43 protein-coding genes (1 of these 43 only partly in view) are annotated in these 51,956 nt (G+C 53.7%); 22 read left to right on the top strand and 21 right to left on the bottom strand.

The window, feature by feature from the left end:
- On the top strand, positions 1–1,089 hold the 3' portion of the coding sequence (locus tag J2I47_RS25250) for an ABC transporter ATP-binding protein (protein ID WP_207367408.1). It extends 27 nt beyond the left edge of the window; 1,089 of the gene's 1,116 nt are visible here — the last part of the coding sequence; its start codon lies beyond the left edge, outside the window; the stop codon is at positions 1,087–1,089.
- 51 nt (positions 1,090–1,140) lie between these two features.
- Here the strand turns inward: J2I47_RS25250 and J2I47_RS25255 are convergent, their stop codons facing one another.
- The 5 genes from J2I47_RS25255 to J2I47_RS25275 all read right to left on the bottom strand — a co-directional run bounded on the left by J2I47_RS25255 (position 1,141) and on the right by J2I47_RS25275 (position 6,454).
- On the bottom strand, positions 1,141–1,959 hold the full coding sequence (locus tag J2I47_RS25255) for an alpha/beta fold hydrolase (protein ID WP_207367409.1): 819 nt from the start codon (positions 1,957–1,959) through the stop codon (positions 1,141–1,143).
- Between the two features lie 8 nt (positions 1,960–1,967).
- On the bottom strand, positions 1,968–3,299 hold the full coding sequence (locus J2I47_RS25260) for a family 1 glycosylhydrolase (RefSeq protein ID WP_207367410.1): 1,332 nt from the start codon (positions 3,297–3,299) through the stop codon (positions 1,968–1,970).
- A gap of 53 nt (positions 3,300–3,352) precedes the next feature.
- A complete protein-coding gene (locus J2I47_RS25265; RefSeq protein ID WP_207367411.1) occupies positions 3,353–4,912 on the bottom strand; it encodes a GMC family oxidoreductase in 1,560 nt (519 codons plus the stop codon).
- The gene (locus J2I47_RS25270; protein WP_207367412.1) at positions 4,909–5,505 is read right to left on the bottom strand and encodes a gluconate 2-dehydrogenase subunit 3 family protein; all 597 of its coding nucleotides are present in this window, start codon (positions 5,503–5,505) and stop codon (positions 4,909–4,911) included. The genes J2I47_RS25265 and J2I47_RS25270 overlap by 4 nt, the downstream gene beginning before the upstream one ends.
- A gap of 82 nt (positions 5,506–5,587) precedes the next feature.
- Positions 5,588–6,454, bottom strand: coding sequence for an SDR family oxidoreductase (locus J2I47_RS25275; RefSeq protein WP_207367413.1), 867 nt, complete (start codon positions 6,452–6,454; stop codon positions 5,588–5,590).
- Positions 6,455–6,714: 260 nt separating this feature from the next.
- Here J2I47_RS25275 and J2I47_RS25280 point away from each other — a divergent pair, with 260 nt between their 5' ends.
- The 4 genes from J2I47_RS25280 (at position 6,715) to J2I47_RS25295 (ending at position 10,660) form a co-directional block, all read left to right on the top strand.
- Positions 6,715–7,392, top strand: a complete 678-nt coding sequence (locus tag J2I47_RS25280) for a response regulator transcription factor (RefSeq protein WP_207367449.1) — start codon at positions 6,715–6,717, stop codon at positions 7,390–7,392.
- Complete coding sequence (locus J2I47_RS25285; RefSeq protein WP_207367414.1) at positions 7,389–8,777, top strand: HAMP domain-containing sensor histidine kinase; 1,389 nt, start codon at positions 7,389–7,391, stop codon at positions 8,775–8,777. Before J2I47_RS25280 ends, J2I47_RS25285 begins: the two co-directional genes overlap by 4 nt.
- A gap of 128 nt (positions 8,778–8,905) precedes the next feature.
- Positions 8,906–10,072, top strand: a complete 1,167-nt coding sequence (locus tag J2I47_RS25290) for a cellulase family glycosylhydrolase (RefSeq protein ID WP_207367415.1) — start codon at positions 8,906–8,908, stop codon at positions 10,070–10,072.
- Between the two features lie 270 nt (positions 10,073–10,342).
- Positions 10,343–10,660 carry a hypothetical protein gene (locus J2I47_RS25295; protein WP_207367416.1) on the top strand — a complete coding sequence of 106 codons (318 nt, stop codon included), beginning with the start codon at positions 10,343–10,345 and terminating at the stop codon, positions 10,658–10,660.
- 66 nt (positions 10,661–10,726) lie between these two features.
- Here J2I47_RS25295 and J2I47_RS25300 read toward each other — a convergent pair whose 3' ends face one another.
- The 4 genes from J2I47_RS25300 to rsfS form a co-directional block, all read right to left on the bottom strand.
- Positions 10,727–12,670 (bottom strand): DUF3857 domain-containing protein, encoded by a 1,944-nt coding sequence (locus tag J2I47_RS25300; protein ID WP_207367417.1) that lies wholly within the window; start codon positions 12,668–12,670, stop codon positions 10,727–10,729.
- Positions 12,671–12,673: 3 nt separating this feature from the next.
- A complete protein-coding gene (locus tag J2I47_RS25305) occupies positions 12,674–14,659 on the bottom strand; it encodes a DUF3858 domain-containing protein (RefSeq protein ID WP_207367418.1) in 1,986 nt (661 codons plus the stop codon).
- 132 nt (positions 14,660–14,791) lie between these two features.
- Complete coding sequence (gene ftsH, locus J2I47_RS25310; RefSeq protein ID WP_207367419.1) at positions 14,792–16,819, bottom strand: ATP-dependent zinc metalloprotease FtsH; 2,028 nt, start codon at positions 16,817–16,819, stop codon at positions 14,792–14,794.
- Positions 16,820–16,931: 112 nt separating this feature from the next.
- The gene (gene rsfS / locus J2I47_RS25315; RefSeq protein WP_207367420.1) at positions 16,932–17,351 is read right to left on the bottom strand and encodes a ribosome silencing factor; all 420 of its coding nucleotides are present in this window, start codon (positions 17,349–17,351) and stop codon (positions 16,932–16,934) included.
- A 113-nt stretch (positions 17,352–17,464) separates the two neighbouring features.
- On the opposite strand from rsfS, the gene J2I47_RS25320 reads away from it, so the two are divergent.
- Positions 17,465–18,241: a biotin--[acetyl-CoA-carboxylase] ligase gene (locus J2I47_RS25320; RefSeq protein ID WP_207367421.1), complete on the top strand. Its 777-nt coding sequence runs from the start codon at positions 17,465–17,467 to the stop codon at positions 18,239–18,241.
- Positions 18,242–18,287: 46 nt separating this feature from the next.
- Here J2I47_RS25320 and pafA read toward each other — a convergent pair whose 3' ends face one another.
- On the bottom strand, positions 18,288–19,952 hold the full coding sequence (pafA, locus tag J2I47_RS25325) for an alkaline phosphatase PafA (RefSeq protein ID WP_207367422.1): 1,665 nt from the start codon (positions 19,950–19,952) through the stop codon (positions 18,288–18,290).
- A 139-nt stretch (positions 19,953–20,091) separates the two neighbouring features.
- On the opposite strand from pafA, the gene J2I47_RS25330 reads away from it, so the two are divergent.
- Positions 20,092–20,835, top strand: coding sequence for a fatty acid desaturase (locus tag J2I47_RS25330; protein ID WP_207367423.1), 744 nt, complete (start codon positions 20,092–20,094; stop codon positions 20,833–20,835).
- A 94-nt stretch (positions 20,836–20,929) separates the two neighbouring features.
- On the opposite strand, the gene J2I47_RS25335 is transcribed toward J2I47_RS25330, so the two are convergent.
- The gene (locus tag J2I47_RS25335; protein ID WP_207367424.1) at positions 20,930–21,901 is read right to left on the bottom strand and encodes a polyprenyl synthetase family protein; all 972 of its coding nucleotides are present in this window, start codon (positions 21,899–21,901) and stop codon (positions 20,930–20,932) included.
- A gap of 143 nt (positions 21,902–22,044) precedes the next feature.
- Between J2I47_RS25335 and J2I47_RS25340 the strand changes: the two genes are divergently transcribed.
- The gene (locus J2I47_RS25340; RefSeq protein WP_207367425.1) at positions 22,045–23,016 is read left to right on the top strand and encodes a patatin-like phospholipase family protein; all 972 of its coding nucleotides are present in this window, start codon (positions 22,045–22,047) and stop codon (positions 23,014–23,016) included.
- 56 nt (positions 23,017–23,072) lie between these two features.
- Here J2I47_RS25340 and J2I47_RS25345 read toward each other — a convergent pair whose 3' ends face one another.
- Together J2I47_RS25345 and J2I47_RS25350 are read right to left on the bottom strand one after the other, a co-directional pair.
- A complete protein-coding gene (locus J2I47_RS25345) occupies positions 23,073–23,888 on the bottom strand; it encodes a DUF4397 domain-containing protein (protein ID WP_262899048.1) in 816 nt (271 codons plus the stop codon).
- A gap of 20 nt (positions 23,889–23,908) precedes the next feature.
- On the bottom strand, positions 23,909–27,340 hold the full coding sequence (locus J2I47_RS25350) for a TonB-dependent receptor (protein WP_229374939.1): 3,432 nt from the start codon (positions 27,338–27,340) through the stop codon (positions 23,909–23,911).
- A 240-nt stretch (positions 27,341–27,580) separates the two neighbouring features.
- Between J2I47_RS25350 and selD the strand changes: the two genes are divergently transcribed.
- Both selD and J2I47_RS25360 read left to right on the top strand, forming a co-directional pair.
- A complete protein-coding gene (selD, locus tag J2I47_RS25355) occupies positions 27,581–28,630 on the top strand; it encodes a selenide, water dikinase SelD (protein ID WP_374759931.1) in 1,050 nt (349 codons plus the stop codon).
- 4 nt (positions 28,631–28,634) lie between these two features.
- Positions 28,635–29,426 carry an alpha/beta fold hydrolase gene (locus tag J2I47_RS25360; RefSeq protein ID WP_207367428.1) on the top strand — a complete coding sequence of 264 codons (792 nt, stop codon included), beginning with the start codon at positions 28,635–28,637 and terminating at the stop codon, positions 29,424–29,426.
- Between the two features lie 77 nt (positions 29,427–29,503).
- On the opposite strand, the gene J2I47_RS25365 is transcribed toward J2I47_RS25360, so the two are convergent.
- Both J2I47_RS25365 and J2I47_RS25370 read right to left on the bottom strand, forming a co-directional pair.
- Positions 29,504–30,283, bottom strand: a complete 780-nt coding sequence (locus J2I47_RS25365; protein ID WP_207367429.1) for a glucose 1-dehydrogenase — start codon at positions 30,281–30,283, stop codon at positions 29,504–29,506.
- Positions 30,284–30,316: 33 nt separating this feature from the next.
- Positions 30,317–31,075, bottom strand: a complete 759-nt coding sequence (locus J2I47_RS25370) for a class I SAM-dependent methyltransferase (RefSeq protein WP_207367430.1) — start codon at positions 31,073–31,075, stop codon at positions 30,317–30,319.
- A 250-nt stretch (positions 31,076–31,325) separates the two neighbouring features.
- Between J2I47_RS25370 and J2I47_RS25375 the strand changes: the two genes are divergently transcribed.
- From J2I47_RS25375 to J2I47_RS25400, 6 genes are all read left to right on the top strand, one after another.
- Positions 31,326–33,032, top strand: coding sequence for a sodium:solute symporter family protein (locus J2I47_RS25375; RefSeq protein WP_207367431.1), 1,707 nt, complete (start codon positions 31,326–31,328; stop codon positions 33,030–33,032).
- A gap of 96 nt (positions 33,033–33,128) precedes the next feature.
- Entirely contained in the window at positions 33,129–33,839 is a 711-nt protein-coding gene (locus tag J2I47_RS25380; RefSeq protein WP_207367432.1) for a hypothetical protein, read from the top strand.
- A 392-nt stretch (positions 33,840–34,231) separates the two neighbouring features.
- The gene (topA, locus tag J2I47_RS25385; protein ID WP_207367433.1) at positions 34,232–36,823 is read left to right on the top strand and encodes a type I DNA topoisomerase; all 2,592 of its coding nucleotides are present in this window, start codon (positions 34,232–34,234) and stop codon (positions 36,821–36,823) included.
- A gap of 90 nt (positions 36,824–36,913) precedes the next feature.
- Complete coding sequence (locus tag J2I47_RS25390) at positions 36,914–37,423, top strand: GreA/GreB family elongation factor (protein ID WP_207367434.1); 510 nt, start codon at positions 36,914–36,916, stop codon at positions 37,421–37,423.
- 31 nt (positions 37,424–37,454) lie between these two features.
- Entirely contained in the window at positions 37,455–38,156 is a 702-nt protein-coding gene (locus J2I47_RS25395; protein WP_207367435.1) for an SIR2 family NAD-dependent protein deacylase, read from the top strand.
- A gap of 253 nt (positions 38,157–38,409) precedes the next feature.
- Positions 38,410–39,117: an endonuclease III domain-containing protein gene (locus J2I47_RS25400; protein WP_207367436.1), complete on the top strand. Its 708-nt coding sequence runs from the start codon at positions 38,410–38,412 to the stop codon at positions 39,115–39,117.
- 90 nt (positions 39,118–39,207) lie between these two features.
- On the opposite strand, the gene J2I47_RS25405 is transcribed toward J2I47_RS25400, so the two are convergent.
- The 3 genes from J2I47_RS25405 to coaE are packed head-to-tail and all read right to left on the bottom strand — an operon-like array spanning position 39,208 to position 41,973.
- The gene (locus J2I47_RS25405) at positions 39,208–39,954 is read right to left on the bottom strand and encodes an SDR family NAD(P)-dependent oxidoreductase (RefSeq protein ID WP_207367437.1); all 747 of its coding nucleotides are present in this window, start codon (positions 39,952–39,954) and stop codon (positions 39,208–39,210) included.
- A gap of 26 nt (positions 39,955–39,980) precedes the next feature.
- A complete protein-coding gene (locus tag J2I47_RS25410; RefSeq protein WP_207367438.1) occupies positions 39,981–41,348 on the bottom strand; it encodes a TrpB-like pyridoxal phosphate-dependent enzyme in 1,368 nt (455 codons plus the stop codon).
- Positions 41,349–41,385: 37 nt separating this feature from the next.
- Positions 41,386–41,973 carry a dephospho-CoA kinase gene (coaE, locus tag J2I47_RS25415; protein WP_207367439.1) on the bottom strand — a complete coding sequence of 196 codons (588 nt, stop codon included), beginning with the start codon at positions 41,971–41,973 and terminating at the stop codon, positions 41,386–41,388.
- 236 nt (positions 41,974–42,209) lie between these two features.
- On the opposite strand from coaE, the gene J2I47_RS25420 reads away from it, so the two are divergent.
- On the top strand, positions 42,210–42,764 hold the full coding sequence (locus J2I47_RS25420; RefSeq protein WP_207367440.1) for an RNA polymerase sigma factor: 555 nt from the start codon (positions 42,210–42,212) through the stop codon (positions 42,762–42,764).
- A gap of 319 nt (positions 42,765–43,083) precedes the next feature.
- Complete coding sequence (locus J2I47_RS25425) at positions 43,084–44,217, top strand: hypothetical protein (protein ID WP_310587746.1); 1,134 nt, start codon at positions 43,084–43,086, stop codon at positions 44,215–44,217.
- An 8-nt stretch (positions 44,218–44,225) separates the two neighbouring features.
- Here J2I47_RS25425 and J2I47_RS25430 read toward each other — a convergent pair whose 3' ends face one another.
- On the bottom strand, positions 44,226–44,864 hold the full coding sequence (locus J2I47_RS25430) for a Pycsar system effector family protein (protein WP_207367441.1): 639 nt from the start codon (positions 44,862–44,864) through the stop codon (positions 44,226–44,228).
- 91 nt (positions 44,865–44,955) lie between these two features.
- Positions 44,956–45,987: a nicotinate-nucleotide--dimethylbenzimidazole phosphoribosyltransferase gene (cobT, locus tag J2I47_RS25435; protein WP_207367442.1), complete on the bottom strand. Its 1,032-nt coding sequence runs from the start codon at positions 45,985–45,987 to the stop codon at positions 44,956–44,958.
- A gap of 72 nt (positions 45,988–46,059) precedes the next feature.
- Here cobT and J2I47_RS25440 point away from each other — a divergent pair, with 72 nt between their 5' ends.
- The 3 genes from J2I47_RS25440 to J2I47_RS25450 all read left to right on the top strand — a co-directional run bounded on the left by J2I47_RS25440 (position 46,060) and on the right by J2I47_RS25450 (position 48,622).
- Positions 46,060–46,560 carry a DUF421 domain-containing protein gene (locus J2I47_RS25440; RefSeq protein WP_207367443.1) on the top strand — a complete coding sequence of 167 codons (501 nt, stop codon included), beginning with the start codon at positions 46,060–46,062 and terminating at the stop codon, positions 46,558–46,560.
- Between the two features lie 92 nt (positions 46,561–46,652).
- Positions 46,653–46,952 carry an autorepressor SdpR family transcription factor gene (locus tag J2I47_RS25445; RefSeq protein ID WP_207367444.1) on the top strand — a complete coding sequence of 100 codons (300 nt, stop codon included), beginning with the start codon at positions 46,653–46,655 and terminating at the stop codon, positions 46,950–46,952.
- Between the two features lie 62 nt (positions 46,953–47,014).
- On the top strand, positions 47,015–48,622 hold the full coding sequence (locus tag J2I47_RS25450; RefSeq protein WP_207367445.1) for an alpha/beta fold hydrolase: 1,608 nt from the start codon (positions 47,015–47,017) through the stop codon (positions 48,620–48,622).
- A 112-nt stretch (positions 48,623–48,734) separates the two neighbouring features.
- On the opposite strand, the gene J2I47_RS25455 is transcribed toward J2I47_RS25450, so the two are convergent.
- Positions 48,735–49,376, bottom strand: a complete 642-nt coding sequence (locus J2I47_RS25455; RefSeq protein ID WP_207367446.1) for a hypothetical protein — start codon at positions 49,374–49,376, stop codon at positions 48,735–48,737.
- A 111-nt stretch (positions 49,377–49,487) separates the two neighbouring features.
- Between J2I47_RS25455 and J2I47_RS25460 the strand changes: the two genes are divergently transcribed.
- The gene (locus J2I47_RS25460; RefSeq protein ID WP_207367447.1) at positions 49,488–51,929 is read left to right on the top strand and encodes a carboxypeptidase regulatory-like domain-containing protein; all 2,442 of its coding nucleotides are present in this window, start codon (positions 49,488–49,490) and stop codon (positions 51,927–51,929) included.
- Positions 51,930–51,956: the final 27 nt, after the last annotated feature.

Genomic DNA, 51,956 nt, shown 5'->3' on the forward strand with positions numbered 1-51,956 from the left:
GCCAAAGCATATGCCGGTGGTCCGCGCGTGATTCGCGACGTGACCATCGACGTGAAAGACCGTGAATTTCTGGTGCTCGTGGGACCAAGCGGCTGCGGCAAGTCGACACTACTGCGGATGATCGCGGGGCTGGAAGACATCACCGACGGCGATTTGCTGATCGACGGGCGGCGGGTGAACGACGTGCCGCCCAAAGACCGCGACATTGCGATGGTGTTCCAGAATTACGCTCTGTACCCGCACATGACCGTGTTTGAGAACATGGCCTTTGGGTTGACCCTGCGCAAAATGTCCAAAGTCGAAATAAAACAGCGGGTAGAGCAGGCCGCGCGGATTCTGGAAATAGAGCCGTTGCTGCACCGGAAACCAAAGGATATGTCGGGCGGGCAACGGCAGCGGGTGGCTATTGGGCGGGCCATCGTGCGCGAACCAAAGGTGTTTTTGTTCGACGAACCTCTCTCTAACCTCGACGCCAAACTGCGCGGCCAAACCCGGATTGAGCTGCAGAAACTGCACCGGCAGCTCAACGCCACCATGATCTACGTCACTCACGATCAGGTAGAAGCCATGACCCTCGGCGACCGCATCGTGGTGCTGCGCGGTGGCGACGTGATGCAGTTCGACACGCCCATTAACCTCTACAACCACCCCGTTAACCTGTTCGTTGCGGGCTTCATCGGCACCCCACCCATGAACCTACTCCCCGGAATTATTCAGCAGAGGAATAACAGGCTAACCTTTGATAGTCAGGGCAATACCTTACAGATTGACCTGTCGAAATCGGTTCATCATGAACGATTACAGCGCCACGTGGGTAAGCCGGTAATATTGGGGATTCGGGCTGAACACCTGACTGATGCGCCAACCAGCGGAGACCGTCCATTCTTTTCGTCGGAACAGTTGCCATTTGAGGCCATCGAAAACATGGGGAACGAAGCCCTCGGCTACCTCACCATTGAGGGGATCCGTATTGTAGCCCGCCTCACCCCCGACCGCGCCGCTACCCTCTCTCCTACCGCCCACATTACTCTTTTCTGGGACCTGGATAAGGTCCATTTCTTTGACGCCGAAACAGAGTTGGCTATTTGAACCGGCGTCTGAATACGCCGGAGCAGGCTAACCTGTTTATTCCCGTTCGCGTCAGGCCAGCTTACTGCAAACCTCCCGTATCTGGTTCACCACCTCGTCCGGTACCTCCATAGGCAGCAGATGGCCCACGCCGGGGAGGATGCGGAGCGTGGCTTGCGGCAGGTAGGGCTGCACCATATCGGGCTGAACAAACGAGGCAAGTGCTTCATCCTGATCGCCAACCAGTAGCGCCACCGGCACCGTGATACGAGCCATACGGTTGGTAATGTTGTCGCGGCTACCGATGGCGGGCCAGGCGATCCAGGCTTCGGGCGAAGCGCGGAGGTTGTCGGCTATAGTTTGTGCCCTCACAGCTTCAGAAAGCGGTTTCCGGGTAATTTTTGCCAGCGTTTTTTCAGCCGACTCGCGCTGTTTTAGCGGCGAAAGACTCGGCTTGTCCAGCATTTCCTGCCGCGAATCGTCAGGGATGGGTTCGGGTCCGGGGGGCGACGTCGCCAGCAACACCATAGCGCGCAGTCCTGCCGGTTGGGCCTGTCCTGGCCGGCCGGCTGCAATGGCAAGGGCAATTTTACCACCCATCGAGTGCCCCACCAGCACAAACGGCGTATCGCCTATCTGCTCGGCAATGGCGTTAGCCACAACCAGCGCTACGTCATCAACCCCCTGGTGGTCAGAGAGTGGTGGTGACTCACCAAAACCGGGCAAATCAAACACCAGGCACCCATAATCAGGAGCAAGCGCATCGACTACGGCGGTCCATGACTGGGCTGACCCACCATAGTAATGCAGAAACACCAGCGTAAGGGCAGGGCTTGCCCCTACCCGGTCCGAGCCCCGCTGCGGTGGATTACGGGTAAACGTATTAAGCATAGCGACAATTAAATTTCAACTTTGATACGAGCAGGCTGATCGGTCACTTCCAGCAACTGCCCGTAGGGAACAATGGTGATCTGACCAAATTCTTTCAGCAATGCCTGATACGCCGCCGCTACGGGACGGGGTTTGCGGTCGAGGTCATACAACCCGCAGGCGTTGACCCGGTTATTAAGCTCAGCCAGGCCCGAATCCCAGTCGATCTGGTCAATGAGGCTGTACCAGGTGAAACCCAGCACGGGCGTCCCATCGCGGCGCATGCGCATCAGGTTGATCCACTGTTTCCAGAGCCACATAGGCGCGTCGTCGGCCTCAAAGACGTTGGTTTCAGTATGCATAACCGGCTTATGATACCGGTTATAATATTCTTTCGTGATCTGGTACCAACCCAACACATCCATCGAATTAAACTCTTGACCATCAGGCAGTTTTATCTTTTCGTTTCGGCCATAGTAGTCATTACCCATCACCTGATAGCCCGGTGGCTGACCCGCCATAAACCACTTGTATTCCTCGCGGGTCATGCCGTTGTCGAGCAAATAGAGTGTTACGTCGGCAATGGGTGCATGGGCGTAGAGCAAATCGAGCGACAGGAAGCGGAGTTCGTTATGCAGGTTGATTTCTGCCGTTGGCGAAGCACACACCTCATGGATGTATTCAGCGCTTTCGCTCTGTATGATAATCAGGTCGTTGCGGCGCTGCGCAATCTGCTGCGTACCCATGATACTGGCCGCCACCGTATGTTTCAGGGCCGTTACAAACGCTTTGTCGTCTTTCAGCTGCTCATTCCAGAGGCCATCTTTCGCACTGTGGCGAGCCGTGACGTAGATCTCGTTGACGGGCGTATAGTAACGCACCCAGGGATAGCGTTCGGCCACGGCAGCGCAATAGTCGGCGAAATGTACCGGAAGCTCGGGGTTCTGGTAGTTCCCAAGCCAGTCGGGCACGCCAAAGTGCATAAGGTCGAGGATGGGTGTTATACCCTGCCGCTTGATTTCGGCCATGGCCAGATCAGCAAACTCCCAATCGAATTTTCCGGGTCCCTGATGAATGCTGTAGTAGGGCAAGCCGTAACGTAACACCTTCAACCCCATCTCTTTAACCAGACCAATATCTTCTTTGTAGCGGTCATAGTGGCCGCATTCGCGGAGTTGATCGCGGCGAACTTTACCGTTTTGGATGGTTGGATACGAGCATTCAATGCCCGTAGCAAACATAAAGTTGGAGGGCGACCCACTGGGTAAACCACTGCCGTTGTGGCCGGATCCACCGCCAAATTCGTCGCCCGCATAGTTGCCGTCGCCGAAGTGTTTCTTGATATGTGATAGGAAGTTCATGTAGGGAGTAATGCGTGATAAATGATGAGTGGTCCACCGCGGCGGATCGCTCATCATTTATTACGCATCATTAAAAATTTATCCGCCGTTCTTAGTGCCAGAGCCATGATGGTCAGGGCAGGATTGACGCTGAGTGACGACGGAAAGGTGGAATTATCACTGATGTAGAGGTTGGGAATATCGAAGCTTTGACCGTTGGCGTTGACCACGGCTTCGTCGGGCGAGTGGCCCATGCGGCAGGTGCCAATGATGTGGGCCGCCCGCGGAAAGGCCCAGACGTTTTTGGCTCCCGCCGCCGACCAGATGTCGCGCATGATTTTTTCGGCATGGGCGTTCATCTTCTTTTCGTTCTCACCATCGGTATGGTACACACGCGGTTTGGGCAGACCACGGGCATCAAGTTCATCCGACAGTTCGAGGTAGTTATGGTCGTAGGGCAGGCCGTCGCCGAGGATGTTAATGCCCGCCACGTGATTGTATCGGCTCATGGCGTCGATCAGTGCCTGCCCCCAAAGGCCCCGGCCGCGGGCCATCTGCTTCACATAGGTTACGGGCATCACGCCGATAGACTGCAGCAAATACCCCCCCGCAAAGTCAGCGGATTTACCAGCAAAAGGCCGGTGGGTATCTTCAGAAATCAATCCGCCGGGAATACCCTTATACGGTCGGACATCCTCGTCGAATTCACCCCAGATTTGCAGGCCGGGGTGGGCCATCACGTTACGGCCTACCTGCCCATTGCTGTTGGCCAATTCGTTGATCAGCAGCAATCTGGGTGTTTCAACCGCACCTGCACACAGGAAAACGGTGGTACACTTTTGCCGGTAGGTCTGCCCGTTTTGCACGTATACCACCGCCGTTATACGCCCCTGCGAATCGCGGTCGAACGTGGTCACAAACGCATCGGGGCGGATTTCAGCCCCGTGGGCGCGGGCCAGCGGAATGAACGTCACGTCCATACTGGCTTTGGCCCCCACGCTGCACCCCGCCTGGCAGAAGCCCCGGTTGGTGCAGGCTTCGCGCCAGCCGATCCCCTCCTGATAATAGCGCCCCGACAGGGCGGCGTTGGCGGCGGGCGATGTCCTGATGCCCAGTTGTGCACACCCCCGCTGCATGAGTTGCGCCGCCCCGTTCAATGGCAGCGGCGGCAGCGGATAATTGCGTTTACGCTTCGGCCCCCAGGGGTAATCCGATGGACCGGAAATGCCCAAAAAGTGTTCCAGTTCATCGTAATAGGGCTCAATGTCGGTGTGGTAATCTACAGGCCAGTTGGCGGCAACCCCAAATTCGGTACGCATGAGCATATCGTCGGGTTGGGCGCGGGGGGTGTAGGCGGTGTAGTGCAGGGTAGAGCCACCCACGCCGGTACCGGAGTTGTTGGAGCCAAAAGCCAGCGGATTGTCGCCCGCGCTGAGGCGTTCGTCGTTCCAGAAGAGGAATTCCTGCGCCCGTTCGTCGGTAGCGTAGTCTTTTGTCGGGTCTTTTTCTGAGCCTGCTTCCAGCGCCACTACGCGCAGGCCAGCCTGTGCCAGCCGGGCCAGCAGTGGTGCACCACCTGCCCCTGTGCCAATCACAACGGCATCGACAACGTCATTTGTTGCGTATGTTTTCATAATGCCCCGGGTTCTCGTGCTTCCAGTTCGTTTAACCCCACCCGATCCCAGCGTGGCTTATCAGCCATGCCTACGTAGCCAAATTCTTCCTGCGCCAGCGGATGGCTGAAATACAGGCTCACGAGTTCGGCCAGCATATCTTCAAAAAAGCGCTTCGACTGCAGGGGAGTAAACGAGGTTCCGATAGCGGTACCCTGCTGAATCTGGCCAATCAGGTCATCCTGCTGACCACCGTCGAGTTGGGTAAATGGCTTGCCGAACTGTGCCTGTGCGGCCTCCTGGAAGCCATTCAGGCCTTGCCGCCAGGCGTCAGGATCAGCCGGGAGAAGGTCATACCGCCAGCCATCGCTTTCGTTATGCGCCAGCCGATGATCGACCGGGCTTACCACGTCGATTGACGGGCGGGTGTCGGGTTGGGGAAAAAGCCGGGCCGACAGCTGATGCAGCAGGTCGGCTTCATCGGGGGTGAAAAACTGGGGTTGTTCGGGCTGTTTGTCCAGCCTTGTTTGCAACGCCTGCCGGGTGGCGGGGGTCACATGGTCAGTATCGAGCAGTGCCCGTACTGTGCCGATTGGGTATCTAAAGGATGCCATCTATTACAGTATGCAGTGAAGAACAATCAGCAGTATGCAGCGAAAACCGGAGTACAGTTTTTCGCTGCATACTGTCATGCCATTACCCCAGCTTGCCGCCGGTTACTTCTACGAGTGCCCCGGTCATGAAACTACCATCTGATGAGGCAAGCAGCACATAGGCGGGGGCTAGCTCTTCGGGTTGGCCAGGGCGGGCAAGGGCCACTTCGTGACCAAAATTCTCTACTTCATCTTTTGGCATCGTAGCCGGGATATTGGGCGTCCAGACCGGACCGGGCACCACGGCATTCACCCGGATACCCCGCTCACCAAGCTGAATGGCCAATGATTTGGTAAAGGCATGAATGGCACCCTTCGTAGCCGTATAGTCTACCAGCAGTGGGTTGCCCACAATACCCACAATACTGCCCGTGTTCACGATACAGTCGCCTTTCTGGAGGTGCGGCAGGGCAGCTTGCGCCATAAAGAAATAGCCGAATATGTTGGTCTCGAACGTCCGGCGCAGTTGCTCTTCCGTGATGTCTTCAAACTTTTGCTGCGCCATCTGGTAGGCAGCGTTATTGACCAGTATATTCAGGCTACCGAATTCATTGACAGTCTGTTGCACCGCGTCTTTGCACATCGCCGACTGCCGGACGTCGGCCTGAATAACGAGACATCTACCTCCCTTTTCGTCAACCATGCGTTTGGTTTCGGCGGCATCATCGGTGTTTTCGTTGTAAAGAATAGCCACGGCGGCACCTTCCATGGCATAGGCAATAGCCACGGCCCGGCCGATGCCCGAATCGGCACCAGTGATAAGGGCTACTTTGCCCGTTAGTTTGCCGGCGGCTTTATAATTGGAAAGGTCGGAGTCGGGCTGCTGCTGCATATCCGACTGGCGGGCGGGGTAAGGTAATTTCTGTCCCTTTATCTCCTGAGAGGAAGGGCGCGTTTCCTGGGTAGTCATACCGTTGTAAAGCATTGGATGGTATTACCCAGACCAACCTCACAATGAGGCGAAAGGTTAAAAATAGGCCGTAACGGGCTCTCGATAGGGCTTAACGTTCTTTTAACGAGTATTTGGTTATGTTTTAATGCCCTGTCACCACGTTTACACTGCCGGCCACACAGAAAAAAGCGCGCCTGTATGGGCAGAGCGCTGGTTCACAGAATAAGTTGCACAGGTTAGTCCATTAAAATCGTCGGAATACTATGTATGTTGCAGATATGAAAGTACTGGTAGTCGAAGATGAGCCCAAGCTGGCTTCATTTGTTAAAAAAGGCCTTGAAGAGCAGAAGTGCGAGGTCGACCTGGCCTACGACGGTCAGATTGGCCGTACGATGGCGCTCAGCAACAGCTACGACATTATTGTGCTGGACGTAAATCTGCCCAAAATGAATGGCCTCGATCTGGCCCAGACCATCCGGCATGAACAGGTGCACACCCCCATTCTGATGCTCACAGCCATGGGTTCGGTAGAAGATAAACTATCGGGGTTTGAAGCTGGCGCCGATGACTACCTGGTCAAACCGTTCGAGTTCCGGGAGTTGATGGCCCGCATCCGTGCCCTGCACAAACGCAGCGCCGACGGCGGCACCACCGTGAACGTACTGCGCGTGGCCGATCTGGAACTGGATCTGAATGAAAAAATAGCCCGCCGCGGTGGTAAGCGTATCGAACTGACCGCCAAGGAGTTCGGCCTGCTCGAATACCTCATGCGCAACCGGGGCCGGGTGGTGTCGCGGGTAGACATTGCCGAAAAAGTGTGGGATATTCACTTCGACACGGGTACCAACGTAATCGATGTGTACGTTAATTTCCTGCGGAAGAAGGTGGATAAAGAGTTTCCGACGAAGCTTATCCACACGGTTATTGGCATGGGCTACATCATGAAAGAAGAGTGAACATCCGTACCCGACTGACCCTCTTGTTTTTGTTGCTGGTGGGGTCTATCCTGCTGCTGTTTTCGCTTGCCATTTACCTGCTCTACAATCAGTTCCGGGAAGTTGATTTCTACGAACGCCTCCGCGAACAGGCCAAGGCCACAGTCCGCGTACGCGAAGATGCCGGCGACGTGGCCCGCACCGACTTGCCCGTGATGGTCGATGAGCGAATCACAATCTATACGCCTGATAATCAGGTAGCGTTTACAGTAGGGCCGGGACCACTTGTTCGTATTCCGCCCAGCCGACTGGAAAAAATTCGGGCGGGGCGTGAATTCAAATTTCGCGAGAATAAGCACGAAACGCTTGCCTTAAATTACCACAGTAAGTCGGGCCCCATGCTGGTGGTGGTGACCACAGCCTATGACCGTTATGGTTTTAACCACCTCATGCGGCTGCGGCAAATCCTGATTTTTGGTTGGCTGGCCAGCCTGCTGGCCGTGGGGGTAGCGGGGTGGCTGTTTGCCTCCGATGCCCTGCGGCCCGTGTCGGAAATCATTGAGCAGGTCAACACCATTTCGGGTACCAACATCCACCGGCGGCTACAGGTAAGCCGACAGCGCGACGAACTGGCCGAACTGGCCCGCACTTTCAACGCCATGCTCAACCGGCTTGAGGAGGCCTTTGTTACCCAGCGCAGTTTTGTCTCCCATGCCTCCCACGAGTTGCGCACGCCGCTGGCCATTATGCGCGGCAACATCGACGTGGCGCTTATGCAGCCCCGCAACACGCAGTACTACCGCCAGACCCTCGACGAGGTACTCTACCAGGTACAGCGCATGATTGACCTGGCCAATGGGCTGCTCGACCTGGCCCGCGCCAACACCGACGCCGCCAACCTGTCGTTCCGGCCTACGCGTATCGACGAAGTGCTCTGGCAGGCCCGTAGCAACATTTTGTCGAAAAAGCCGGAGTATTCCATCGACATCCTGTTTGATTTCGATGACGAAGCCCTGGCCGAACAGGATGATGACCTCACGGTGCCCGCCGAAGAGGCACTGCTGCGTACGGCCTTGCAGAACCTGATGGAAAACGGCTGCAAGTACTCCGTCGACCACAACGTAACGGTGCGGATTTCGTTTATTGCCAACGCCGTACAGGTGGCCTTTATTGATAATGGTTACGGCATACCCCCAGAGGATTTGCCTCATCTGTTCGAACCGTTCTACCGGTCGTCGCACACCACCAACGTGGCCCCCGGTCATGGCATCGGGCTAGCCCTGACCAATCGTATTGTGGCCCTGCACCACGGCCAGCTTATGATCGACTCAACCCTTGGCGTAGGCACTACCGTCACGGTGCAGTTGCCTGTTCAGGCCACAACACCGGCGTTGACAGCCGGTTGAACCAGCGCACTGCTGCCCGCGGTGCTACCCGTTGCTGTTGTTCTTACTATTCTTTTTCCGAACCCAACACCCAAAAAGCACACCTGACCTTCTTTGGGTGGTAGTCTGACCACTTACCCTTGCTTCACATGCGTAAACCTATTGCCCTGCTGGGCTTATTACTCGTTTCGGCGCTCTGTTCATGGGCGCAACCCTCCCAACTTCCTTCGGCACCCGGCCGGTGGACAGCAGCCAAAGCCAACGCCTGGTATGCCAGAGAGCCGTTTCTGGTAGGCGCCAACTACAACCCGGCCAACGCCATCAACGAACTGGAGTTTTGGCAGGCGGAGACCTTTGACCCCGCCACGATTGATAAAGAACTGGGTTGGGCTGAAAACATGGGCATCAATACCATGCGTGTTTTTCTGCACGACCTCCCCTATCAGCAGGATGCCAAAGGATTTATCAAGCGCATCGACACGTTTTTGACCCTTTGCCAGAAGCACAAAATTCGACCCATGCTGGTGCTGTTCGACTCGTGCTGGGACCCTTACCCCAAGCTGGGCAAGCAACGCGCCCCGCAGCCGGGCATTCATAACTCAGGCTGGGTGCAGTCGCCGGGGGCCGATGCATTGACCGACGTATCGCAGTACCCTCGGCTGCAGGCCTACGTAAAAGGTATTGTCGGCGCGTTTGCAACTGACAAGCGGGTGCTGATGTGGGATGTCTGGAACGAACCCGACAACACCAATGATAACAGCTACGGCGACAACCACACGATCAAAACCGAATTGCCAAAAGCCAAAAAGATCGCCATCATTCAGGCCCTGCTGCCGCAGGCATTTGGCTGGGCGCGGGCAGTGACCCCTACCCAGCCGCTGACGGCGGGCGTGTGGCAATTCTGGCGTAACGACTGGAGTAATGATGCCACCATTCCCGCCTTCGACAAAATGATGCTGGAAAATTCAGACGTGATTACGTTCCATCAATACGCCGACGCTGCGGCACTGGAAAAGATTATTCCGAACCTGAAACGCATGGGGCGGCCGGTGATCTGTACCGAGTTTATGGCACGGGGCGTAAACAGCAAATTCCAGACGCACCTGCCCATTGCCAAACGCGAAAAAGTAGGCATGATCTGCTGGGGATTTGTAGCGGGCAAAAGCCAGACATACCTACCCTGGGACAGCTGGCAGAAACCATACGTAAACGGCAACGAACCCAAAGTGTGGTTCCACGAGATTCTGAAAGGTGACGGCACCCCCTACGACCCTGCAGACGTTGTAGCGATCAAAACAGCAATGGGAAAGAAGTAGCTGATCACCCTACCAACCAATGCCGCCTCAATGTTGAGGCGGCATTTTTTTTGCAAAAAAAATGAAAATAAAACCCCGCCAATCACGAATCAATTAGCAGGGCAAACTCATTCGTTATCAATGAGTTTACTTTAGCGCACAAAGTCTATTTATTTTATAGATTTCAATAATCTCATAATCAGGCCATTAAACCTTTTGTGGTGTCATCTGTTCAAACAGAAGATCGTCGGCCACGTGGGCAGACACCCAATCACTAATCACTCTACGTAGATGAAAAATGTAACAATGCTGGCCCTTGGGCTGATGCTGGCCTTCTCACAGGCCGCCTTTTCACAGGCTGTTCAGGAAGGAAAAGCCGCCAAGAAAGAAATGAAGGCCGAGAAGAAGATGGCCAAAGCCCGCGAGAAGCGGATGGAAGCCCGCACGCACAAAGGCATTGAAATTGCGGGCGTATCCGATCCTAAAACCCGGATGAAAGACGCCAACCGCAAAGAGGAAAAAGCAGTGAAAAAAGAGCTGAAAGCTGACGCTGCCATGATGAAGGCCGGTGCTAAAGCTGAAAAGAAAAAGGCCGCCAAAGTAGATTAATCCCCCCTACTACATAACCAGATTCCCGGCCACTCACCCGAGTGGCCGGGATTTTTTGTATGCAGGCTATTTCGGTGCTACCGCTGCCACTTCTTTTTTAATCAGCACCAGTTGTGCTTTGTCGGCCCTGGCCACTTTCTTTCTGAAATCAGCATAATCGGCATAAGCTTCGGCAGGGTAACGACCCCGGTGCATCCGCAAGCGGCGGGTATAGATAAGCTGATTGCCCTGCACGTCGGCGCGGGCCTGGTAGGTGCCAAATTTAGTATCAAGGCTGAGCGGCGCAAGGGCATACTCAGGCGCAAAACCATCGGGCAAGGTGTACCGGATGGTGTCGGTGTCCTCAAAATCGTAGGTATACTTCAGCACAACCGGGCTTTGGCGCGGCTTTGTCAATACCGGGGCGAGACTCGTGGCCGACAATAAATTCAGGGGCAGAAACAGCCGCGATCCACTCGGCGACGCCCACCGCCGGGTAGACAGTGTGATGGTTTCGGTAATGGCAGGGATGGTGGCTTTCGTTTCGGCAAAGCCAAACCCGGTCAGTTCAAACGAAGGCAGATTCGTGCTTTTAATGAGCCAGTCTCGTTGCTGATCGTGGGTCAGGCCGTGGATTACGTCTATGTAGGGCTCCTGTTGCAACCCTGTGTACACGCTCTGAACATGCACGGTAGCAGCCCCTTCTGGGGTAAGTACAACGGTGGCTGACCGTCGCTGGCGGTTGTTATCAGGTGTGTATGCCGGTGTTCTCACCAGTTTTCCGCCTTCCGGGGTGATCAGCAGCACATGCCGGTTGCCAGTGAAATTGCCCAGATAGCCCACCGGGCTGAGCTGACTGGTGCATTCCAGCCACAACGTGTCGCGGTTATTTGGCACACACAGAAACACATGGTTAAACTGGAAGCCCGGCAGGTCGGTTCTGATGTCAGGGGCCGACTCACCCGCTTTTACCAGTGCTTCGTAGGCCGGAATACCCACCACACCCAACATGGCTTTGGTGTAGTTGGTTAGTGCTTTGCAGTCGCCGTAGTGCGTTTGCGCTACCCGACTCGCTTCAATGGTTTGCCAGCCGCCAATACCCAGTTGAATACTGATGTAGCGAGCCTGTTTTTGCAGTTGATCATAAATCTTCTGCACCTTACCCGCCACCGTTTTTTCACCTGCCACCAGTTCCTGCACTTGGCGACGAACGGCGTCGGGCAGCGCATCGCGACCTTTATTAAGGACATAATAGAAGTCGCCTACGTCTTTCCAGGTGGCACAGGAACCGATATAGTCCTGCACGGTAAACTGATTAGGAGCGGTATAGACCGTGGGTACCCGTTCGGCCAGCATGGGTGCAAGTGGTTCCTGCTCAATAGCGGGCAACGTGTCAACCTGCCAGGCATAGGCAAAACCGTCTTTTACTTCGGTACTTGCCTGTTTCGTCAACGTCCGGGTCAGGTTGGCTTCCTTATACCGAAGCGGCATCATGGCGGGTACGTCGACGATAAACCGGCTGTGGATGACAGACAGCCGTTCGTCGTCCTGCGGTTGCCAGGTGGGGTAAAACATGAGGTTCCGCGAACTGACCTCATACCTGAATTCCACGGTATAGGGATACGCCAACTGCCGCGAAAACTGAGCCACTTTGTACCGCGAATCGTCGGCGTAGTTGTCCTGAGCATAGGCAAGGTCTGTGATCTCGGCCTGTTTGAGCCGTTTTACCTGCTTTCCCGACGCGTCGAAGATGGCCCCTTCAATATCCGTCACCTTCGAAAATTTGTCGTAAGGCACCACCAGTTGAGCTTTACCGTCGGCTTTTTCATTTAGAATGGTGATAACCTGCCGCACCCGCAACACAGCGTCAGTGGGCGACCTCACGGTGTAATTCAGTTCGTCGAGACGGAGCACGGCGTCAGCGTTAAGCGTCATGGCCGGACTGATGAGGCTCACTGCCCAGTTTTCTGTTTGCGCCTGCGTGAGGTGGGCCGCCAGCCCGGCGCAGGCGAGTAAGAGATATTTCATCATGTTCTATTTCTTCTCGGCCAGCGTCGCGCCCTTTTTCAACACAATCTGTTCGCCATGCTTCAGCAGGATCTTTTCGTAAAATTCCTTCAGCAGTACGTACTCATTAGCCGGAAAAACGGGCTTACGAATCGAGATTCGACTTACCACCAATAACTGATTGCCTTGCTGCTGCACCTGATAGTTGAACCGGCCCCCGTTGTTGGGTAGACTCAGTGCCAACGGCTTAGGCAATTCCTCTACGGTATAGCCGTTAGGCAGGGTATAGGTAGCCATAAATGTTTCATCCGAAGGAACAGCAAAATCAACAGGAAATTGCCTTTCTGGCTGTTTGAAAGGGTTTTTCGATATGCCTTCAGTTAGCAGGGGTTGAAAATACATCCGATCTCCTGCCACCTGAGCACCCTCAGGAAGCGTTAGTACATAGTCGATTGTTAGAGGTAATTTGTTGTCAGTAAAATCACTAATGTCAATTTTCTCAATTTGCCAGGCTGGCTTCATGTGCTTTACCTCTTCCAGCAACTTTTCTCGACCCAACACAGCAACGGATCTTCGGGCTTCAACATCACCGTACCCACCGTAAGCATAAGACATGGTACCTGTTAATTCGCCCGTGGTGGAAAGTGTCAACAGAGCCGACTCCGTCCGTGTATTGCGTTCAGTGGGCGTCAACGAAACAAACCGGCTTTTCCCGTCAGGTAATATTAGCCTTCCACTACCATTGAGCGCCCGAAGGGGCAGCATACCCGGTTTGACAAACCGATCTGTAGCGTCGAGCACAAAATCTTTTCCACCTAGTGTAAGGTGAGCTACTACATAATTAAAATTACGCAGTAGGCCAACGTCTTCATCGACATGCCCGTGATTACGTGTGCTTAGAATCAGCGGATTAGCAACCAAACCTAAGTCACGCAGGAGTCCAATAAGCATAAAATTCAGATCAGCTACATCTCCTTTTTTTAGGTCAAGTACTTTCTTTAACTGCATGCTGTACAGGCTACATCTCTCATTCCAAGTCATCGTAGTACGCACAAATTCATACGCCGCCTTGACCCGTGCGAGCGTGTCATTTGCGGAAACCTCGTTCATTATGTTCGATGCTACTCCACGGAAATAAGGTGCTTTTTTATACTGATCTACGAAATAGTCGCTTTTAAGAAGCTTGTTATCTACGTCTTCCCAATTGCCAAAATATTTTTTACTGCGCACTCCTGAGGCTGTTGCGCTAGCTAGTTCAAACTCAACCCTTGCCATATAATCTCTCGGCGTAGTGATAAACGGCTCATCTCTGAAAGCGGGTACGTTAGCCATGGCAAAATGTAGCTGCCAAGAACCCTCTGACCGTAGGCTTACCGATGATGGCTTCGCCTCATTGATCGTTAGCGGTAAATAGCCAGTTAATATTGCCTGTTGAAAATAATAGTTCGATACGGTAGCTTTAAAATCACTCCATATGACTGGTATTGAATGCTGAAAATTCCAAGAACTTAGGGTACGTGCCTGAGGAGACACCCATGTATAGCGGTACTCAATAATACATCCTTCTTCTACGCCAGGCAGGGTGAACTTCTGTATATGGTTGTCATCTGTAACTTCCTCTATCTGTATAGCATCTTTATCCATCTTGTTCCGCACAATCTGTCCATCTTTCAGTAGGTAAGTCATTCCCTCTAAACGTCTGATTTTGCCTGAATTACCAAGCTCGACTGTCAGCGTAGCCTGCCCATAACCTGACTTTTTGTTGATGCGGATGCGGCTAAAGTAGGTAGAGACCATATTAATGTAAGATCCTAGTTCAAACTCTGTTTCGACTGATTCGTATAACACCACAGCCTCAGCGGTGGTGTCGTTGGGCACGGGCTTGAGGGCAAAATCAGCAACCGTAACCTGACCAAACCGAACCTCGGGTGGTTTAACAGCAGCTTGCGACCAAGAAATAAGCGGCATTAAACTGAGTGCCAATGAGAATAATGCAGGTAATAAATGAGTCATCAACTTAAGCAGATAAGTATGGCTATAGGGTCGTAAAAATCATTTGTGAAGAAATATATAGCAAATTTTGGCAAACAAAAAACCCGACCAACTGGCCGGGTTTTTCCATATGTTACCTGATCCCTTCCGAATCTAGATCGACTCCTGGGGCTGCGTTTCGGCAGGTTTGGCTTCTTTGCCTATCTCCTCTTTTATTTCTTCGGCAACACCCCGCTTCTTGTTTGCTGCATAGGCCGTGTCGCGCGCGAATGGGCGTTCTCCCAGCAGCCGCACAAGGTCTTTCTGGAACAGGATTTCTTTTTCGAGCAGTTCCTGCGCAATGATCTCCAGTCCCTCCCGGTGCTCCGACAGCATGTCTTTTGTACGCTGATAAGCAATGTCTACAATCTTGCGTACCTCATCGTCGATCTGCCGGGCAGTCTCTTCTGAATATGGCTTATTGAAGTTGTAGTCTGACTGCTTTGAATCATAGAACGACACATTGCCAATCTTGTCGTTCATGCCATACATGGTGACCATGCTATAGGCTAGTTTCGTAATCCGCTCTAAGTCGCTCAGCGCACCCGTCGATACTTTGTCGAAGACAATGTCTTCGGCGGCACGTCCACCCAGGGCCATGCACATCTCATCCATAAGCTGCTCGGTGCGGTAGAGGTACTGTTCGCGGGGCAGGTACTGAGCGTAGCCCAGCGCCGCCACCCCACGCGGCACAATCGACACTTTCACGAGCGGATCGGCATGCTCCAAGTACCATCCGGCCACTGCATGGCCGGCTTCATGATAGGCCACAATCTCTTTTTCTTCGGGCGAAATGAGTTTGTTTTTCTTTTCCAGGCCACCAATCACGCGGTCCATGGCATCCTGAAAGTCGATCATCTCTACCGACTCTTTGTCATGGCGAGCCGCAATCAGGGCAGCTTCGTTGCAGACGTTGGCAATTTCGGCACCCGCAAAACCAGGTGTTTGTGCCGCCAGCTCACGGGGGTCAACATCAGGAGCCAGTTTGATTGGCTTCAGGTGTACTTTAAAGATCGCCTCCCGGCCAATGATATCCGGCTTATCGATGCTGATCTGCCGGTCGAAGCGGCCGGGGCGTTGCAGAGCCGAGTCAAGTACGTCGGGACGGTTGGTAGCGGCCAGGATAATGATACCTGAGTCGGTAGCAAAACCGTCCATCTCTACCAGCAATGAGTTCAGCGTGTTCTCGCGCTCGTCGTTGGCACCGGGCATTGATCCACGGCCACGCGTACGACCCACGGCGTCGATTTCGTCGATAAAGATGATACAGGGCGCTTTCTCTTTGGCTTGTTTGAAAAGGTCACGTACCCGTGCGGCACCGACACCCACAAACATTTCTACAAAATCGGAACCCGACAATGAGAAGAACGGAACGCCCGCCTCACCTGCTACCGCCTTGGCCAGCAGGGTCTTGCCCGTACCCGGAGGGCCAATTAGCAAAGCCCCCTTCGGAATCTTGGCCCCCAGCTTGGTAAATTTAGCCGGGTTTTTCAGGTAGTCGACAATCTCTTTGATCTCTTCTTTAGCTTCGTCCAGACCGGCTACGTCGTTGAACGTAATCTTCACCCGGTTTTCGGGATCGAACAGGGCAGCGCGTGATTTGCCGATGTTGAATATCTGACCACCCGGCCCACCCGTACCCGACATGCGGCCCAGGATAAAGTACATAGCCAGAATCATCACGATTACCACGCCGTAGGTAGCCAAAGAGCTGATCCAGTCGGGGCGGGTTTCGTAGCGGTCATCAATCTGCTGCGCATCGGGCACGTCTTTCTCCAGCCGTTGCAGGTCACTCTTGAACGACTCGGCAGAGGGCACCTCAAACGAATAGTGGGGGCCACCGCTGTTGCTGCTGTTGAAGAGTTGTTTCTGGCCCGAAACAGCCCGATAATCGGGTTTGTTGAGCGCTTCTGGTTTCAGGGTGATCTCGGCAATTTTATCATTGACGATGACCACCGATTTAACGTCGTTGTTTTTCACCATCCGCTCAAACTGTTTGGGCGTAGTGGGGCGAACAGACGAGGTTTTACTGAGCAAAGTGATGCCTAATATTGCGGCAATAAGCAGCACCACAATCCACCCCTGAAAGTTCGGCTTACGCGGTACTCTGCTGAGCGGATTTTTATTGTTGTTTTCAGACATTTCGACAGGTTGTACAGAAGTAGGTTTATAAGGGTAACACCAGACAGGAAATGAATGTTTCGCCGTCTATAATGGCCCCGGATGGCAAATGACGGGCGGTATGGATGGATAATTAAGCGGTGGTTTCTGACGAAAAAACGGACGCATCGTCGGTTATTTCGTGAATCTCGGCATCGCCCCAAAGCTGCTCAAGATCATAGAACGCCCGGCGGTCTTTTTTGAACACGTGAACCACCACGTCGACGTAGTCAAGCAGGATCCATTCGCGGTTCATCTTGCCTTCGCGGTTCATAGGAAACGTACGGCTCACTTTCAGAATCTCTTCTTCAACAGACCCCGAAATGGCATCAATCTGCGTATCGGAACTACCCGAACAGATGATGAAATAATCGGTAATGGCATTTTTTACTTTGCGAAGGTCCATCACAACGATGTCCTGCGCTTTTTTCTCCTGCATTCCTTTCACTACCAGATCACGGAGCTGTTCGGTAGATAATCCATTTTGTTTGGCTGAAACGGGGTGTTGAATCATGCTTTGCGAGTAAACTTGTGGTAGCGGGCGGGTAGCGGGTGCGTTGCCAGATTGGATTATAAAATACCCAACCGCACCATACACTGACTGCTTTCTATTAAACGTAACAATCTTTGTACAAAATCTATCCCAAAACGCTCTTTGTTGGCCAAAATATCATTTTTCTGCCAACCTGTCAGTCAACCAACGATGAGGCACTACACCTATTGGCCGATGGAACGGCTTATGAAGGTGATGTAGTAGCGACCAGTCAGCAAACGCAGGGGCGTGGACAGCGTGGCAATCAGTGGGAGGCGCTACCCGGTCAAAACCTGACGTTCTCGCTGATTCTCCAACCTACGTTTCTCCAAGCGTCAGAACAGTTTTGGCTCAACATGGCCGTTTCGCTGGCTGTTCATGACTCGCTCGCTCCCTTTATTTCCACAGGCCTGCGCGTGAAATGGCCCAACGATATCTATGTAAACGACCGGAAGATGGGCGGTATTTTAATTGAAAACGCTCTGCAGGGCTATCATTTGGCTCATACGGTGGTGGGCATCGGGTTAAACATCAACCAAACGCAGTTTGGCTACCCCAACGCTACCTCCCTCCTGCTCGAAGCCCCCTACCAGGAAGGCTATCACCTGCCCGCGCTGCTGACAACCCTTTGCGAACAACTTGAAAAACGGTATCTACAACTCCGCAACGGTCACCGCGACACCCTACGGGCTTCCTATCTGCAACACCTGTACCGTTACCAGGAAGCGCATCTCTACGAAGCCGACGGCCAACGCTTCTACGGCACGATCATCAGCATCGACCCCACCGGCCGTCTGGGTCTTATGGTCGACGGGGGCATACGGTATTTTGCGTTTAAAGAAGTGAGTTTTGTAATGATGACTGATAAGTGATGAATCTGCTGACGCCAGCGTACCTGCCCTGGCGCCAACAGATTCATCATTCTTTTATCGCTTCGCCTACCGGGTTGCCAACGCAGCCGCTGGGTTCGAGGATGCTGAGGAGGGCGCAGATCGTGGGGGCAATGTCGGCGATGGCGGTGCGGTGAAACGTCTGGCCGGGTTTAACGCCCCATCCGTACAGCAAAAACGGCACGTGGGTATCGTAAGCATAGGTGGTGCCGTGGGTGGTGCCTTTATTTCGTCCTTCAAACCAGCCCGCCTGAAGCATCACGTAGAAATCACCGCTACGATTGGGCTGGTACACGTTTCGCAGCATCGTAAGCTGATTGTCGGGTAGCGGCGTTGCCGACAGGTCGTGCAGGTTTATTACGTTGATGACACCGCGCTGAGGCAACACACTAGCCCGAACAAGCGCATACACCTCCGACATGGGAATCTTTTTCTCGGCCAGCAGGGCCGTGTTCATGTATACCTGCTGGTTGTAGTAGCCGATCATCCACTGTCCGGGACCATACGCCTTTGTGAGTGCCGCCTTCACCGCCTCGCCTACTTCGCCATAGGATTTTACGGCCGCGGGTATCCGGTACGTCTGCGAAAAGCCGGGTATATCGGCGGCACCATGGTCGGCAGACAGAAAAGCCAGCCAGTTGCCTCTGCCCACGCGTTTGTCGAGTTCGGTCAGTAGTTCGGCAATCTGCAGGTCAAGGCGCAGGTATTCGTCTTCCACTTCCACCGAGTGTGTTCCAAAAGCATGGCCCACGTAGTCGGGCGACGAGAAGCTCACGGCCAGCAGATCGGTGATGGTATCTTTGCCTAATTGTTCGCCATCAATAGCGGCCAGGGCGCATTGCAGGGTCAGTTGATCGCCGTAGGGGGTTGCCCGCAGCACTTCGTAGCGCGGTTGCCCACTTACGGTGATAAACTCGTGCGGATAGGTCGACTTGGTCTCACCGGGCAGATTGGCCTCGAATGGCTGATCATCGGCCGTGCTTTCGGTGTATTTGTCGGCGGGCAGCAGCAACTCCCACTTCTTTTGCATGAATTCGTCGGGCAGGCGGCGGGCGTTGAACGTCTTCATCCAGGCGGGCAGGTCGTTCCGATAAAACGAACTGGTGATCCAGTTGCCATCTTTCGAGTCGAACCAATAGGCCGCATCGGCGGCGTGGCCCGCAGGCAGAATGGAGCCCCGGTCTTTCAGGGCTACGCCCACCACTTTGGCTCGTCCGTCGGTGGCTAGTTTTAGCTGATCGCCAATGGTGGTAACCAACATGTTGCGCGGCGACATCTGGCCTGCGCCACCGTTATTGCCCACCGTGCGCACGGTGGTGTCTTCGGTGCAGTAAAGCAGCCGGCCTAACTTCCTGTCGTAGAAATCATTTCCAACAATACCGTTGAGGGCGGGAGCCGAGCCGGTGTAGATGGCCGCGTGTCCCGGACCGGTGTAGGTGGCGGCGTAATGATAATGGTTATTGCGGGCGTTAAAACCCTGCGTCATAAGCCGCTTGAAGCCGTTTTCGCTGAATTTATTGTAATACCGATACAGGTAATCGTAACGCATCTGGTCGACAACGATGCCTACTACCAGTTTAGGCCGATCGGGGGGAGACGCTATAGAGGGAGCTGGAGAAGCCCGTTTTACCTGGGCGAGTACCGTGAAGGCAGATAACAAAAAGACAAAAAGAGCAGCGGTAAGACGCGTCATAGGTTGTGTAACAGGCTAATGATATTGACGCGGCAAAGGTAGCGAACATTTTGGGGGCAGGGGCCGTTGAAACAGATAGCAACCATTAAGTCGTGGTGATGTCATCAGCCAGTTAGCATCATGGCCACCGACCTTTTTCATGCCAAAATCCAGTTCGTTTAACCCAGCCCAAATTGGAAACCGGGGTATTTGGTTCGCCGTCGTGATCCTGACAACGTGGCTGCTTCTGTTGTCGTTTCTGCTCACCTACCACAGTCCCGGCACAACCGCATCTGGTATAGGGCTGAGTTGGAAAGACCCGTTTGTGTATGTGTTTGTGCTGTTGCAGATGCACCTCTACACGGGTGTATTTATCACCGCCCACGATGCCATCCACGGCGTGGTAGCGCCCAATAACAAGCGGTTAAATGATGCTATCGGTACGCTGGCAACAACTTTTTTTGCGTTCAACAGCTACAAAAAACTGTCGGCAGGGCACCACCGGCACCACCAGCACGCCGCCACTGAGCATGACCCTGACTACCACCGGGGCAACCCCAACATTGTTTTGTGGTTCATCGATTTTGCCCGGAGCTACGTATCCATTTGGCAGATTGTGGCTATGGCCGTAACCTACAATGTGCTGAAACTATGGCTGCCGATGGAAAACCTGATCGTTTTTTGGATGGTCCCGGCGTTTCTGAGCACGTTTCAGTTGTTTTATTTCGGTACGTACCTGCCCCACCGGGGTGAACACGAAAACCCGCCGCATAACGCTCGCAGCCAGGCGCTTAATCATACGTGGGCCTTCATCTCCTGCTATTTTTTCGGCTACCACGAAGAGCACCACACCCAGCCATACCTCCCCTGGTGGAAGTTGGCAGAAGCGAGAGAAGGGAAATAAGGATTAATGTACAATGTACAATGGGCTGACGCGAGAGATTACTTGCGTCAGCCCGTTGTACATTGTACATTATGCATTGTACATTAATCCTCCTTTACTTCTCCCGCGCAATGGTATAATCCACCAGTCCTTCGAGGGAGGTGCGGTAGGTAGACTCGGGGAGGGTATGGAGAAGAGCCTGGGCCTGCCGAACGTAGTCTTCCATAGCCCGCGTGGCGTATTCAATGCCGCCCGACGACTTCACGAACTCGATTACTTCGCCCACCCGTTTTGGTTCCTCACTGTGGTTTTTGATGGTGTTAATCACCCGCCTCTTTTCGCCTGAAGGGGCTTTGTTCAGGGCATAGATGAGTGGCAGGGTCATCTTTTTTTCTTTGATGTCGATACCCAGCGGTTTGCCTACTTCGGCAGTACCGTAGTCGAAGAGGTCATCCTTGATCTGGAACGCGATACCCACCTTTTCGCCGAACAGCCGGGCCGTCTCAATCATCTGGGCGGGGGCGTTGGCCGAGCGGGCACCCATGGCGCAGCAGGCCGAAATAAGCGAAGCCGTTTTCTGCCGGATGATGTCGTAGTAGATCGTCTCGGAGATATCGAGCCGGCGGGCCTTCTCAATCTGGAGCAACTCCCCTTCCGACAGGTCACGCACGGCCTTGTTGCCAATGCTCAGCAGGTCGTAATCGCCGTTTTCGAGCGACAATGACAAGCCCCTTGCCAGCAGATAATCGCCGACGAGCACCGCAATTTTGTTTTTCCAGAGCGCGTTTACCGAGAAGAAACCCCGGCGGTAGTTCGAGTCGTCCACTACGTCGTCGTGCACGAGCGAGGCGGTATGGAGCAACTCAATCAGGGCCGCGCCGCGGTATGTCGACTCGTTGATGGTACCACAAACGCCCGCCGTAAGAAAAACAAACATGGGCCGAAGTTGCTTGCCTTTTCGCCGCACGATGTAGGTCATGATCTGGTCGAGCAGCATGACGTCGCTTTTCATAGAATCCCGAAATTTCTGCTCAAACAGTTTCATTTCAGCAGCAATCGGGGCCTGTATGTCAGCGATGGTCGGCATTAAGCGTATACTGTAGGGGCGACCCGCGTGGTCGCCCGCGATACGCCATTGATGAACTTGTGGTTGGGGCAAAAGTAGCCACGAAACCGCAGTGGCGACGTAAAATCTTGCGTGGCTATCGAAAATTGCCAATCTTGTCACCCATGCCCGACCAACCGCCTCTCCCCGCTTCCGATGTCAATTCCACACCGTTGCCTACCTCTTGTGGCCGCGCCCTAGTGCTGGGTGGTGGTTCACTCAAAGGCGCATTCCAGTGCGGAGCCATCATGGCCATTCTGGAAAGCGGATACCAGCCCGAAGCCCTCTACGGCATCTCGGTAGGCAGCCTCAACGCCACATTCCTGACCTACGAAGCTAACCGCCAACACGCCGAAAACGGCCATATCGACTGGCCCAAAGCCGGGCGCGCCCTGCTCGAATTCTGGATCAGAAACATCACCCGACCCGAAGCTGTAGCTGTGTTGAAATCGCGGTTCCTGACGGGCTATAATACGCTGATGAGCCGTTTTGATGGTTTTCTGGACAACGCCCCTCTTCGTCACCTCATTAACAGCTATGTTGATGTGGCGGTGCTGAAACAGGGGCCAATCAAACTAAAGGTAGGGGCTGTCAACGTGATTGAAGGTGATATGGTATACGTAGACCCGGGCGACGACCATTTCCTGGACTATGTGTTTGCCAGCAGTTCACTGCCGTTTCTGATGCCCGCCGTCCCCATTGGCGGCGATCACCGTAAAGCTTTCCTTGATGGTGGCTTACGCGAAGTAGCCCCCCTCCGCGAAGCCATCAGCGACGGGGCCACGGCCATTATGTGCGTAGCCTGCCACGCCAAACACATCTTCAACGAATCGTTCAATTACCGGAATTTGCTCAACCTGGTAGAACGGGTCAAAGACATCACCGTCAACCAGATCGTAAACAACGACATTGCCTGGGCCGAACGTTTTGTCGAGCGCGAAACAAGCCGGGGCCACCCCTTCGAGTTGACCGTGATTCGCCCTACCGAGCCACTTTACCTGAACCTTCAGAAGTTCAATTCCAATGACATCAGCAAGCTCATTGTCCAGGGTTATAAAGCTGGAACGGACGTGTTGAAGCGTTCAGATAAAGTATAAAAAAAACGCCCCAACCAGCTGGTTGGGGCGTTTTTTTATTTAAAGAGCGATAATGCTCAATTATGCTGAATCCTATTAACAACCGCCGTTTTCCGACGTGTGGAGCCATTTGCATAAAGTGTATAAAGCTTAGCGGCTTCAACTGTAAGCGTCGAGCTTGTGATGGCTGTACCTGTAGCTGTGGACCCTGTATAAACGTCAACCTTATACGCACCCGCTGCGACTGGCGAAAATGCCGTTGTAGCCACGTTACGGTAGGCACGGTTCAAGATAGTAGTGGTTGATGTAGCACTGCCAGGACCCGTTAATTTTATAGACAATGCCAAAGGCGTTGTAGCGGTTGAACTGGCTGGTAGACCAGCATCAGGAACGAAATGGAAGAAACGTACACCTCCACTACCTGCAGTGAGCGTTTGCGAAAGAGGGTCATTCACCACCAGCAAGCGTACACCGCCTACGTCTGTTGTCAGGTTAGCCGCGTTGGTCACGAAAGGACGAGTGGTTGAATCTGTCACAAACGCGGTATAATTACTACCTGTGAGGATCGTAGATTTGATTGATAGATCATTGGTCCCCAGTGTACCACCCGCGCCCTTCACGCGGAACTGCAACGAACCCAAATAGGGTACATTCACATAGTTTGTCGCCTGACCTAAACCCAATGCATTGCCTACAGCCGTGTTTTCGAGGTAAGGCATAAGCGAGTTTGCATCAGCGGTAGCATTTACAAACAACACTTTCGATGACGTGTTTGGAGGCGTTGTAACAGGTTGCGGGTCGGGATAGCCCGTGTCTTGGCAACCCGTAATTAGTGTACCAACCAGTAATGCCGAAGCGGCCACTGTCAGTAAAGTTTCTACTTTAAAATTCATGACAAAGTCGTTTTGGTCTGTTAGTTGAAGATGTAGCGCAGACCCAGCTGCAACTGCCAACGGGAAGTCGTTACACCATTAAATACGCCCTGGCTGTTTACATATGAACTTGTCAGGGGCGAACCGTCGGCGTTAGTGGCAAACGTATAGATAGGTCGGCCTGTAGTACCCGTGGCTGTATTAGGCGTTTCGTAGCCAGAGAAACCAAGTAAGCTAGTCCGCGCAGCAGATTTGACCACCCCCCAATCAGAATTCAAGAAGTTCAACAAGTTGAACATCTCAAGAGATACTTGCACAGAATTGTTGCTGTTGCCAGTACGCACTTTGAAGTCCTGCAATACGCGCAAGTTTAGGAAGTCAACCCAAGGCGTAAGCGCAGCACCACGCTCAGCATATTTACCGCGACGATTTTTCAAATAAGAGTCTTGCTCAATGTAAGCATTGAGTTGATCCCAAATCTGTTGTGTCGTACGAGTATCCGTTGCGTTAGTGGTGGTCAGAAGGATTTCACTTTGGTTGCGGGGTACATATAGCAGATTAGTATTCGATGCGCCAGTGTAACCATTTGGTGCGCCACCATACGTATATGAAAAATTACCACCATTACGACCTTCGTAAATTAATGAGAAGGTAGTAGCAAAGAATTTGGCGTAGTCAAGACGATAGCTAACATAACCAACCACACGGTGTGGGAACCAGTTGCTGGCATAGCCTAGCACCGGCGAGTTAATATCGGTCACGTATGGATTACCCGTAAACAGGCCACCAGCCGTGGACCCACTTTGCGAGTTCAAATCCTTCGAGTCTGTAAACGTATAGGCCAATGAGCCATTTAAACGGCCTGACGTTTTCTGAATCTGTCCTGTTAGGCTAAAGGCATATCCTTTGTCTGTGTTGTCCTGCACCAGAGCTTGCGTGGCACCAGTGGTATTGATCAGCGTGTTAGTGCCATAAAGGGGGCGACCGTCACCAGCTAGGGTACCTACTGGCGCAGCAAGATTCGCATCACGAATGTAAACAGCGTTGATATCCTTTGTATAAATCAATTCACCTGTTGCTACAAAACCACCAGGCAATGTTTTGTCAATGCCAATGTTGGTACGGAAGACCTGAGGAAACTTGAAGTTAGGTGCTGTTACATTTATGGCATATGTTGAGGCTGCCGAAGTTGTCTTAGGCACATAGGCGTTTACGTCAGGGTTGAACGGCGTGTTAACATTATTCAACGGATTAGGCTGACCCGTGGTGAGAGACACCGGATTCGATGCGGTAGTTGGACCTGAGGTGATTGTGTTAAAGAACACGCCGTTATTGCTCAACTGATTTGAGATCCAAACGAAGGGCACTCGACCAGTGAACACACCAGCACCACCGCGGACCTGCAATGATTTGTTGCCAAGCACATCCCAGTTAAAACCAATGCGGGGAGAGTACAACGGCGTCGTTACCGGCAATTTGTCAACATACAGTTTTTCGCCATTTGCAAACGTCTGGGCTTCGACAGCTGCATTACGGAATAAACCACTAGCCGCTTCGTTGTAGATAGGCAAATCGACCCGCAGACCAGCCGTTACACGCAGATTCTTGACGCCTGTGTAATTATCCTGAACGTAGAAACCTAATTGCGACGCTTTAAAATCAGCAGCAGGAGCTGGATTACCAGCAAGAGCAGAGTACTGTTGATAGAAACGCGTTGGGGCGTTAGCAGCAGACGGGGCCGTAGCGTTGTTGATGAAATCGCTAATACTGTTGTACTGGTATGTACCGTATACAACCTGCGTAAAAACGTTGTAGAACTTGTAAAATTCGTTGGCCGTACCCAGCGTAAATGTATGCGCGCCAAGGAAAGCGTCAAACTTATCATTAACCTGAATAACGTCTTGGTCGAGGCGGTTATTGACTGTGAACGGATCAGGACCAAACGAAGTCAAGTTCTGGCCGTTAGGTCCTAAGATGTCAACCGTTGGGAAAGGTGTTACGGCACCACCACCACCCTGCTGACGGGTATCACGGAACGAATTGTAACCCAACTGTAGGTTATTGGCAAACTTACCATTGCCAAACGACGAATTCAATTCACCAAACACGCTATATAGATTGTTCAGAATCCGGTAATAGGAATTCGAGAACGGGAGTGTGTTTACGCTATTGGCACGCCCGCCTGTAGGGCCTGATGCAAACCCACCAGAGCCACTAGGATTGACATCACGAAATGCGTTCAGTTGGTTATAACGGATTGTCAGTTTGTTATTATCGTTGATGTTCCAGTCAATCTTAGCTAGGAACTTTGTGCTTTGCTGGGGTACGTTGAAATTGTTGTATGAACCTGGGTCATACGTCCAGCTTTTACCATTACCTGGCGTGATTAGGAACGTGCGAAGACGTTCTAAATCCGTTTCAGGGTTCACATTACCGTTGGCTAGTACAGAACCGGGCTGGTTGACAGTAGTACCTGTCTTCTGCCCATATGGATATAGTACGGCGGGTGACGTAGCTTCTTCCCGTTCGAAGTTGCCAAAGAAAAACAGTTTGTTTTTGATGATTGCTCCACCAAGACGAGCACCATAGTTGGCATAAGTAAACGAAGGGCGTTGTAACTCAGGCAATTCTGTACCAGCAATCTTCTTACCCGCGAGTGCGTCATTTTTCGTGTAGTAGTAAGCAGAACCTTGCAACCTGTTAGTACCACTACGTGTCACTGCATTTACACCTGCACCAGTAAAAGCACCCTGACTTACGTCATACGGTGATAACTGTACACTGATTTCCTGAATAGCATCAACACTGACGGGCTGAGCATTCGACTGTCCACCAGGCAAGGCACTCAGACCAAATACGTTGTTTGAAGTAGCACCGTCAATTGAGAAATTGTTATACAAGTTAGACCGACCACCAAACGAGAAGCCCGGACCAGCCTGTGGTGTTAATACCGAAAAATCCTGGAAGCTACGGTTCAAGGTAGGCAAACGCTCAAAGCTCTCTTTCTTAAAGTTTGTTGATGCACCCGAACGGTCTGAATCAATAATTGAACCGCGAGCTGTCACTACAACTTCTGATAGTTGCTTACCAACCTCAGCTAGTTGAATATTTAAGGAAACGGGCACACCTAAGTCAGCCGACAGTAATTGCCGCTTTTCGTCTTGGTAGCCTACAAAAGACACGGTGATGTTATAGGGACCACCAATCCGTACTGCCGGAAACGTGTACCGCCCCGCCGCGTTTGTTGTTATACCATAACGAGTACCCGAAGGCTCATGGACGGCAACAATCGTTGCACCAGGTAGCGGCTGGCCTTTGTCGTCGGTGACAACCCCATTAATTGATGAGGTGGTGACACCCTGCCCGTAGCCCAGTACGGCCAGTAGCATACTGCCGAGCAGCATGAAAGCCGCCCGGAAGCGCAGTAGCTTTTTAAACATAGAAGTGTTTGGTTTGATTGTTAATGCTGTCATGTCCGCACAGTTGGACCTGGTGAAGGTTTGAGCCGCAAAGGTCTGACAAGTTTCTGTGACCACCAAGTGACCTATCACTGAAAAATGCTATGAATAACTTAGCCTACGGTTAATTTCTTATAAATCGTCCTATTCCACCTGTTTTAAGTACACTTCACTTTGTTATCTATTTGTTAAGCCAACGGAATCCATTTCCAACGCGTTATCCCTACTTAAACAGGCTACTTTTGCCCTATGACAATTCAGGATTCAATTAAGCTGACGCAATACAGCCACGGTGCGGGTTGCGGTTGTAAAATTTCTCCGAAAGTGCTCGATCAAATCCTGCACGCCCAAACCGCCGGACCAGCCTCGCCTGCCCAATCGTTTGCTACACTTCTGGTTGGCAACGACAGTCGCGACGATGCCGCCGTGATGGATATCGGCAACGGCGAGGCCATCATCAGCACCACCGACTTTTTTATGCCTATCGTTGATGATGCTTTCGATTTTGGGCGTATCGCTTCGGCCAACGCCATCAGCGACGTGTATGCGATGGGCGGTCAGCCTCTTATGGCTATCGCTATTTTGGGTTGGCCCATCGACAAGCTGTCGCCCGACGTTGCCGGGCAGGTCATTGCGGGAAGCCGGGCCATCTGCGCCGAAGCAGGTATCCCGCTGGCGGGTGGGCACAGTATCGACTGCCCCGAACCCGTGTTTGGTTTGGCCGTAACGGGCCGGGTTCGTATCAGCGATCTGAAACAAAACAACACCGCTACCGAAGGCTGCCGCCTGTACCTGACCAAACCTATTGGTGTGGGCATCCTGACAACAGCGCAGAAAAAAGGTATCCTTCTGCCTGAACATGCCGATCTGGCACCACGCCAAATGGCCCAGCTAAACTCATTTGGGGCTGTTTTGGGGCAGCTTCCCTACGTGAAAGCGCTTACCGACGTAACGGGATTTGGCCTGCTGGGTCACCTGGTCGAGATGGCCGAGGGCAGCGGGCTCAGTGCCGACATTGTATTCGACGATGTGCCGAAGCTCGATGCCGTTGCGGGGTATCTGGCGCAGAAAAGCATTCCCGGTGGCACCATCCGCAACCTCGACAGCTACGGTCATAAAATTGCCGACCTCCCCGACGAGCAGCGGTTCATTCTGGCCGACCCTCAAACATCAGGCGGTTTGTTGATCGCCGTCGACCCAAACAGCAGCGATGAATTCGAACGCGTAGCTACCGAAAACGGATTTTCCCTTCACTCCTTCGGCGAAATGGTGGCGAAACGAGAGAAAGTGGTGTATGTGAATTAACGAGATGAAATTATTCTTCCGTGAAGTGGGTGACTTGAGCGCCCCGCCCATGCTTATTCTCCATGGCTTGTTTGGTTCGTCAGACAACTGGCTGACTATCAGTAAATCAATTGCTGCGCTAGGTTACCGCGTCATCATGGTTGATCAGCGCAACCATGGCCAATCGCCCCGGAGTGACGATCATTCGTATCCCGACATGGCCGCCGACCTGCACGAGCTAATCCTTGATCTGGGTTTACGGCAACCTGTTCTGGTGGGGCACTCGATGGGGGGTAAAACCGTGATGCAGTATGCCATGACCTACCCAGGTACGTTCTCCAAACTGGTGGTAGTAGACATTGCGCCGAAATTTTATCCCGTTCACCATGCCGACATCCTGCGCGGTCTGGCCGCTATTGATCTTCGTGGTCTGAAAACCCGCAACGAAGCCGACGAGTTGCTGAAACAATATGAGCCAATACCGTCGGTGCGGCAGTTTTTGCTTAAAAATCTCTACCGCGAAACCACCTCCGACGGAACAACGGCCTTCAATTGGCGGCTAAACCTGCCCGTTATCGCCCGCGAAATTCACGGTATCGGCGACGAGCTAACCGATATGCAGCCCGTACCGGAGCCTACCTTATTTGTGCGGGGAGAGCAATCACCCTACATCCTCGACAGCGACTGGCCGGGCATCCTGCGCCTGTTTCCCCACGCCAAACTCGTCACCATTGCGGGTGCGAGCCATTGGGTGCAGGCCGAAAAACCCGTTGAATTTGTAGAAGCACTGCGGGATTTTTTAATGTACAATGCATAATGTACAATGAATAATGTACAATGGCTTCGCAATCAAACAATTAGAGCGCGAAGTCATTGTACATTATTCATTGTACATTAAATCACCGTTCCCCCGTCGGCGTAGAAAAAGCTGCCGGTGGTATAGGACGACGCAGAAGAGGCCAGCATCAGGGCCATCGGACTGATCTCGTCGGTGGTACCCATGCGGGCAATGGGCAGGCGTTTGGTAAAATGTGCCAGCGTTTTGTCGTCCTGCCAGAGGGCCTGACTGAACTTGGTTTTAATAAGGCCAGGGCAGATCGCGTTCACCCGGATGCCATCGGGACCCCACTCTTTGGCCAGCACTTTGGTGAGCATATTCATGGCTGCTTTGCTCACGCTGTAGAGGCCCAGACCGGGGTCAGGGGTGTGGCCGGCAATGCTGCTGATCATGATGATGCTGCCACCGCCCCGCGCTTTCATACTGGGGTACACCAGCTTACTCAGCTCAAACGGGGCTTTCACGTTGGCCTGCATGATCTTATCGAACGCCCCGCCATCAGCCTCCAGTGACGGGCCAAAGACGGGATTCGAGGCGGCGTTGTTTACCAGAATATCGACCCCGCCATAAGTGGCAACGGTCTTTTCCACTAATTGGGCCAGTTGGTCCATATCGCCCACATGGGCGGCAATACCGGTGGCTTCGCCCCCATCCGCTTTGATCTGGGCGGCCAGGGCGTCGCAGGCCTCCTGCTTGCGACTGCTGATAATGACTTTAGCCCCAAACCGGGCATAGAGCCGGGCAATGTCTTCACCAATGCCTTTGCTGGCGCCGGTAATGATGGCAACTTTATCGGTTAAATCAAAAACAGCTTTCTCAGCTTGAGCAGCAGACATATAAATTATTGGTTTATTTAGGCAGGGGCACGCTCAGCGAACATCTTCTTTTTGCCAAAGGCAAAACGCCGACGTACCTGTTGGCAGTGACAGGCGGGGCATCAGTTTTACCTCGGCGGCGAGAATTTTGTAGAAAAGCTTGTTGAGCAAATTATCGTCGGCCAGGATAGTGAAGTCAGACCCAGCTTTGCTCCGAATCCAGTGTTTTGGTATCAGTCGTGTTAACCACCGTAGTAGTAGCACCGGCCCGGCCAACAGGGCGTTGAAATAAGACGAATATACCACTTCGCCCGCTTTTTGGTCAAAGAGGCTGGTTAGTTCGAGACGGGTGTAGCGCCGGAAGTGCTGATTGACTACGTCGTGGTGGCTCCAGAGTAACATATGGGCGGGCACCGTTACAAAAACCAGACCTTTAGGACTACACACGCGCTGAAGTTCCATAACAGCAGTCTGGTGATCTTCAACGTGTTCGATCACGTCGAAGGCACAAACCACATCATATGAGTTATCCTGGTAAGGCAGTTCAGTTACGGACCCTTGTGTTACCTGCATCGACAGTTCCTCGCGAAGAAACGTACAGCACGAAGGCTCATATTCCACCGAAGTAACATCGCCCAGCGTACTTAGCAGCTCGGTTGTACGCCCCGTGGCCACCCCTACGTTTAAAATACGGAGTGGGTGCGTTTTTGCGGCATACAATTTGGTCAGTCGCTGAATAAGCTGCCCCCGGATGACAAACCACCAATGGGTTCGCTCCAATTTATAGTAGTCTTGGTAATAGGCTAAATCCATGCAAAACTCGTCTTGAAAAAGATCGGCGTTGGCGCAAAAGTAGCCCTAAGCCCTGATTTTACACTATAATGAGCTAGTATTTGGTCATCCACTTCCATTGTTCGTGCGTACATTTACCCCCGTTCCTTATGCCCATGCACTCACCTACCGACACACCTTTGTTTGGCTCCTGGCCCCGCGCCTACGCGGTGGTACTAGGGGCGCTACTCCTGGAAATCGCCTTTTTTTACGGCTTAATGCACTGGTTTGCATGAGCAGTCTCGACTGGTGGATTTTAGGTGGAACCATCGCCCTGTTGGTATTATATGGCCTCTACAAAAGCCGGGGCAAACAATCCTTCGATGACTACACGCTGGCGGGCCAGTCATTGCCGTGGTACCACGTTGGTATGTCGGTGATGGCCACACAAGCCAGCGCCATTACGTTTCTGTCGGCACCGGGGCAGGGGTTTTCCGACGGCATGCGGTTTGTGCAGTTTTATTTCGGCCTGCCGCTGGCCATGGTAGTTCTTTCCATTACGTTCGTCCCCATTTTTCACCGACTGCGGGTCTACACTGCTTACGAGTTCCTCGAAAACCGCTTCGACGGGCGCGTACGGTCACTCACGGCCGGGCTGTTTCTCCTGCAGCGAGCATTATCCACAGGTGTGTCGATTTACGCGCCGTCTATCATCCTCTCTACCATTTTAGGCTGGAATATCTATTGGACCAACCTCATCATGGGCGGTATTGTACTGTTCTATTCGGTATCGGGCGGTACCAAAGCTATCTCCTACACACACCTCACCCAGATGCTGATTGTAACGGTAGCCATGTTTATTGCCGGGTTCCTGACCGTTCATAAACTGCCCACCGATATGGGTTTTACCGATGCCCTGCGCGTGGCCGGAAAAGCCGGACGACTGAACCTGATCGACACGACTTTCGACGTGAAAAGTCGCTACAACCTCTGGTCGGGGCTGATCGGAGGCTTTTTTCTGCAACTGTCGTATTTCGGTACCGACCAGTCGCAGGTAGGGCGTTATCTCACGGGCGAGACCATTAAACAGAGTCGGATAGGCCTGCTGATGAACGGGTTGTTGAAGGTGCCGATGCAGTTTCTGATCCTGCTGGTGGGCGTGCTGGTGTTTGTTTTTTACCAGTTTCATGAATCGCCGGTGTTTTTCAACAAGCAGGAAGTAGAACGGCTGAACGCGGGACCGCTGGCGGGCGAGTTTCAGGTCCTCAATCGGCAGCATCAGGGCCTTTCTGCCCAACGCCGCGCCGCTGTACTCAACCTGCAACGGGCGACTGCACAAAACAATGACGCGGCGGCGGCAGCGGCCGGCGATCAGCTGGACAAAGCCGATGAGGCCCTGGCGAAGACGCATGCGGCGGTGTCGGACTTGGTGAAACGCAACAACCCGGCGGCCGACAAGAATGATGTAAACTATGTGTTCCTGCGCTTTATCCTCGACTACCTGCCCCACGGCCTTATCGGCCTGCTGATCGCCATGATCTTTATCTCCTCGATGGGGTCTATCGCGGCTGCTTACAGTTCGCTGGCATCCACTACTGTAGTTGATATATACCGCCGTGTCTGGCCCGGCAGTACCCACAACGAGGTGGTGGTATCGCGCTGGTCGACCATTGGGTGGGGTATCTTCTGCGTGGTTGTGGCCCAGTTCACCAACCGCATCGGCAGCAGCCTTATTGAAACGGTCAACATCCTCGGCTCCTTGTTCTACGGGGTCATCCTCGGCATTTTCTGCGTTGCCTTCTACGTCAGGTCCATTGGGGGCCGGGCCACGTTCTGGGCAGCCGTAGTGGCCGAAGCGGTGGTGTTCGTCTGTTACTATTTCGATCTCATGGCGTTCCTCTGGTTCAACGTAGTGGGCTGTTTGCTGGTAGTGGCACTAGCCTGGCTTTTTACCACCCTCCAGCTCAATCTGCGTCCGGTTCGGGTGGCAGACGAGTAAACGGGCATGGACAGTACGGTTGTTAAATTTTGCTAAACGGCAGCACCAGACGCCGATAACTCCCGTTATTGACCCATCAACTTCCCTCCTACTTCTGTGTTTCGTAGCGGCTTTGTTATCTTTTTTCTTTTTGTTGCCGGTTCACTAAGCGCCCTTGCCCAGGTGCCGCGCTTCATTATCGGCAACGTATTTGACCAGGAGACAAAAAAGGGGGTTAACAACGCTACGGTTATTAATCCGCGTACACAGGCCATGGGCCGAACCAACGCGCTGGGCGCTTTTTACCTCGACGTAAAACCCGGCGACTCGGTAATTGTGATTAGCCCGAGCCACGGACGAGTGGGGTTGAAATGGGACGGCGTGACCAAAGAACCACAGTTGCTGATGAAGCGGCAGCTGTCTGACGACGTAGTCAACCTGCCGGTGCTCACTGTCCGGGCCAAGCGCGACGCCGAAATCAGAAAAGAACTGGCGCAGATTCTGAGCGAACCCGAAGCCCGCAAAGGACTGTCGGGCGAAGAAATTTTTTCGCTGGCGCAGTCGCCTGTTACGCTCTTGTATGAGCTATTCAGCAAACAGGCACGGGCGCATCGAAAAGCCGTCATGATTAGTCAGCAACACCGGAAACGCATGCTGGCCAACTACCGCGTTGAACTGATTACGCAACGGGCCACCGACCTCCAGGGTGAGACCGTTGAGAGCTTCCGCGACTACTGCAATTTCAACGACGACTTTGTGCTTCAGGCCACCGAATATGACCTGACGTTTGCAGTTTTACAGCGCTACAAACAGTACGCAAGACGGTAAATAATTTATATAAAGTGTGTAGTACAGCGGGTATTTCCGGGTATATCCAGCCAAATTCAGGCATTTTTCGAGCCTTGTTTTCTGGCTAATGGTCTTGACCCTCTTGAAAATGATTATTTTTATAACTTTCTGATTTATAGCGCTTTATTAATATAACAGAGTCTATCTACAGCGAACAATATGCTGGTTAACAGTGTTATCTAATCAAATCTCCTCTATACCTACTGCTGCTTTTTGTGGGCGGCGCTCCTTGCGCTATATCCTGCGTTTGCGGCTATATTTGGCGGTCTTCGTTTGGTGCCCAGTTTTACGTTCGGCCCGGTTTTTGGCCAATCGCCAGTTCATGCTTGTACGTATAGACAGGATCAACATCATCAACTTAAAGACACTTTATGTCGAAGAACTTAGTCATTGTGGAATCGCCGGCAAAGGCGAAAACAATTGAAGGCTACCTTGGCCGTGACTTCACGGTACGGTCTAGTTTTGGCCACGTCCGCGACCTGCCCAAAGACGGGTTGGCGGTTGACGTATCCAATGGCTTTCTGCCCTCATACGAAGTTTCGCCCGACAAGAAAAAGCTGGTAAGTGAACTCAAGTCACTGGCTAAAGCCGCTGAAGTAGTGTGGCTGGCAACGGACGATGACCGCGAAGGAGAAGCAATTTCGTGGCATTTGAAAGAAGCCCTGGGTCTGCGTGACAATACCAACCGCATTGTTTTTCGCGAAATCACCAAGTCGGCTATCCTGAATGCCATTCAGTCGCCGCGCACGATTGACGTTGACCTCGTCAACGCGCAGCAGGCCCGGCGGGTGCTGGACCGGCTGGTGGGTTATGAACTCTCGCCGGTGCTGTGGCGCAAAATTAAAGGCGGCCAAAGCCTGTCGGCGGGTCGCGTACAGTCGGTAGCGTTACGTTTGGTGGTGGAGCGCGAACGGGAGATCGATAAGCACAACGCGAAGTCGAGCTTTAAAGTAACAGCGCAGTTTTTGGTTGATGGCAGTAAGATGCTGAACGCCGAACTGGCTAAAAACTTTGCCACCCCCACCGACGCCCGCGCCTTTCTGGAGCACTGCATCGGCGCAACGTTTACGATCAAGAATCTGGAGGTGAAACCCGCCAAGAAATCACCGGCGCCGCCTTTCACAACCTCTACGCTGCAACAGGAAGCATCGCGCAAGCTGGGCTACTCGGTAGACCGTACCATGCGCATCGCCCAAAACCTGTATGAGGCCGGTAAGATTTCGTACATGCGGACCGACTCGCTGAACCTCTCGCGGGAAGCCGTCGACAAAGCCGTGGCCGAAATTTCGACCGAGTTTGGCAAGAACTACGTACAGACCCGGCACTTCAAGAACAAAAACGAGTCGGCGCAGGAAGCCCACGAAGCCATCCGTCCCACCAATTTCAACGACCGTGCTGCCGGAGGTGATCGCGACCAGAAACGGCTGTATGAACTGATCTGGAAACGGGCCATCGCCTCGCAAATGGCCGATGCTCAACTGGAACGGACTACCGTTTCAATCGATATCAAAAGCACCGGTGGCCGCGACGAACGGTTTCCAAACGAACTGATTGCGCAGGGTGAGGTCATTAAGTTCGACGGGTTCCTGAAAGTGTACCTCGAATCGAAAGATGACGAAGACGATGAAGATGCCAAGGGTATGCTGCCCCCGCTGACGGTTGGTCAGGAGCTGGATCTGAGCGTGATGAAAGCCACCGAGAAGTTTACGCGTCCACAGCCACGCTACGCCGAAGCCTCGCTGGTGAAGAAACTGGAAGAAATGGGCATTGGCCGCCCGTCGACCTACGCGCCTACGATCTCGACGATTATCAACCGGGGGTACGTGGTGAAACAGGATAAGCCCGGCACCGAGCGCAAATTCCAGGAGTACACCCTGCAACGCGAACAGATCACGGAGACAAGCGGCAAGGAAAACTTCGGCTCAGAAAAGGCCAAGCTGTTTCCCACCAACACGGGTATTGTGGTCAACGACTTCCTGGTTGAATACTTCCCCGACATTGTGGATTTCAAGTTCACGGCCAATGTCGAGAAAGAGTTTGACGAAATTGCCGACGGTAAAGTAAACTGGCAAAAGATGCTGGGCGACTTCTACGGCGATTTTCACAAGAACATCGAAGAGATTCAGGGGTCGAGTGTAGTATCGTTTAAAACCGGTGCCCGCGAACTGGGCATTGACCCTAAGTCGGGCAAGAAAATATCGGCGCGATTGGGTAAATACGGGGCCTACGTTCAGATCGGTGAATCGACCGACGACGAAAAGCCTATCTATGCCAACCTCCGCGACGGGCAGTTGATCGAGACAATTTCCGTTGAGGACGCGCTGAGCCTGTTTGCCCTACCGCGTGAAGTGGGTTTCTTTGAAGACAACGCCATGACCATCGGCATTGGTAAGTTTGGTCCCTACGTGAAGCACGACGGCAAGTATGTGTCGCTGACCAAAGAGGACGACCCGTATACGATCACCGCCGAACGGGCTATTGAGTTGATTCAGCAGAAACGCAACGAATCGTCGGGCGATGCGCTGGGTGAGTTTGAGGGCAAGCCCGTCACCACGGGTAAAGGCCGTTTTGGCCCCTACGTGAAGTACGAAGACAAATATATTTCGCTGGGTAAAGGTGAGCAGCTAACGGGGCTTACGCTGGAGCGGGCCGTTGAACTAATCCAGCAAAAGCGCAACGCTGAGGCCAACAAATACATCAAAGAATTTCCGGAGCGTCCTGAAATTAAAGTAGTTAACGGCATGTATGGCCCCTATCTGGCCGTGGGCAAACGCAATGTGCGCCTGCCTAAAGACATCGACCCCGCCGAGCTGACGCTGGAAAAGTGTTTGGAATTGGCTGGTGGGGACGAAGCCGCCGCACCCGCTAAGAAGGCTCCTGCCAAGAAAGCAGCTGCTACCAAGGCACCAGCAAAAGCCGCCGTTAAAGCGCCTGCTAAAAAGGCCGTGGCAAAGAAAAAGTAAGCGAATAGATCCGGTTAGAGTTTACTGATGCCATCACTAAGCGTGATGGCATCAGTCGTTTATAGGTATCGACCCAGTCCACGTTTTCTCATGAGCAGCGCTTTTTTAAAGAACGAAACCGCCGATGCCCCCGTCGTTATTCCGGCGCGGGCACCGCTACCACCGGGGACTAGCAACTACGTGACCCCACGCGGTCTGGCACTGCTCCGGCAGGAACTGGCCGAGCTGGAAACCGAGCGCGTGTCTGTGCAGCACACCGCTCCCGACGAGACCGAACGAACCCGTCAACTAGCGCTGATCAACGGGCGTGTTGGCGCACTCAACCAGCGTATAGCCTCGGCCAGTGTAGTTGACCCTGCCACCCAACCCCATACCGAAGTCCGGTTTGGGGCCACCGTTACGCTACAACCCAAAAAAGGCCCCGACCGCACGCTCACCATTGTGGGGGTTGACGAGGCCGACGCCAGCCATGGACGCGTGGCCTTCACCGCCCCCATTGCCCGCGCCATGCAAGGAAAGCGCATTGGCGATTCAGTAGCGTTGCGCACGATGAAAGGTGAGGAAACCTATACGATTGCGGCCATTGATTACGGATTTTAGGGAGAGGCTTATTTTTTGTATCTTGATACTTATGAAACAGCGCAAGAAAATTGTGGTACTATCGGGGGCGGGCATCAGCGCTGAAAGCGGCATCGCCACCTTCCGGGACTCGAATGGCCTTTGGGAAAATTACCGGATCGAAGACGTAGCCACACCCGATGGCTGGCGCAAAAACCGTGAACTGGTGCTTGATTTCTACAACCAGCGCCGGAAACAGGCGCTGGAAGTGCAACCAAACGCGGGCCATTATGCTCTGGCAAAACTGGAAGACTATTACGACGTCACGATCATTACCCAGAACGTGGATGGCCTGCACGAGAAGGCCGGTTCCAGCCACGTAATGCACCTGCACGGCGAGTTGTCAAAGTCGCGGAGTTCAGTAGATGAATCGCTGGTGTATGACATTGAAGGTTGGGAAATCAAAATCGGCGACCGTTGTGAAAAAGGCTCGCAACTGCGCCCGCACATTGTCTGGTTCGGTGAGGCCGTGCCCATGATGGAAGAGGCCATCGACGTGGCGCTGACCGCCGATATTTTTATTGTCGTAGGCACCTCGCTGGTGGTATACCCCGCTGCCGGCCTGGTCGATTTCATTCCCGAAACAGTACCCATCTACGTGGTGGACCCCAACCTGCCCGAGGTGAAAAAACGGCCCAACCTCACGCTCATTGGCGAACCCGCCAGCATTGGCATGACCCAGTTGGCCGATAAGCTGATTGCAGAGACAGCCTGATTTTAAGTGGATAATGGGTTGCCAGCCTAGGATCGGTGTGTTAGTTTGCTGTCGCGCGGCCCTTCGACAAGCTCAGGGTGACAGAGAAGTTGAATCAAGGTAGGCTAGTTTCTTATTTCCCTGTCACCCTGAGCTTGTCGAAGGGCCGCGCGACAGCAAACTACCACACCAAGTTCCTCAACTCATACTGGCCACACGTCCCGCTAAAGCAGAAAAATTCGCTTAGATCTGTCTCTTCCGCGTTCTTCTGTCTATGACATCTGCGGAGAAGACCCAACTAGCCCACCACCTTCTAAATGAACACTACGGCGTACAGGCCATCTATGGCCGGGTAGACCCCATGCACGAACTGATCGGCACAATTCTCTCGCACCGGACCACCCACGCCAACGAAGTAACGGCCTACCGCACCATGCGCGAACGCTTCCCTACCTGGGAGGCCGTACGCGATGCGCCCCTGCCCGACCTGATTGCCGCTATCCACACGGCCAACTACCCGGAGGTGAAAGCGCCCTACATCCAGAATGTGCTGCGCGAACTCATCGCCGAACGAGGTGCCGCCAACATTGATTTCTTGCAGGACCTATCGACCGAAGAGGCCATGGATTGGCTTACCAAGCTGCCTGGTATAGGTCTGAAAACGGCTACGCTGCTGCTCCTTTTCTCCTTCCACAAACCCGTGCTGCCCATCGACACGCACGTGCACCGGGTAACGCAGCGACTAGGTTTGATTGGCCCGAAAGTAAGCGCTGAAAAAGCCCATGCGCTGCTGCTCAGTTACTTACCAACCGACGCTACCGAATTATTCAACTTCCACAAGCATTTCTACTGGCATGGGCAACGTGTCTGCACCTGGTACACACCCAAATGTGAGGCCTGCGTATTGGCCCCCCACTGTGACTTCCTGCAATCGGGCAAAACAATGGTGTTGAGTAGTACACCGAAGAGGAATGGTAAGTGACGAGCGGTGAGTGATGAGCTTGCTTTACCCAGCCTAACGGCTCCGGCGAATGCAAAACTCATCACTCACCGCTCGTCACTTACTACTCACTCATTTCCTGTAAATAGTGGTTGCAGCGGCCTGGGTAGCAGCCAGGATCGTGATGTCGGCGATGGTGACGTGGGCCGGGGCCGTTACGGCATAAACAATGGTATCGGCAATGTCGGTGGCCTGTAGGGGATCGAAACCAGCATACACCTGGGCAGCACGGTCGGTGTCGCCTTTGAAGCGAACAGACGAAAAGCCCGTTTCTACGGCTCCAGGAGCAATATTGGTCACTTTGATGCCGTGTTGCGTCAGGTCCAGCCGCATGCCGGTACTGAGGGCTTCCACGGCGGCTTTGCTGGCGCAGTACACCGCTCCGTTGGCGTAAGTCTGCTTACCGGCAATGCTGCTGATATTCACGATATGCCCCCGCTGCCGGGCCACCATACCTGGAATGACGGCTTTCGATACGTACAGCACGCCCTGCACGTTACCGTCGATCATGGCGTCCCAATCGGCTACGTCACCATCCTGAATGGCTGACAGGCCATGCGCGTTGCCGGCATTATTTACCAGGATATCAACAGCCCGCCATGCCTTGGGCAAGGACTCAATAGCGGCCGTAACGGCGGCGAAATCACGCACATCGAACGCCAGAGTTATTACCTCGGTTTGGGCAGAAAGTTGCCCTGCCAGTTCATCGAGTTTATCCTGCCTGCGTCCGCAGAGAATGAGGCGGTACTGTAGGTTAGCGAATGCTTCGGCTGTAGCCCAGCCAATGCCCGACGAAGCGCCGGTGATGAGTGCAATCATAGTTTTGAATGAACCGCCGCTGCGGTTCATTGTGCATCAATTAGTGGTGTGTCTAGTTCAGCGAGCGAAGCCAGAATTTCTTCCTGCGTCACCTCATGATCCACCAGCTTACCAGACAGGTATTGTTCGTAGGCGCTCATGTCGAAATGGCCATGACCACAGAGGTTAAACAGGATTGTTTTGGGGGTACCTTCTTCTTTGGCCTGTTGTGCCTCGCGGATCACTGTGGCAATGGCGTGGTTGGCTTCGGGAGCAGGAATAATGCCCTCCGTTTTGGCAAACAGTATACCCGCCTCAAAGCATGATAACTGATTGTGCGACTGCGCCTCGATCAGCCCGTCGTGCAGAAGCTGGCTGACAATGGCCCCCGCGCCGTGGTAACGCAGCCCCCCTGCATGAATGGGCGCCGGAATGAAATTATGCCCCAGCGTATACATGGGTATCAGCGGCGTCATGCCAATGGTATCGCCGAGGTCATAGCGGAACACGCCGCGTGTGAGCTTGGGGCAGGAGGCTGGCTCGGCAGCAATGCACCGGATCTGTTTGCCCTCGGCAAGGTTATAGCGCAAAAACGGAAACGATATACCCGCGAAGTTAGACCCACCCCCAAAAGGGGCCACCACAATATCGGGGAAATCACCGGCCTGTTCCAGCTGCTTGATGGCTTCGAGGCCAATAACGGTCTGGTGCATCAGCACGTGGTTAAGCACGCTCCCCAGGGCATATTTTGTCTGCTCGTCCTGAAGGGCCATCTCTACAGCTTCGGAGATGGCAATACCCAGACTACCCGGCGATTTGGGGTCCTGCGCCAAAATCTGTTTGCCTGCGTCGGTCCGCTCCGAGGGGGAGGCATACACGTTGGCCCCCCAGGTGTGCATCATCATTTTCCGGTAGGGCTTGCCGTCATAGCTGGCCCGCACCATATACACGTCGCACGCCATGCCAAAGAGGCTGCAGGCAAAGCTGAGGGCACTACCCCACTGACCCGCCCCCGTTTCGGTGGTAATGCGCTTCACTCCTTCCTGCTTGTTATAAAAAGCCTGAGGCACGGCGGTATTGGGCTTGTGCGAACCAGCCGGGCTGACACCTTCATACTTGTAATAGATTTTGGCGGGGGTATCGAGGGCTTTTTCCAGGCCCGTTGCCCGAAACAGCGGCGTAGGACGCCACACCTTATAAATCTCCCGCACCTCGTCGGGGATCCCCACCCAGCGGTCGGTGGTCACTTCCTGCTTAATAAGCTCCATTGGAAAGAGCGGCATGAGCATCTCAGGACCAATGGGCTGGTGGGTACCGGGGTGAAGTGGCGGCAGTGGCTTGTTGGGCATGTCGGCCACAATGTTGTACCACTGCTCCGGAATGTCGGTTTCGGCAAGGATAAATTTCTTTTGCATGAGTTAGTGTAGGGATGAATGAGCCCCAAAATAGGGGTTAATCCCGAAAAGCCCTATCCAGCCGGATTATCTGCGGAATGAGTAGCCGGGTTTCGTCATTAATGAGCAGTTCGTCGGCCAGTTGCTGCCGGGCTTCGTCGCTTATCTGCCGACTGATGATAGCATTTATTTCGGCCTCTGTACGCTGAGGGTCACGGTGCTGAATCCGCCGGATGCGCAGGTCGAGGGGGGCCATCACCACCACCACCGCGTCGAGGTCGTTGCCCTGTCCGGCGGCGTTCATCAGGGCGGCTTCTTTAATCACGTAGGGTAGCTCTGCATACGCTGCCGCCCAACGCAGGGTGTCGGCCTGCACGCGGGGATGAATAAGGGCATTCAGTTGGGTGAGCAGGGTGGGATTGGTAAACACCTGGGCGGCTACAAACGCCCGGTTGTATTGCCCGCTGGCGTCATAGGCCATCGGTCCCAGAAGCCGCATAATGTCGGCCCGAAGCAGGGGGTCATGGTTGGTAAGCCACTTAGCCCGTTCATCGGCTTCGTATACGGGCACACCCATTGCCTTGAATACCCGACAAACCGTGCTCTTACCAGACCCTATGCCACCGGTAACCCCAATTTTTTTCATATCTGACCGCTTAACGTATCCATATTCTTCATTGAACAGCCGCTTACTATATTTTAGGTTAGCATATCGACAGACAGAACTATACTTGTTAGAATTGTCGCAGTTAATCGGCTACCGATTAAAAACACCTAATCCTAAGTTCATACTAGGTTACTATAACAGGAATGGACTTAATTTGTGCGTTGCAAAACCATTGCATTCACCCTACCCCATAATGACCCATAAAAGATGCTCCTATGACAGCCCCTCAATTAAGAGACGAAGAACTGATTCGCCTCTTTCTCAGTACTCGACAGAATGAGTACTTCGAGACGATCTACCATCGGTACGTGAATAAAGTCTATAGACGATGTTATTCACTGACAAAGTGCACCGCGAAAGCCGAAGATTACACGCAGGACATTTTCTTACGTGTCCACGCCAACCTCAATGGTTTTAAAGAACGTTCCTCTTTCTCTACCTGGTTGTATTCGATCTCATACAACTACTGTATGGATCAAATTCGGTTAAATCACCGGCTAAACACCGTAACGATTGACGAAGACATGGCCCACAATATTGCTGATGAAGGAGACACCGATCACCACGAAGAACAACTTCAGACACTACAACTGGCCATTCAAACCATTTCGACTGATGAAGTAACTTTACTCCGCCTGAAGTACGAGGACGACCTCGACATTAAAGAGATTGCCAAACAGTACAATTTGAAAGACAGTGCCGTGAAGATGCGATTGAAACGCACCCGCGATAAACTCAGAACTCAATACACGTACCGTCTCGAATTTTAAGTAACAGGTTATCTTCCCCGGCTGCGATTTATGTTGTGTACCCATCTCGGTGCAAGCCTCCTTCATAAATCTGGCCCGGTAGCTACCCCTCCTTCATTCGGTTCAGCAAACGCCCGTATAATCATCTGATTGACTATCCGTTCGTTTCTTCTCAGGCTGCCGGCTACCACGCTCTTCACCCACCTTCCAAGAGCAACCATTACCTCCGTCTACATTAATTGCTGAACACTGGCCTTTACCACCCTGCGGTGAGTAAACAGTTCATGTTTTGTTGCTGCCGCTACTTACATTTAGCCGTCCATCACTTAACTGATCTGCCGTGCTTTGCTTAGCTCTCTCCCACCGCTGGCTTGCTGTCCTGCTTATTGTCGGGTATAGTATCAACGTATCTGCTGCCTTCGCCCAGACCGATACCACGGCGCGTATAGAGGGGAACGGCAAAAAGAAAAAGCAGTCGGGTAGCCACACGTCTGAGCCCAGACCGCTGTTTGCCACCGACGAACCACTCTCGTTTACGCTCTCGTCGCAGATGCAGCGCGTGGTGCGCGACCGAACAAAACCCGCCCCCAAAGCCGCTGTTGTTCGCCACCCGGCCCGCCTGATGTATGCCGCCGACACGGCCGTAACTTTACCGGTTGATCTGGTTGTGCGGGGTAACTTTCGGCGCGACGCCGCCAACTGCCTGTTTCCGCCGCTATACCTCGATTTTCCTAAGAAAGTGGTCAAGGGTACCGTTTTTGCCAAACAGAATAAGCTGAAGCTGGTCACTCATTGCCGTGACGATGAGTACGTTGTGCGCGAATACCTGGTCTACAAGCTCTACAACCAGTTGACGGATCTGAGCTTTAAAGCCAGGCTGGCGCAGGTCACCTACCTCGACTCGGCGGGGAAGCGCAAGCCAGAAACGCATTGGGGCATTCTGCTGGAAGATGAAGACGACGTATCGAAGCGGAACCACGTGACGGTCTATAAAAACCGGCTCAAAGCCGCCTACACCGATACCCTCAACATGGCCACGCTGGCGGTGTTTGAATACATGATCGGCAACACCGACTGGTCGGTGGTGTATCGGCACAACATCAAGATGGTAGTTGACTCTACCCGGCCCCGCCCCCTGGCCATTCCCTACGATTTCGACCATTCGGGCCTGGTCAATGCCCGCTACGCCAAACCCGCCGAGCAGCTGAACATCGAAACCGTGCGCGACCGGTTGTATCGGGGGCCGGCTTACCCAATGGCCGTTCTAAACCAGGTGTTTGCGCGTTTTCGCGCCCTGAAGCCTGCATTTTATGCGCTTATTCAACAGGATAAGCGCCTCAGCAGCAATTACGTTAAGGAGACGGTCTACTACCTGGATGGTTTTTACAAGACGATTGACAACCCCGAAAAAGCCAGGGCTGCTTTCCTCAGCGACCTCGACCGGAGTGTTCAGATTCGCGGTATGAACAACTGACAAGCCAGCTACCGCCGGGCTACGAGCATAATGAGACTGCTGATGACTACCACCGAAAAGCCAACCATAAAGAAGTTGTAGGCCACGGTAAGCAACCGGTATTTTTTGCTCAACACCAACCCCTGCGCATAGATGTTGTCGATCATGCTGTTGTACAGCCCTTCTTCGTTGGCAATCAGCAGGCGTAGTTGTTCGCGGTACTGAGCCGCTGAAAGTTGGGTATAGTCGCCGAAAAAAAGCAGGTCGATGGGGGGGCTAACGCGGGGCTCCACGTTCTTTCGCAGGGAGAAACTAGGCTTGGTGGCGAAGATGGAAATGACCACTGTTATGAGGCTCACGATCAGCAGCAAAATTTCGGGAATCAGCAGCCCTTCCATGCCCGACATTGGTCGCAGAAACGATGAAATAGTGATCGAAATCAGGATGGTGTTGATCGAAATCATAAGATTGGCTTTCTGATCGGCCATCTCGCTCAGACGCAGGTGGTTAGCCAGCGTGGTGCGAAACATCGTTTCGACGCCCTTGCTGGCCTTTTTCTTTTTCTTCTTTTCTTTTTTTGCCTTTTTCTCTACCGAAGTAGTCTCCGTCCGAATGTCATCGGGCAGGTGAGCCGTTGGTTCGTCAGGCAAGTTGGCTTGGTCAGTCATGGCAGGGCGTCAGGGTTGTACGGGATTGTGTCACGAAGCTATCAGTTCAACAGGGAACAATCAACAGGGAAGCGCTTAGCCCCCCAGGCGCTTATCGCTTCTCGGAAACCCCGGCGCTGGCGAACGAGGCCATGTTGTTGAGCATGGCCACGGCCGCCTGCACCAGTGGGTAGGCCAACGCGCAACCCGTGCCTTCACCCAGGCGCATGTTTAATTTTAATAAAGGACTGGCGTTCAGATGGTTCAGCATCAGTTGGTGCCCCGCCTCATCAGACTGGTGGGTAAACACGCAATAGTCCAGTACGGCGGGGTCAACGGCATGGGCCACCAGCAACGCTGCCGTAGTGATGAACCCATCGACAAGAATGACCATACCGTAGTCGGCGGCGCGGAGCATACCCCCGGCAATAGCCGCCAGTTCGAAACCACCCATTGCCGCCAGCAGATCCATGGGTTGCGCCAGATGCCTGTACCGTTCAGCAACGGCTTCCAGCACAGTCAGTTTATGCGCCAGTTGATCGTCGGTAAGTCCCGTACCGCGTCCTACGCATTCGCGGAGCGGAAGCCGGAGCAAACGGTGCATGAGCAACGCTGCCGACGAGGTGTTGCCGATGCCCATTTCGCCAAAACCGAGCACGTTGCAGCCCCGGTGGTGCAGTCCGTCTACGACCAGTCGCCCGGCGTCCATGGCGGCGTCGGTTTCATCGGCGGTCATGGCGGGTTGCTGACGCATGTTCTGCGTGCCGTGGGCCACTTTGAACTTGACAAAATCAGGCGTATTCTCGTCAAACACACCCCGGACACCCACGTCACAGACCACAAGCTGAAGGCTATTCTGGCGGCAGAACACGTTGATGGCCGCGCCGCCCGCCCTGAAATTCTGTACCATCTGATACGTCACATCGGCGGGGTAGGCACTCACACCCTCGGCGGTAAGGCCATGGTCAGCGGCAAATACCACGATGTGCGGGTTGGTCAGTTGGGGGGCTTCGGTTTGCTGAATCAGAGCCACCTGAAGGGCCAGTGTCTCCAGCGCCCCCAACGCGCCGAGGGGCTTGGTCTTCTGGTCAATGACTTGCTGGAAATAGGCCTGATGTTGTTTGTTGACGGGCAAAATGGGCATGAACGACTGCTTGCTAAGAAAGTTAGGCCGCAAAGTTGGCGAATGCGTTAGGATACTTCACACAGTACGCAAATGGAAAAACTCATCGACGTTGACTGGCGGACCATGTTTGTCCCCAGCAGTTCAATCCTCGAAATCATCATCCGGGGTTCGCTCACTTACTGGTTTGTCTTTCTGTACATCCGCTTCGTGCGGCGCAGCAGTGGTCAGCTCAACGTGACCGACATTCTGCTGATTACCCTGATTTCCGACGCTTCGCAAAATGCTATGGCGGGCTCGTATGAATCTGTCACTGAAGGGGTTGCCCTGGTAGGTACGCTGGTGGGTTGGGACTACGTTATCAATTGGCTGGGCTTTCGGTCCGTTTTTTTCGACCGCCTGGGTAATCCAGAACCGGTGTTGTTGATCAAAAATGGTGTGTTGCAACGAGACAACCTCAAGCGCCATCTTATTACCGAAGACGAGTTCATGGGCCTCTTGCGCGAAGAAGGCATTGAAACGATAGACGAAGTAAAGCAGTGTTATCTGGAGGGTAGTGGCAACCTTAGCGTGATACCAAAAGAAAAAAAGTAAGACTCATCCAGCCAACGACCCATTCATCCTAAAAAAGAAACAGCATAAACTATTATTTAGACATTTGTCTAACTATCTAATAAGCACGTCGGATGAACGCCCTCTTTAAAGCCCTGAACGACCCTACCCGCCGTCAGATATTAGACCTGCTTCGAACAGGCGACCTGACGGCCGGTGATATTGCCGACCAGTTTGCGATGACCAAGCCCAGCATTTCGCATCATCTCGATTTGCTTCGGCAGGCCGGTCTGGTCGATTCGGTAAAGGAAGGGCAGTTTATCCGCTACACGCTGAACACCACTGTATTAGACGAAATGCTTTCGTGGCTATTGAGCTTTAAAGGGTCGTCTGTTCACAACAGCTCACCACCCGGCGGCGCAACTGAACGGTGATAAAACGGCCGTTCAGCCTGTTGCTTTAACCTTGTCTCCTACTCTTTTCACCATCCAATAGCATGTCGACCACCACGCGTTCTCGTGAAGCCCTGTTAATAGGTCTTTGCCTGGTACCCTTACTTTACCTGGCTTCCATCTGGAATAGCCTTCCACCTGAGGTACCAACCCATTTCGATACCCACGGGCAGCCAAACGGGTACTCTTCCAGAAAAGGCTTTTTTTTCCTGATCGCTATCATCTCACTGCTGCAGTATCCCCTGCTTCGGGCTTTGCCGCATGTGGATCCCAATAAAAAACTAGGCGGTGCCAGCTACGAGCGTATCCGCCTGATTATCACCCTATTCTTTGCCCTGTTAGCCACGCTGCTGGTTTACCTGGCGCATACAAAAATGACCGGTGGTTTGCTCACCACGCTGCTACTGTCGACTATGTCACTGCTGATGGCCGCCCTTGGTAATGTGATCCTGACGGTACCACAAAATTATTTCGTCGGCATAAGAACGCCCTGGACACTGGCCAGCGAAGCAAACTGGCGCAAAACGCACCGGCTCGGCGGGCGGCTCTGGCTGGTGGGTGGCCTAGTGGCATTCGTAGCCATGCTGGTATTGCCCGATTCGTGGAAGTTTCCGGTGTTCATGGCTATCGTTGGTCTATTGACCATGATTCCCGTAGGCTACTCCTACAACCTGTTCCGCAAGGGATTGGCCACCGTTGCGATCCTGCTGCTAAGCGTGGGTACATCGGCGTGGGCACAAACAGAAGAGACCCTGCGCTACGCCATTACCCAGCCCGCCAATGTCAGCCTGACGCTGGAAGGCACCCTGACCCTCCCTCCGGGCGCCAGAAAACCCGTTCCGGTGGTGATGCTCATTGCCGGTTCCGGCCCCACGGACCGCAACAGCAACAGTGCCATTCCCGGCTATGATTCGATCAACACGTTTCGGCAGCTGGCCGAACAGCTGGCCAGTCAGGGTGTAGCTGTGTTTCGGTACGACAAGCGGGGCACGGGTACCAATCGGGCCGCGTTTATTGCCCAGATGCAACAGCTTCAACGCTCCGTTTTTGATGATGCCGTTGCCGATGCCGTGGGGTTCATCCGTCAGCTACAGGCCGACAAACGGTTTTCGCGGGTGATTGTGGCGGGGCATAGCGAAGGGTCGCTGGTGGGGATGCTGGCAGCCAGACAGGCCAAAGCCAGCGGCTTTATTTCCATTGCCGGGGCGGGGCAAAACATTGCTGAGGTAATAAAAACACAGTTCCGGGCATCGGGAGCTGCCGCACCGCTTGTCGACAAGTCCATTGCCGGCATCGATTCGCTTAAGTCGGGTTTTACCGTGCGGACATTGCCACTGATGCCGGTGCCACCATCGCAGCAGGGCTACCTGACCAACTGGATGAAATACGACCCTGCCGTTGAGATCAAAGCCTTCGCCGGACCGGTGCTCATTATCCAGGGAAAGCGCGACATTCAGGTAGCCGTATCGGAAGCGGAACTCCTTAAAAAAGCCCGTCCCGACGCAAAGCTGGCCCTTTTCGACTCCATGAGCCATATCCTGAAAGAAGCCCCCACCGACCGCGCCGCCAACCTGGCAACCTACAAAAACGCCAAACTGACCCTCATTCCCGGCGTAGCGGATGTGATGGCAGCGTTTGCGAAAGGGAAGTGAGTCTAAGGTTTAATTGCATTAGCTGATTAGGTTGTTTTCGGGCGAGGGTCTACCCCACCCCCGAAAACAACCTAATCAGCTAATGCAATTAAGCAGTAAACTCAATCCCCTGTCAATTCGCCGAGTAGTGCTGTAGATACGATACCAGGCGGTTGAAATTCATGGCTTCGTAGGCATTGTGCGACTGGCGGGTGAGCTGATGCCGATAGAGGTCGATCAGGCCCATGAAGTGAGGGTTGTGGTTCAGGCTGGCCACCGTAAGGCCCTTGTAGCAGCGGAACGTCTGGTTATACACGAATGCGCAGGGCTTGGCCGGTTCGCCGTTGAAGATCACGTCGAGCCGTTTCAACGACATACTGTCGGCCAGGGTATCGAAACCTGTTTCGACGAAGAAACCCATGATGGTTTCACAGACAGCCTCTAACTCCTGATCGGAATGGATACTGAACCGCGGCGTGGTTGCTTTCTGGAATTTGTTTACCGACATCAGCAGGGTATTGGCGTCGGGCCGGAAATCGGTGAGGGTGGGCAAGAACTGCTGTGCAATTTGCTCGACCTGATCATTGCGGCAACCGAAATTCACGTCCAGCAGCGTGGTGTTTCCGTAGTAGGATGGCGAGAGGATGACATTATGAAAACCCGTCTCGGTATTTTTCCGGAATTGCTTCTTTTCGGGTAACAGGGAGAAACCATTGTCGCCAAAAAAGCGAGCTAACTGCTGGTATAAACTGGTTTCAAACGGCGTTAGCGTCATGGCCTTATGGATAAACAAGTGGAAACCTATGCGCAGAAACTAGTTACCGGTATAGGATTGGGTAACAACCGTTGTTTAGTAAGGTTTAAGCAAGTTCGTAAACTGACCCGAATGATACACCGTCTGCGCCTCATTTTCGCTTGTTTTTATTTATTGGCGATTCATTATCAAAGTATTGCGCAACCAAAATCCATTGGTCAGGTGGTGCGTGGACGGGTGTATGATGCCCTCACCGACCAGCCTCTGGGTGGTGCCAGCGTGGCGCTCAACTCACCCGCCACACTGGTCGTATACACCGATTCGATGGGGATTTTTCGGCTGACCGACGTGCCCGTAGGGCGGTATAATCTGACGGTGCGCTACCTGGGCTACGACACCCAGACCACCGCCGAAGTGCTGGTGGAGTCGGGGCGGGAACAGGTGCTGGACATTGGCCTGCAAACGGGCACCCGCACCCTGGCCGAAACCGTGGTGAAAGGCCAGCGCCCCGACGCCAACCTCACCAGCGCCCAGAGCATCACGCCCGAACAGATTTTGCGATACCCCGCCACCTACCTCGACCCGGCGCGGCTGGCTACGGCCTACGCGGGCGTGGTCAACACCAACGACCAGGCCAACAACATCAGTATCCGCGGCAACACGCCCAACGCGCTGATCTGGCGGCTGGAGGGGGTCGAGATCGTGAACCCAAACCACCTCAGCAACGCCGGCACCCTCGGCGACCGGCCCACGGCGGCGGGTGGGGGGGTGAACATGCTGAGTGCGCAGTTGCTGGGCACGACGCGGTTTCTGACCGGGGCCTTCGCACCAACATACGGCAATACGGTGGGTGGGGTGATGGACATGAGCCTGCGGTCGGGCAACGACGAACGCCACGAGCGCATCGTGCAGGCGGGGTTGATTGGCCTCGATATTGCCGCCGAGGGGCCCATGGGCGTACCCGGCAGCGGGCGGTCGTATCTGGTCAACTACCGGTATTCGTTTACGGGGCTACTGGGCCTGCTGGGCGTGACGTTCGGCGGCGAAGATATCCGGTTTCAGGACCTGTCGATGAACCTGACGCTGCCCACACGCGGACGGGGCCTGGTAAAAATTTTTGCCGTAATGGGCAACAGCGGTAATGTGTTTACGGCCCTGCCCAAAGACGAGCAGGTGTCGGCTAAAGACCTGTACAACATCCGGTTCCGGTCGCAGATGGGTGCGGGCGGGGTTACGTATTCCCGTCCGCTGGGGCAGCGCACAACCTGGCGCACGGCGCTGGTGATGTCGGGCAACCAGAACAGCCGCTACCAGGAATTTGCCCAGTTGCCGGTTGGTTTTCCGCCCAACGGCATCGCCACGCAGTATGACCGAAACAGCAACGTCCGCGCCTCGCTCACAAGCTCACTGGGGGTGCGTATGTCCGGCAGGACAACCCTGCAGGCAGGGGCGTATCTGACACGGGTGCTCAGCGACCTCACCGTACAGCGCATTCCCTCGGTAACGGGGCCTGTGCTGCCGCCCGACGTGGCCGACGGTACGGTGGCGGGCTGGCTTCTGGAACCCTACGCCAACCTGCAATGGCAACCCTCGCCACAACTGCTGGTACAGGCGGGATTGCACTACACGTATTTCAGCTATAATGCAAACAGTCAGCAGGTTGAGCCCCGCGTCTCGGCCCGGCTTGAGGTACGTCCGGGGCGAACGTTTTCGCTGGCCTACGGGCTGCACAGCCAAGTTCAGCAGCCGGGTGTATACCTGGCCCATTTGCCCGCAACGTCGGCATCTATGGTCGATAACAGCGGTTTAGGGCTAACCAGGGCACACCATCTGGTGCTGGGCTATACGCATCAGTTTAACCCGTCGGCCTATCTGAAGGCCGAAGCCTATTACCAATACCTGTTTGGGGTGCCGGTGGCGCTGGTCAACAACAACGCGACGGCCGCTTTTTCGACCCTCAACCTGCTGGAGGCAACCGAGTTTGTGGAGCGGCCGTTGCGGCTCGTCAACGGCGGCAACGGGCGGAACCTGGGGCTGGAACTGACCTACCAGCAATACCTGACGAAACAGCTTTACTGGCTGCTGTCGGGGTCGGTGTACGACGCGCAATACCGCACCCTGGACGGCATCTGGCGCGAATCGCGGTTCAATGGCCGCTATGCCGCCAACGCCACAGTGGGCCGCGAATGGACCACCGATTTTACGACAAATGCCACAGCAGCGAACGCCAAGGCCAGGAAACGCGTACAAACCTGGGGTGTCAACGCCCGCCTGACCTACGCCGGGGGTTTCCTCGACCGCTCCATCGACGTAAATGCCTCGCAGGGACAAACCACAACCTATTATATCGGCTATGGCTACACCAACCGCCTCGCCGACTATGCCCGCGCCGATTTGCGCCTCTACTGGCGCAAGAGCAACCCACGCTACAACCGGATGCTGGCCCTCGACATTCAGAACGTGACCAACGCCCAAAATCAGGCCCACAGCTACTTCGATGCCTTCCAGCGCAAAATCGTCCCCCAATACCAACTCGGCATCATCCCGGTGCTGAGCTACCGGTGGGAATTTTAGGGAAGTTCAAGGTTTAAGGTCCAAAGT

This window comes from Fibrella rubiginis, from assembly GCF_017353185.1.
Lineage (GTDB): Bacteria > Bacteroidota > Bacteroidia > Cytophagales > Spirosomataceae > Fibrella > Fibrella rubiginis.

Coding starts and splice junctions, on each gene's coding strand:
- J2I47_RS25255 (WP_207367409.1), bottom strand. CDS start 1,959: ATGCTTAATACGTTTACCCGTAATCCACCGCAGCGGGGCTCGGACCGG.
- J2I47_RS25260 (WP_207367410.1), bottom strand. CDS start 3,299: ATGAACTTCCTATCACATATCAAGAAACACTTCGGCGACGGCAACTAT.
- J2I47_RS25265 (WP_207367411.1), bottom strand. CDS start 4,912: ATGAAAACATACGCAACAAATGACGTTGTCGATGCCGTTGTGATTGGC.
- J2I47_RS25270 (WP_207367412.1), bottom strand. CDS start 5,505: ATGGCATCCTTTAGATACCCAATCGGCACAGTACGGGCACTGCTCGAT.
- J2I47_RS25275 (WP_207367413.1), bottom strand. CDS start 6,454: ATGACTACCCAGGAAACGCGCCCTTCCTCTCAGGAGATAAAGGGACAG.
- J2I47_RS25280 (WP_207367449.1), top strand. CDS start 6,715: ATGAAAGTACTGGTAGTCGAAGATGAGCCCAAGCTGGCTTCATTTGTT.
- J2I47_RS25290 (WP_207367415.1), top strand. CDS start 8,906: ATGCGTAAACCTATTGCCCTGCTGGGCTTATTACTCGTTTCGGCGCTC.
- J2I47_RS25295 (WP_207367416.1), top strand. CDS start 10,343: ATGAAAAATGTAACAATGCTGGCCCTTGGGCTGATGCTGGCCTTCTCA.
- J2I47_RS25300 (WP_207367417.1), bottom strand. CDS start 12,670: ATGATGAAATATCTCTTACTCGCCTGCGCCGGGCTGGCGGCCCACCTC.
- J2I47_RS25305 (WP_207367418.1), bottom strand. CDS start 14,659: ATGACTCATTTATTACCTGCATTATTCTCATTGGCACTCAGTTTAATG.
- ftsH (WP_207367419.1), bottom strand. CDS start 16,819: ATGTCTGAAAACAACAATAAAAATCCGCTCAGCAGAGTACCGCGTAAG.
- rsfS (WP_207367420.1), bottom strand. CDS start 17,351: ATGATTCAACACCCCGTTTCAGCCAAACAAAATGGATTATCTACCGAA.
- pafA (WP_207367422.1), bottom strand. CDS start 19,952: ATGACGCGTCTTACCGCTGCTCTTTTTGTCTTTTTGTTATCTGCCTTC.
- J2I47_RS25330 (WP_207367423.1), top strand. CDS start 20,092: ATGCCAAAATCCAGTTCGTTTAACCCAGCCCAAATTGGAAACCGGGGT.
- J2I47_RS25335 (WP_207367424.1), bottom strand. CDS start 21,901: ATGCCGACCATCGCTGACATACAGGCCCCGATTGCTGCTGAAATGAAA.
- J2I47_RS25340 (WP_207367425.1), top strand. CDS start 22,045: ATGCCCGACCAACCGCCTCTCCCCGCTTCCGATGTCAATTCCACACCG.
- J2I47_RS25345 (WP_262899048.1), bottom strand. CDS start 23,888: ATGAATTTTAAAGTAGAAACTTTACTGACAGTGGCCGCTTCGGCATTA.
- J2I47_RS25350 (WP_229374939.1), bottom strand. CDS start 27,340: ATGACAGCATTAACAATCAAACCAAACACTTCTATGTTTAAAAAGCTA.
- J2I47_RS25360 (WP_207367428.1), top strand. CDS start 28,635: ATGAAATTATTCTTCCGTGAAGTGGGTGACTTGAGCGCCCCGCCCATG.
- J2I47_RS25365 (WP_207367429.1), bottom strand. CDS start 30,283: ATGTCTGCTGCTCAAGCTGAGAAAGCTGTTTTTGATTTAACCGATAAA.
- J2I47_RS25370 (WP_207367430.1), bottom strand. CDS start 31,075: ATGGATTTAGCCTATTACCAAGACTACTATAAATTGGAGCGAACCCAT.
- J2I47_RS25375 (WP_207367431.1), top strand. CDS start 31,326: ATGAGCAGTCTCGACTGGTGGATTTTAGGTGGAACCATCGCCCTGTTG.
- topA (WP_207367433.1), top strand. CDS start 34,232: ATGTCGAAGAACTTAGTCATTGTGGAATCGCCGGCAAAGGCGAAAACA.
- J2I47_RS25390 (WP_207367434.1), top strand. CDS start 36,914: ATGAGCAGCGCTTTTTTAAAGAACGAAACCGCCGATGCCCCCGTCGTT.
- J2I47_RS25395 (WP_207367435.1), top strand. CDS start 37,455: ATGAAACAGCGCAAGAAAATTGTGGTACTATCGGGGGCGGGCATCAGC.
- J2I47_RS25400 (WP_207367436.1), top strand. CDS start 38,410: ATGACATCTGCGGAGAAGACCCAACTAGCCCACCACCTTCTAAATGAA.
- J2I47_RS25405 (WP_207367437.1), bottom strand. CDS start 39,954: ATGATTGCACTCATCACCGGCGCTTCGTCGGGCATTGGCTGGGCTACA.
- J2I47_RS25410 (WP_207367438.1), bottom strand. CDS start 41,348: ATGCAAAAGAAATTTATCCTTGCCGAAACCGACATTCCGGAGCAGTGG.
- coaE (WP_207367439.1), bottom strand. CDS start 41,973: ATGAAAAAAATTGGGGTTACCGGTGGCATAGGGTCTGGTAAGAGCACG.
- J2I47_RS25420 (WP_207367440.1), top strand. CDS start 42,210: ATGACAGCCCCTCAATTAAGAGACGAAGAACTGATTCGCCTCTTTCTC.
- J2I47_RS25430 (WP_207367441.1), bottom strand. CDS start 44,864: ATGACTGACCAAGCCAACTTGCCTGACGAACCAACGGCTCACCTGCCC.
- cobT (WP_207367442.1), bottom strand. CDS start 45,987: ATGCCCATTTTGCCCGTCAACAAACAACATCAGGCCTATTTCCAGCAA.
- J2I47_RS25440 (WP_207367443.1), top strand. CDS start 46,060: ATGGAAAAACTCATCGACGTTGACTGGCGGACCATGTTTGTCCCCAGC.
- J2I47_RS25445 (WP_207367444.1), top strand. CDS start 46,653: ATGAACGCCCTCTTTAAAGCCCTGAACGACCCTACCCGCCGTCAGATA.
- J2I47_RS25450 (WP_207367445.1), top strand. CDS start 47,015: ATGTCGACCACCACGCGTTCTCGTGAAGCCCTGTTAATAGGTCTTTGC.
- J2I47_RS25455 (WP_207367446.1), bottom strand. CDS start 49,376: ATGACGCTAACGCCGTTTGAAACCAGTTTATACCAGCAGTTAGCTCGC.
- J2I47_RS25460 (WP_207367447.1), top strand. CDS start 49,488: ATGATACACCGTCTGCGCCTCATTTTCGCTTGTTTTTATTTATTGGCG.